Source organism: Marinobacter sp., assembly GCF_048269445.1.
Lineage (GTDB): Bacteria > Pseudomonadota > Gammaproteobacteria > Pseudomonadales > Oleiphilaceae > Marinobacter.
Window position 1 is genome coordinate 514016 of the sequence record NZ_JBLXIQ010000002.1, and the last position, 57671, is coordinate 571686.

Below are 57671 nucleotides of genomic sequence, written 5' to 3' on the forward strand. Positions count from 1 at the left end.
CAATGCCCTTGCCACCACGGGATTCGGCCAGCACCTGCGCCCGCTCCAGGGTCCGGTTGGCCACCAGGAAATTCTTGACCCCGGCATCCGCAAGGTGGCGGGCCACCAACTCAATGGTCTTGCCCGCGCCAATCAGCAACGCCTTGTTGTTGGACATGTCTGCAAAGATGTGGTGAGCCATGCTCACGGCTGCATAGGCAACGGAAACCGGATTCTCACCAATGGCGGTCTGGGTGCGTATACGCTTGGCCACAGAAAAGGTGTGTTCAAAGAGTCGGGAGAGGAAGGGGCCGCTGGCACCGCTCTCCCGAGCCAGAGCGTAAGCATCCTTGAGCTGCCCGAGAATCTGCGGCTCCCCCAGCACCATGGAATCAAGCCCCGCCGCCACGCGCATCATGTGCCTGACCGCTTCGCCGTCCCGATGCACATACAGCACTTCTTCAAGCTCGCTGGCATCCAGATCATGAAACCCTGCCAGCCAGCGAAGCACCATGGGGGCACAGTCGTCATCACCCGCCAGGTAAAGTTCGGTGCGATTGCAGGTCGAAAGGATGGCCGCCTCGCTGGCACCGGAGGTCGCCCGGAGCTCCGCAAACGCGTCCGCCATACGCTCAGGCGTAAACGCCACCCGCTCCCGTAATTCAACGGGGGCCGTGCGATGATTGATTCCCAGCGTTACCAGTGCCATGTCGTGGTTGTACAACCTTTTGCCGATGAGCGGTGCAATACGCGCAATTATCGGCCATTTTAACGGCCAGAGGCCTGACCTGCCACCCAAAACCGCTGCAGCTTCGGCAAGGGCGGACAGGTTGGGCAAGACCAGGCGCTTATGCCATTATAGGGATTCGGCCGAGGCCGGGACCCGATCTACCTCAAAAAAAGGGGGGAGCGTGGTTATTTCTGATGCGTTTTCGACTGATCATGGGAAGTTGCATGCACAAATCCGTACCGTTCCTGGTTACCTGCCTGCTTGGCCTGGCACTGGCAGGCTGTGCCAGCTTCACCGGCACCGAGGAAATGTCCGCCCCGAAAGAAACAGCCGCTGCCGACGAAAAAGTCGATGCACCGCCGCCGCCGGAATACGCCGACTTCGAGCCGGAAACGCTTTACCTGCTTCTGTCCGCCGAAATTGCCGCCCAGCGTGGCCGTTACGACATTACCCTGGTGAATTACCTCAAGGCCGCCAAACAGTCCCGGGACCCAGGCGTAATTCAACGCGCCATGCGAATTGCCCAGTCCCTGAACGGGGACAACGCCCAGAAACAGCTGGCCGATCTGTGGCTGGAGGTTGACCCGAACAACCTGCAGGCGCACCGGGTTTCCGCGATCCAGGCAGTAAAGGGCAATGACCTTCAGACAGCCATGTTCCACATGGAGCAGATCATGGAGCAAGGGGGGGATGCCGATTTCGACAGCCTCGCGGCCATGGCCTCCAATCTGCCACCGGAACAACAGCAGGAACTGCTTTCGTTATATGAAGAGATGTCCCTGCGCCATCCCAACACCCCAGAACTTGATTACAGTATTGCACTGCTGCTCAAGATCAGGGGGCAACCGGAACAGGCACTGGACCGGTTGAAGCCACTGCAGGAAGGGAACCCAAACTTCCAGCCGGCGATAATCCTCAGAGCTGACCTACTTTACCAAACCGGCGAGAGAGGCAGTGCCCTGGACTACCTCCTGGCAAATACCCGGCGCTTCCCCGGCAACCGACAGATGGGCACACTTTACGGACGGATGCTGATTAATGAAGGCGAACTGCAGGCCGCCCAGGACGAATTCAGTCGCCTGGTACAACAATACCCGGACATCCCGGGGCTCAGGCTTTCCCACGCCCTGGTCGCCCTGGAAAACGGGCAAACGGATCTGGCCAGGGAAGAACTGACACGACTGGTGGAACAGGGCAACCACGTCAGCGAAGCCAACTACTATCTGGGCCGCATTGAAGACCAGGCGGGCAATACCGAGCAGGCCATCGGCTTCTACCAGAGTGTTGAACAGGGCAACTACTACTTCCCTGCGCTCGCCCGTGCCAGCTCGCTGCTTGCCGAAAATGGTCAGCTGGAAGACGCCGTCGACAGAATCCGGAGACTAAGGGACGCCAACCCCAGGCAGGCAGAAAACTTTTGGTTGCTGGAGGTAAACTTGCTCATTGACGAAAGCCAGCAGCAAGAGGCGCTGAGCACAGCAACGGAAGCCCTGGAGGAACACCCAGACAGTCTCCAGATCCGCTACGCACGAGCGATGCTTTACGACACACTTGATCGGCCGGCTGATGCCGAGGCCGACCTGAAGAAGATCGTTGAGCAGGACCCTGAAAACGCCGTTGCCCTGAATGCCCTCGGCTACATTCTGACTACCCGGACCGACCGACTGAGGGAGGCCCGCGGTTACATCGAGAAGGCGCTGGCACTGGACCCGGAAAACCCGGCCATTCTCGACAGCATGGGCTGGGTCCTGTTCCTTGAGGGACAAATCGAGCCTGCGCTCAAGTACCTGTCCCGCGCCTGGGCCGCCTATCCCGATCCGGAAGTCGCCGCCCATTACGGTGAAGCCCTGTGGATGAGTGGGGCCGAGGATCAGGCCAGAATCATTTGGCAGAAAGGCCTTGATCAGAACCCCGGTCACGAAGTACTCAATGAAACCATTGACCGGCTGACAAATGGTGGTGAGCAGTAATGAAACTTGTCCGAACCCTGGCGGCACTCCTCATGCTCGCTATCCTCGGCGCCTGCACCACCATTCAGATCGAACCCCTGCCGGAGGGGATGACAGACCAGCCGCCGGCGAACTGGACCGCCCGCTCGGCCAGCCTCGGCCGGCTGGATCACTGGCAACTCTCCGGCAAACTGGCTGTCCGACAGCCATCAGACAGCGGCACAGCCATCATCAATCACTGGATTCAGGACGGCGACGCCTACGACCTGGCCTTGTCCTCATCCTTTTTGGGCATGGGCAGCACTCTACTCAAAGGCGTTCCCGGCTTCATTGAGCTAACCCTCCCCAATGGGGAGACCTACCGCTCTAGCGAACCGGAGTCGCTGGTGCAAGCTGCCACGGGCTGGCAATTGCCCCTGGAGAACCTGACCTGGTGGATCCGCGGCCTACCCTCACCCGGCAGTGATTACCGTCTGCTGTTTGATGCACAAGGCAGCCTGGCAATCATCCGGCAAGACGGCTGGGAGATCCGCTACGACCGCTGGCAGGACTTTCTTGCCAGCTACCCGGCCCTCCCTGCCCGCATCACCGCCCTGAAAGAAGACAAACGGGTGAGGCTGGTGGTCTCCGACTGGCAGGAAAAGACCCCGTGAGCTTCGGCATCACCCTGCCCTCGCCCGCCAAACTGAACCTGTTCCTGCACATTGTCGGGCGCCGGCCAGACGGCTACCACGAGTTGCAGACGCTCTTCCAGTTTCTTGATTACGGCGACGACCTCACCTTCACCCTCACCCCTGAGGGTCGCGGCGTAAGGCTTGTGGAGTCGATCCCGGGCGTGCCCGATGAGGACAACCTGATCACTCGCGCTGCCAAAGCGCTCATAGAACGCAGCCGCGAAGAACTACCCGGTGTAACCATAGGCATTACCAAACGGCTGCCTATGGGCGGAGGCCTCGGCGGTGGCAGCTCCAACGCTGCCACCGCGCTGCTCGGGCTAAACCACCTGTGGAGGCTGGGCCTCAGCAACGATCAGCTCGCCGACATTGGCTTGACCCTGGGCGCCGACGTACCAGTATTTGTTCGTGGCCACGCCGCGTTTGGGGAGGGCGTTGGTGAAACACTGACCAACGCGAATCCACCGGAAGACTGGTTCGTGATTATCAAGCCTGGGTGTAACGTAAACACTGGCAAGATTTTTTCCGAGCAAGGGTTGACAAGGAACACCCCGAGAATCAAAATAGCGCCCGCTTTTGAGGGAGACGCCTCGAGGTACCGAAACGACTGCGAGGATGTAGTTTGCGAACTGTATCCTGAGGTTAATCAGAGCCTGGAATGGCTTTCAAAATTCGGACCTGCAAGATTAACCGGAACCGGGGCTTGCATATTTGGACGTTTCCCGACAGAATCCGCAGCCCGGATTATCTGGGAAAGCAAACCCTCCGGCGTCACGGGGTTCGTAGCTCAAGGGGTGAACATTTCACCTCTTCACACAAAGCTAACAGAGCTGAAATGATGCCAAAAAAGCACGATACTGGGGTGTCGCCAAGTGGTAAGGCAACGGGTTTTGATCCCGTCATGCGCAGGTTCGAATCCTGCCACCCCAGCCACCTTTCTCCCGCTTCTTCTGAATCAAACGCCGATACTGAGAAGGATGCCGTCGTGTCCAAACTGATGATTTTTGCTGGCAACGCCAACCCTGAGCTTGCCAAGGCCATCGCCCAGAAACTCCATATTCCCATGGGACAGGCCACTGTAGGCCGTTTCAGCGACGGCGAAACTACCGTCGAGATCAATGAGAATGTCCGCGGCCATGATGTATTCATCATCCAGCCGACCTGCTACCCCACCAACGACAATCTGATGGAGTTGATCGTGATGGCCGACGCACTTCGACGTGCATCCGCAACACGTGTCACCGCCGTTATCCCCTATTACGGATACGCCCGTCAGGATCGCCGTGTACGCTCCACCCGGGTCGCCATCAGCGCCAAAGTCGTCGCCGACATGATCTCAAGCATCGGCGTGGACCGGGTGTTGACTCTGGACCTGCACGCTGACCAGATCCAGGGCTTCTTCGACATTCCTGTGGACAACATCTACGCCACGCCGGTCATGCTCGAAGATATTGAGAAGCAGCGCTTCGAAAACTTTATTGTGGTTTCTCCAGACGTTGGCGGCGTGGTTCGCGCCCGCGCCGTTGCCAAGAAACTGGACGATGCCGATCTGGCCATCATTGACAAGCGTCGCCCGAAAGCCAACGTCTCCCAGGTCATGCACATTATCGGTGACGTTAAGGATAAAACCTGCATTCTGGTGGACGACATCATTGATACAGCCGGCACCCTTTGCAAAGCCGCGAAGGCTCTCAAAGAGCACGGTGCAGCCAAAGTCGTCGCCTACATCACCCACCCGGTTCTTTCTGGCCCGGCCATTGATAACATCAATGCCTCACAGCTGGACGAACTTGTGGTGTGCGATACTATACCGCTGGGTGACAAAGCGAAGAACTGTGATAGAATCCGCGTCCTCAGCATGGCTGGCCTGCTCGCGGAGTCCATTCGCCGCGTCAGCAACGAAGAGTCCATCAGTGCCATGTTCGAGAACGCCTGAGCGTTAAGGCATTGTGCCGGTTCAGGCAAAACAGGCAGTTACCGAGTCGGGAGCCTCATCAGGCTCCCGACTCTTTTAGTCAGCCGGAAACGTCCGGCTTTTCAGAAACATCACCTGATCCAACGCCTGGTCGCGGGCAGTTCAGGTGACGATTGAGGTTAATACCATGTCTCAGGAATTTGTTATCGAAGCATTTCCTCGCGACGATCAGGGGAGAGGTGCGAGCCGCCGCCTGCGTCGTGAGGAACGGAAAATCCCGGCCATCGTCTATGGCGGTGATAAAGACGCCGTCTCTGTCTCTATCTGGCACAACGAGCTGAAAAAAGCTCTGGAGAATGAGGCTTTCTTCTCTCACGTTCTGACCATCGAACTAAACGGCAAGAAAGAAAGCGTGATCCTGAAGGATCTGCAGCGTCATCCGTACAAGCCGTTGCTGACCCACGCCGACTTCCTGCGCGTCGACAAGGATCACGAGATCCACGTTAACGTGCCGCTGCACTTCCTCAACGAAGAAAGCGCACCGGCCATCAAACTTCAGGGCGGTGTTGCGAACCACCAGATCACCGAAGTGGAAGTGATCTGTCTGCCGCAGAATCTGCCCGAGTTCATCGAAGTGGATATGGCTACCGTTGAAATGGATCAGGTGATTCACCTGAGCGACCTGAAACTGCCGAAAGACGTCAAGATTGCCGCCCTGCTTCAGGGTGAAGATCACGACCTGCCTGTTGTGGCCATCCACAAGCCGCGCGGTGCCAAGGTTGATGACACCGAAGAAGGTGAAGAAGGCGAAGAAGGCGAAGACAAGGAGTAATTACTCCTGTACTGACGAGGGCAACGGTGAATGGCACAGGATATCCTCATGGTGGTTGGTCTGGGAAATCCCGGCGCCGACTACGAGAATACCCGCCATAACGCCGGCGCCCTGTTTGTCGAAGCTCTGGCCCGCTCCGCGGGCCAGACGCTCCGCCCCGAAAAGAAGTACCACGGGCTCTACGCCCGCATTCAGTGGCAGGGCCTCGACCTGCACCTCCTGAACCCCACCACGTTTATGAATCGCAGCGGCCTGGCCATCAAGGCGCTGGCAGACCTCTTCAAAATTCAGCCCCAACAGATTCTGATCGCTCACGACGAGCTTGATTTGCCGCCAGGCACCGCCAAACTCAAGAAAGGCGGCGGCCACGGCGGGCATAACGGCCTTCGGGACACTATCGCCCACTTGGGTACCAACGAGTTCCAGAGACTGCGCATCGGCATCGGTCATCCCGGCGACAGCCGCAAGGTAACCGGTTATGTTCTCGGCCGCCTTGGCAAACGGGAAACCGAAGAACTGAACGCCGTAATGGATGAAATCATGCGGGTACTGCCCGACGCAGCCAGCGGTAAACTCTCAGCCGCCATGAACAGACTGCACAGCTTCAAGCCGGCGCCCTGACACATCCCCTTATTCGCTTACACCCCCAGACACCGGTATAATCCGGCCAAATTTTCCAGTACCAGCAGAGGCATTCCATGGGATTTAACTGCGGCATCGTCGGCCTTCCCAACGTCGGCAAATCCACCCTGTTCAACGCGCTCACCAAGTCCGGCATCGGTGCGGAAAACTTCCCCTTCTGTACCATCGAGCCAAACGCGGGTGTTGTAGCCATGCCAGATCCGCGCCTGAACAAGCTGGCCGAGATCGTAAAGCCCGAGCGCGTCGTGCCCACCACCATGGAATTCGTCGATATCGCCGGCCTGGTAGCCGGCGCTTCAAAAGGTGAAGGCCTGGGCAACCAGTTTCTGGCCAACATCCGCCAGACCGACGCCATCGCTCACGTGGTTCGCTGCTTTGAAGACGGCAACGTCATTCACGTGGCCAACAAGGTCGATCCAGCCTCTGACATTGAGGTCATCAACACCGAACTGGCTCTGGCCGACCTGGAAACCGTGGAAAAAGCCATTAAACGCGTACAGCGTGTGGCCAAGAGCGGTGACAAGGAAGCGAAAGCCCAGCTCGAGATGTTCGAGAAGCTCATGCCGGTGCTGAACGAAGGCCAGCCGGTACGCAGCATGAACCTCGACAAGGACCAAATGGGCCTTATCCGTGAGCTGTGCCTGCTCACCGTCAAGCCCACCATGTACATCGCGAACGTGAACGAAGACGGCTTCGAGAATAACCCGCACCTGGATACCGTCCGCAAGATTGCCGAATCCGAGAACGCCGTTGTGGTTCCCATCTGCAACAAGCTGGAAGCCGAAATCTCCGAACTGGAAGACGACGAAAAAGCCATGTTCCTGGACGAAATGGGCATGGAAGAGCCGGGCCTCGACCGGGTCATCCGCGCCGGCTACAGCCTCCTGGGCCTGCAGACCTACTTTACCGCCGGAGTAAAGGAAGTCCGCGCCTGGACTGTTAAAATCGGCGCCACAGCGCCCCAGGCAGCTGCCGTGATCCACACCGACTTCGAGCGCGGCTTTATCCGTGCAGAAGTGGTGAGCTACGACGATTTCGTGAAGTACAACGGCGAAGCCGGCGCCAAAGATGCCGGCAAATGGCGCCTGGAAGGCAAGGAGTACATCGTGAAAGACGGCGACGTAATCCACTTCCGCTTCAACGTGTAACCTTTCAGAAAAAATGGGCCCCAAGCCTTGACACACGGGGGCCAAATACTGAAAATACGCGCCTCGTTTGGGGCGTTGCCCAAAACGAAATGGCAAGGTAGCTCAGTTGGTTAGAGCACAGCACTCATAATGCTGGGGTCGGCGGTTCGACTCCGCCCCTTGCTACCAGTATTCGAAAGGGTCGCGATTCACGTCGCGGCCCTTTTTTGTGCTCACTCCCCTTCCTCCCGATCAGACAGACACCCTTTGCAGATTCAACGCTTACACAACCTTTGACAATTCCAGAACATTTATTCAGATACGATGGGAATTCCAGCAGAACGCGCTTCAAGGCTGTATCGCATCGTGAATTCCCGTCACACATTCAGTATTTTCCTGGCAGTGGTCTTCGTGCCCGTTGCGCTTGCATTCGCCGCAGCAAGCGTGAATGCTGCCGCTCTCTCGATTGGGGTTTTTTGGGTGTGCCTCGGGATCTTTTTCTATCCATCGATAAACGATTACCTTAAGGACCGGAACAGGCCAGGGCGAGACTGACGCCGGGGATCAAGACAGCGCCTTTCCAGGCCATCAATCCCAATCTTCAGCACAATCCACCAAAACCAAACTCTGTGGCATACTCAGTGGCCGAAACCCACAAAGAACAACACACCAGCAAGGACCGTTGACATGAAACCGGAAACCCTCGCGCTGCACGCAGGCTTCAAAAGCGACCCCACTACCCGGGCTGCGACCACACCAATCTACCAGACCACCTCATACACCTTTGATGACACCCAGCACGGTGCCGACCTGTTTGATCTGAAGGTTCAGGGCAACATCTACACCCGCATCATGAACCCGACCAACGCGGTTCTTGAAGAGCGGATGGCCCAGCTCGAAGGGGGTGTTGGCGCCCTGGCCGTGGCCTCTGGCATGGCTGCCATTACCTACGCCCTGCAAACCATCTGCAAGGTGGGCAACAACATCGTCAGCACCAGCCAACTGTATGGCGGCACCTATAACCTGTTTGCCCACTCCTTGCCAAATCAGGGCATTGAGTGCCGGATGGTCCGTCATGATGATTTCGATGCCGTAGAGAAGGCCATTGACGACAACACCCGCGCCCTGTTCTGCGAGTCCATCGGCAACCCGGCGGGCAATGTGGTGGATATCCAGCGCTGGGCTGAGATTGCCCACAAGCATGGCATTCCGCTGATGGTGGACAACACCGTCGCCACGCCGTTCCTGTGCCGCCCGTTTGAGTACGGTGCCGACATTGTCATTCACTCCCTCACCAAGTACATCGGTGGACATGGCACTACCGTGGCGGGCGTTGTGGTGGATTCCGGCAAGTTTGACTGGAAAGCCAGCGCCGCCAAGTTCCCCATGCTGAACGAACCAGACCCGTCCTACCATGGTGTGGTCTACACTGACGCCCTCGGTCCTGCTGCCTTTATTGGCCGTTGCCGTGTGGTGCCGCTGCGCAACACCGGTGCCGCCCTGGCGCCGTTCAACGCTTTCCTGATCATGCAGGGCCTGGAAACCCTGGCCCTGCGCATGGAGCGCCATTGCGAGAACGCGGAGAAAGTGGCCAATTTCCTGCAGGACCATCCATCAGTAGAATGGGTGAACTACGCGACCCTGACTAACAGCCCGTACAAGGCAACCTGCGACAAGATCTGTGGCGGCAAGGCCTCCGGCATTCTGAGCTTCGGCATCAAGGGTGGCCGGGAAGCTGGTGCCAGATTCATCGATGCGCTGGACCTGATCCTGCGCCTGGTCAACATTGGTGATGCCAAATCCCTGGCCTGTCATCCAGCCACCACAACCCACCGCCAGCTGAACCCGGAAGAACTGAAAAGTGCCGGAGTGAGTGAGGATCTGGTGCGGTTGTCGATCGGCATTGAACACGTCGACGACATCATTGCCGACATCACCCAGGCCCTGGACAAAGCCAAGGCTTGATGACGATCAACCGGGTACGACCAATGTCGTGCCCGGTATCCCCGTGATTGCCCCTACCTGTCTTGTAACTCTCCCGCCGGCCCATTATTCTTTAGTGTTCCCCACGCCCTTATGAGAGTCCGGTTGCAATGAGCGACAGCGCAAAGCCCCGCATTACCAGTGGTTCCAAATTCCGCAATGAGCATGGCTTTTCAGCCATCAAGGATGGCGTCAAGCGGTCATCAAAGCAGGAAGCCACACCGGTAGAGCGCAAGCCGAAATGGCTGCGGGCACGCATGCCTGGAGGCGAACGCTATGAGGCTGTTCGCAAGAACGTGAGTGAGCACCGGCTGAGCACCGTTTGCCAGGAATCCCATTGCCCCAACATTGGCGAGTGCTGGACCGCCGGAACCGCCACCATCATGGTAATGGGTTCGGTGTGCACCCGGGCCTGCAAATTCTGCGCAGTGGATACCGGCAACCCGAAAGGGTGGCTGGATGCGGAGGAGCCGGAAAATACCGCCAAGTCGGTGGAGCTCATGGGCCTTCGTTACATTGTGCTCACCTCGGTGGATCGGGATGACCTGGACGACGGCGGTGCCGCGCATTACGCCGCCTGCGTCTCCGCCATCAAACAGCGCACCCCGGAGGTGGCAGTGGAAGCGCTTACTCCGGATTTTGATGCGGTGATGTCGGATGTTGAAAAAGTGGTGGATTCCGGGCTGGATGTTTTTGCCCAGAATGTCGAAACCGTAAAACGCCTGACCAGCCACGTGCGGGACCCCCGCGCCGGGTATGAGAAAACTCTGAGCGTGCTGGAACACGCCAAGAAGCACCGTCCGGATGTGCTCACCAAGACCAGCCTGATGCTCGGCCTCGGTGAAACCGAGGATGAAATTCTGGCAACCATGGACGACCTGCGCGCGATTGGCGTGGACATCCTAACTCTGGGCCAGTACCTCCGCCCCACCCCGAATCACTTGCCGGTGGAACGCTACGTGACGCCGGAAGAGTTCAACCGCTATCGTGAGATCGGCCTGGAGAAAGGCTTCATGGAAGTGCCGTCCGGCCCCATGGTCCGCTCCAGTTACCGTGCCGATAAAGTCTTTGATAAAAACAACCTTGGTCTTGCCGTGCAGGAAGTCCCCCCGGCCTCCAACGCCATGCAGATTCCGGTGAAGGCCGTCGACTGAGAACGCCCATGCTGAAACTGCTGCGAAATGCCCGGCTGAAGTACAAATTCTGGTTGTTGAATATTGTCGTTTTTGCAGTGCTCTGCCTGCTGGTGCTCTACGCCATCGATACGATTGCTGGGAAAACCGGCGACGCGTTCAGTGATGTGTTTGCGGAAACGGCGCCGGGATTTGCACTGGTTGTCGCGGTCCTCATGGCGCTCGAAATGGCCGGCTCCCAGTTGCTGATATCCTTTATAGAGCGCCATGTAAATCGCCTCAAGGATACCATGGTGAACGTCCAGTCCTCCGGCAATCTGAGCCAGCGGGCTAATGTGGATTCCACCGACGAAATCGGCGAGATGGCCAGTGCCTTCAACGCCATGCAGGACCGCACCGTAGGCGTTGTAAAGAGCATGAAGGAAGCCATAGACCGCCTGCACAGTGAAGTTCGGGAACTGACCACAGCAGCCGAGTCTCGCAGGGGTGACTTGGGTCGACAGCAGGCCGACGCCGACCGCTCTGCGGAAGTCATCGAAACCATGCTGCAAAGCTTCACCGGTATTGCCGAACAGGCCGGAATTGCCAAAACCCTGTCCCACGAGGCCCGGGACACAGCCCGCGACGGCAGCAAGCGTGTAGGCCAAAGTGCGGACAGCATCCGCAAGCTGGCTGAAGTTGTGCGCAATTCCGCGAGCAGTGTCGAGGCTCTGGCCGAGAACAGCCACGAAATCAGCCACGCCATTACCGAGATCCGGGGTATTGCCGAGCAGACCAACCTGCTGGCTCTGAATGCCGCCATTGAGGCCGCAAGGGCTGGCGAACAGGGTCGCGGATTTGCCGTGGTAGCCGATGAAGTGCGTAATCTGGCACAACGGGTTCAAGACTCCACCGATCAGATTCAGGGCACCATTGATCGGCTGCTGAACGCAATGAGTACCGCCGTAAACCAGATGACCGGCAGCTCCGAGGACGCCACCCGCTGCGTTGAGGAATCCGAAGAGGGCCGGCGCGCGCTTGAGGCGATCAACGAAGTGGTCAGCCGGATCGACCATACCAACCAGGAAATCGCCAATGTCTCTGCGGAACAGACCGCAGGCACGGATGATGTGCTGGCCAATGTTCAGGGCATCCGTGAAACCACCCAGAACATGGTGACACAGCTCGCCGAGAGCGCAGAAATGAGCCGCCGCCTGAAGCGGCTGATCGACTCCCTGGAGGAAGCAGCCTCAAAGGTCACGGTTCACTGAGGTTTATGGCACACTCTGTACTCGTTTGAACCGGCAGAGTAGTAGTCCATGAATCGTCTCCGCGCCCTGTATGATCGCCTGATTTTTCCGCACCCGTTTATTATCCTCGCGGCTTTTAGCCTGCTACTGGCCCTCGCTGCCTTCAAATTCGGCGAGTTCCGTCTGGATGCTTCCGCCGAATCCCTGGTACTGGAAAACGACCGCTCCCTCGAACAGTACCGCCAGGTAAACCGCCGGTTCACCACCTCCGACGACTTCCTGATCGTAACCTACACGCCAGAGGGGGAGCTCTTCTCCAAAGATGGCCTGGCCCGGCTCGCTTCATTGCGAGATGAGCTGCAACGCTTGGAGGCGGTAGGCTCCACCAACAGCATCCTGAACGTGCCCCTGCTCCACAGCCCGGAGCTGACCCTGGATACCGTGGACAGCGAGATCAAAACCCTCGACCAACACGACGTGCCGCCAGAAACTGCCCGCAAGGCATTACTGAGCAATCCGCTCTACCCCAACCTGCTGATCAGTGAGGATGGCCGCACCACCGCCATCCAGGTGAACCTGCCTACGCCGGATCGTTACTTTGAACTACTGAGAAAACGTAACGACCTGCGAGATAAGACCGACGCCGGCAAAGTCACCGAAGCCGAACTGGCGGAACTGGAGCGGGTAAAACAGGAGTTCATCGCCTTCACAGGGACTCTAGGGGTCGAACGCGATGCAACCATACGGACCGTCCGCTCGATTCTCGATGACTACCGGGACCGCGCCGAAATCCACCTCGGCGGCGTGCCGATGATTGTGGCGGACATGATCCGCTTCATCGAGAACGACCTCTCCACCTTCGGGCTGGGAGTGCTTGCCTTCCTGCTCCTGACCCTGGCCATCATCTTCCGCCAGTGGCGCTGGGTGATCGTGCCGCTCCTGTGCTGCGGGTTTACTGTCTGGCTGATGGTCGGTTTCCTGGGCTGGACCCAGTGGCCGGTCACCGTGATCTCGTCCAACTTTATTTCACTGTTACTGATCATGACCCTGTCGCTGACCATCCACCTGATTGTGCGCTACCGGGAGTTCCAGCATGACGATCCGGAAGCCAAGCCTAGAGACACCCTTCGCAACACAGTAATGGCGATGATCAAGCCCTGCTTCTACATGGCCATCACCACCATCGTCGCCTTCGGCTCTCTCACCTTCAGTGGCATTCGCCCCGTGATCGACTTTGGCTGGATGATGACCCTGGGTCTGACGGTGGCTTTCCTGATCACTTTTATCGTGTTCCCGGCCCTGCTGACACTGCTGCCACCGCCCCTGGACAGCAGGGTTACTTCCGACCGAATTCCCTTTACCGATGCCTTTGCCCGGCTCACAGAACACTTCGGCAAGACGGTGCTGGTGGGCTCCGGGGTGATTGCAGTGCTTTGCGTGGTGGGCCTCAGCAAGTTAACCGTAGAGAACAGCTTCATCGACTACTTCAAAGCCTCCACCGAAATTCACCAGGGCATGGTAGCCATCGACAACCGCCTGGGCGGTACCACGCCATTGGACGTGGTAATCACCGACGACCCGCCTCCGGAGGACGCGAGCATGGGTGACCCGTTTGCCAGTGACTGCGATCCGTTCGCGGAAGATTGCGATGCATCGGAAGAGTACCGGGACACCTGGTACACCTACCAGAAAATGGCAGAACTGGAAGCCGTCCACGATTATCTGGACGGGCTACCGGAGACCGGCAAAGTGCTGTCGATCAACACCACGCTCGACATTCTGGCGCAAATCAACCAGGGCGAGCCTCTGGACGCCCTCGAACTCGCCTTTGTGCCGGCAGCCGTGCCGGATGACCTGAAGGATGTTCTGCTCACCCCCTACATCTCCGAGGAACACGACCAGGCCCGCTTCAGCATCCGCCTCCTGGAAACCATGCCCGACCTGCGCCGGCAGGAACTGCTGGACCGCATCCGCGGCCACCTGACGACTAAGCTGGGCTATGAAGAAGACCAGATTCTCTTCGCTGGCATGACAGTGATGTACAACAACATGCTGCAAAGCCTGTTCGATTCCCAGATCAAGACCATCGGTGTGGTCTTCGCCGCCATCATGGTGATGTTCCTGCTGCTGTTCCGTTCCCTGAAACTGGCACTGATTGGCATCGCCCCGAACTTGATCGCGGCCGGCTCGGTCCTCGGCCTGATGGGCTGGCTGGGCATTCCCCTGGACATGATGACCATCACGGTAGCCGCCATCACCGTGGGCATTGCGGTGGACGACACCATCCACTACATCCACCGCTTCCAGACCGAGTTCCGCAAAGACGGCGACTACATCGCCACCATGCACCGCTGCCACCGGAGCATCGGACAGGCTATGTTCTTCACCTCGCTGACCATCATCTCCGGGTTCTCGATACTGGTGCTTTCCAACTTCATCCCGACCATCTACTTCGGGTTGTTCACCGGGTTTGCCATGTTCATGGCTCTGGTGGGGGCGCTGACTCTGCTTCCGCGCCTGATTGTTCTGGTCAAGCCCTTTGGTTCGGAAGGTAGGGTGCCCTCCTAAAAACCGCTACAAACAAAAAAGGGCCACACCAAACGATGCGGCCCTTCTCCAAAACAGCTAACGAGAGGCTAGATCAGGATCACTGCATGCCCTGACCCTGGCCCTGCTGCTGCATCATCTGACGCTGCTGCATTTGTTGCTGCATCTGCTTCATGCGCTTATCCAGCTCGTCCCGCTGCTCCTGGGTAAACACCTTGTCTACCTTGGCCTGCATCAGCGTGGACAGGGCGGCGATCTCGCCCGTTACATCACCGAGTTTTTCGGCATGCTCGCGAATCGCGTCTTCGTCAAAGTCTGACTTAATCTCGCCCTGCATCTTCTGCTGCAACGCACGGGCTTCCTGACGGAGTTCGCCGATCTCGCCCTGCATCTCATCGATGATGGCGCGAATTTCGGTTTGCTGATCCTCAGACAAACCCACCATTTGCGCCAACTGATCCACCTGATCAGGTTGTCCACCAGCGGCTTGTTGGGCCATCGCCGGTACCGACAGACTCAAGGCTACCAGGGCAGTACCAAACAGTTTTACAAGCTTCATAAAGTTCTCCGTTAACAGGGTGGCCACAACCTTAACACCACCGATATACATTGGTTTCGTCGTTCCGGCCCTACACCCTAAAACATCCACACTCGGTTTTTCACCCCAACCAGCCCTCTTTTTATACACACTTCTCACTACCTTCCGCCACAAACCGCCACACACGGGCATTCAAACAAATGTGAAAGTTTAGTCATTCCCCTTCATAATGGCGCCGATTACAGTCAGCCGGAGCAGAAACGATGGCAATTAACTGGTTTCCAGGGCACATGCACAAGGCCCGCAAGGAGATCAAACAGGTCATGCCGAAGATGGATCTCATCATCGAAGTGGTGGATGCGCGGATTCCTTTCAGCAGCGAAAACCCGCTGGTGCCGGCCCTGCGTGGCGAGAAGCCGCTGATCAAGGTTCTTAACAAACGCGATCTGGCCGATCCGGAAATCACCGAGCGATGGCGGGCATGGCTGGAAAAAGAGCGTGGGGTGCGTGCCATTACCCTCACCCATAATCAGCGCAACGAAGCATTGTCTATCCTGAAGCTGGCGGAGGAGATGACGCCGGATCACGACCGCCAGAAAAGCGCATTGCGGGTAATGATTCTCGGTATTCCCAACGTCGGCAAGTCCACCCTGATCAATACCCTCGCGGGGCGGCCTGCCGCCAAAACCGGAAACGAGCCGGCGGTGACCCGGGCCCAGCAGGCCATCAAGTTGCCCAATAACATCCTGCTGTACGATACTCCCGGCTTTCTCTGGCCCAAGCTGTCTCCGGAAGCCTGCGGATACCGACTGGCGGTCACCGGTGCCATTCGCAGCTCGGTATTGGATTTCGAGGATATCGCCATGTTCGAGGCCGAGTACCTGCTGGAAGCCTACCCAGAGCTGGTCAAAGCCCGTTATGGCTTTGAGGAGTTGCCCAAAGACGGTTTGGCGCTAATGGACGGTATTGCGGCGAAGCGCCGGTTTTTCGGTCGGGGTGGCGTGCCGGACCTGCACAAGGTGTCAGAAGTGTTACTCAATGAATTCCGGGCCGGCACGCTGGGGCGCATTTCTCTGGAAACTCCGGAGATGGTCGAGCGTGAAGCCCGGGAGGCAGCGAACTAACCTCCCCTTACCAAGGTCAAATATCACATCCGGCCCAAAGCGCCTAGACTGTTAGATAACGTAATTGATCGCAAGGTCGGCCATTTCGGCCGGCCGGTAAGGAGGAATTTATGAGACGCGTCGTCGTCACCGGTATGGGCATCGTTTCCTGCCTCGGTAACTCGCTGGATGAGGTCAGAGACAGCCTGAAAAACGGAAAGTCTGGCATCCGCTTCAACGAAACCTATAAGGAAATGGGCTTCCGCAGCCAGATTGCCGGCTCTGTGGACGTAGATACATCCGTTATCGACCGCAAGATCCGCCGCTTCATGGGCCCTTCCGCCATGTACAGCTATCTCGCCATGGAACAGGCAATTGCCCAGGCAGGCCTGACCGAAGATCTGATCTCCAACGACCGCACCGGCCTGATTGCCGGCTCCGGCGGCGCCTCCTGCTCCAGCCAGGTGGAAGCCACGGATATCATGCGTGCAAAAGGTGTCAAGCGTATCGGGCCCTACATGGTGCCGCGCATCATGACCAGCACGGTATCCGCCTGCCTGGCCACCGCCTATAAGATCCGGGGCGTGAACTATTCCATGTCATCAGCCTGTGCCACCAGCGCCCACTGCATTGGCCACGCCATGGAGCAGATCCAGGCCGGCAAACAGGACATCGTGTTCGCCGGTGGCGGCGAGGAAGAAGATTGGAGTCTGACCATGATGTTCGACGCCATGGGAGCCCTCTCCACCAAGTACAACGACACACCGGAAACGGCTTCCCGTCCGTTCGATAGCGGCCGCGATGGCTTTGTGATCGCCGGCGGTGGCGGCATGGTGGTTCTCGAAGAACTGGAACACGCCAAGAAACGGGGGGCCAATATTATTGCCGAGCTGACGGGCTATGGTGCCACCTCTGATGGCTATGACATGGTGGCCCCTTCCGGCGAAGGCGCACAGCGCTGTATGAAGCAGGCCATGGCCACGATCCGTGGCAAGGTCGACTACATCAACGCCCACGGCACCAGCACCCCGGTAGGCGATGTGGCCGAGATGGGCGCGGTGCGTGCCACCTTCGGATCCGACATTCCTGCCATTTCCTCGACCAAGTCACTGTCCGGCCACTCCCTCGGGGCGGCCGGGGCACAGGAGGCGATTTACTCGCTGCTGATGCTGCAGAACGGCTTCATGGCCGGCACTGCAAACCTGGCCAATGTGGACGAGAAAATCGGCGATATTCCATTGGTGGGCCCGGAAGGTCGGGAGGTAGATCTTAACACCGTGATGTCCAACAGCTTTGGTTTTGGTGGCACCAACGCCTCGCTGGTTTTTGAAAAGCTCTAGACCTATTCTTGTTAGGGCCCTCGGGCCCTTATTTTTAAATAATATATTCTAAGATCATCCCGCTTGATCATTGGCAAACACAGTCATCCGTATTAAGGTACGTAGTTGATATGGATCAAATCGGACGGATCATCACGTATGGCTCAAGCAATTCCGTTTCGTCAGGCTTCTCCCCTCAAGGCGTCCTGCCACCAGTGCAGCCTGAGCAACCTGTGCCTACCCCTCGCAATTGAAGAGAATGACCTCGACCGGCTGGAAGATATTGTCCAGCAGGGGCGGATCTTCAACCGCGGCGAACACATCTTTGACCAGAGCACGCCTTATCGTTCCTGCTTTGCGGTGAAAAGCGGATCCATCAAGACGTCGATCATTACCGAAGGTGGTGAGGAACAGGTCACCGGCTTTTTCATGCCCGGTGAGCTGGTCGGCCTTGACAGCATTGGCAGTGAGCACTATGCCTGCACTGCCAAGGCTCTGGAACGAACCAGCATTTGTGAATTTCCGGTGGATAAGCTGGAGGAGCTGACCGGCAAGCTGCCGGAATTGCAGCACCACATGTACCATCTGATGAGCCAGGAAATCCAGAACAGCCACCAGCTCGCCATGCTGCTGAGCAAGAATACAGCTGAAGAGCGCATCGCCGCCCTGCTGTTGTCACTGTCCAGCCGATTCCAGCGCCGGCGCATGTCCGGCACCAATTTCAGCCTGCCGATGGCACGAAACGATATTGCCAACTTCCTCGGGCTTGCCGTGGAAACCGTCAGCCGGGTGTTCACGCGATTCCAGAACCAGGGAATTATCAAGGCCCGTGGCCGGGAAGTTGAGCTGCTCGATGTCGAAGCGCTGCAGTTGGTTACCCGCGAGTTCTCTCGACAGTCTCACCCCTGAGTCCTCCCAATGAAGGGCCCGCCCAGGAGTTACCCGGCGGGTTCGCGGGACACTTCCCTGCCGTTAGTTTGTTTCAGCATCGACAGCTCATCCACCAGCCCGGAACGCCAGGGCAGCTGTTTGATACCGAACGTATTGCGGATTTTGGTACAGATGAGTGTGGTATTCACCGGCTCAAGGTGGCCCCAACCAGGCACTTCATCGACCACTCGGATGCCCTCTGGAATACCCGGAAGCCCAGCAATGGCCAGCCCAAGTTCATACAGGTTGATTTCCTCGGCTCCGGCATATTGATAGGTGCCCCACACTTCGGCACCGCAATCAATCTGAAGCACCATCGCCGCCATCACCCTCGCCAGATCCCGAACTGCGACGGGTTGCCCCCGACAGCGCCCGGGCAGTGACAGAGTCTCGCCTGCAGCGGTACTGGTCTGCATCTTCCGGATAAACCGTGCCAGGCTCCAGCCGGTGCGCAGGATAATGTGCCTCGGCAGCAGGGTACGTAACGCCTGCTCACATTCCCATTGCCAGTTGCCCAGCTCATTCACCGGCTGACCGGGGTTGGATGTAATATAGCCACTTTGCTTGCGGCCATCAAAAACATAACATGAGGACAGCTGAAACAGCGCCATACCGCGATCACGGGCGAACTCGGCCATGGCCACCGGTAAGGAAAATGCCGCTATATGAGCGCCCTCAGGGTCCTTCTCAGCGACTTCAGGATCCGCCATCCAGAGCGCATTCACGATCAGATCGGTGTCCTCGGGGATCCAGTTTTCCAGCCCGTCCAGATCCGCGTTGGAGGGGTCACTGACGAGCAGCGGGCTGACGTGCAGGTGGGTTTCCCGCAGTCGCTCCAGCAAAATCTTCCCCAAGGGGCCGTAATCGTGAACGACAAGTACATGCACGCGGGTTCAATGCCTCCGGATATCACTGATATGACGGTAGTCCCGAACCGGTCTGGCCAATGGCTTACCATCTCCGGTCCTTACACTGGGACTCAGCCTGAGATTACTTCTTTGCTATCCCTTTCAAAAGCATACAACAACAGGAACTGTCATGCTGAAACAACAAAGCCACATCGTGGCGCCGATTCCCGATGAATTACGAACCCGCGCCCTGTATACCGTCAACGAACTGCGTGAGCGGGGCAAAGCCGACAAGGAAGCCATCGACAAACTCTTCAACCTGATCGTGGACATGACCGAAGAAGGTCTGGACTTCTTTTTTCTTGAGCCGCTGCGGAGACTGCATGCCAGCAACATGATGATGGGCATGGCCAGAATGGGCATCAGCAGCATGCTCAAGGGCAGCAAGATGGTCGTTCACAAGGTACTGAAAAAACTGGACGACCGCAGCCTGGCTGCCATTCTCGACTTTATCGAGGAAATCATTCACGAGCCGGAACAGGCCTGACGGTCAGACAGTCAAGATCAACGGTATTGCCGCGTTACCCGCGAGGTAATACCGGTCAGAAGCTCATAAGAGATCGTGCCGGCACAAGCCGCCACTTCGTCAACACTCACCGTTCTGCCCCACAGCTCTACATTGTCCCCTTCTCTGGCCTCCGGAGCTCCAGTCAGATCGACCGCCAGCATATCCATGGACACCCGGCCGATGAGCCGGATTCTCTGGCCGTTAATAGCAGCGGGGGTATTTGTTCCAGCGTGCCTTGGGTAGCCGTCGCCGTAACCTATGGCAACCATACCCATCCGGGTATCCCGATCCGCCACCCAACCAGCACCATAGCCAACGGATGCTCCGGCCCGCACAACACGAGTACTGATTAACGGCGCTTCCAGCGACATGACTGGCTCAAGGCCAAGCTCCAAGCCGGTCTTGCCAATCAGCGGAGAGCCGCCATAAAGCATGATGCCGGGGCGGCTCCAGTCAAACAATGGCTGGCCAGCAAGAAAATGGGCGGCCGAGTTACCAACGCTTTTCATTAATCCGGGCCAGGGCGCAGTTGCTTGTTCAAAGACCGACGTTTGCTCGGCGGTCATGGCACTTTCGGCATCGTCGGCGCAGGCAAAATGGGTCACAAAACCCAGAAGCCTTTCACTGGCCTTCTTAGCTTCCAGTCGAGCCATCACCCCAGCCAGCTCATCCGGATGAAATCCCAGCCGGTTCATGCCGCTGTTCACTTTCAGCCAGTGCCCCGGCACCTGATCATAATGCTCCAGCCATTCCAGTTGCTGAACACTGTGAAGCACCGGCTCAAAATCATTCTGCACACATTCGACCACATCGGGGCCGGCATGAACCCCCTGGAGCAGCACAATCGGCTGTTCCAGCCCACTCTCACGAATGGCCATAGCCTCTTCCAGACAGGCCACCGCGAATTTTGGTACCAGGCTATTCAGGGCTGACGCCACCGGACCAATACCATGGCCATAGCCGTCAGCCTTTACCACCGCCATCACCTGAGCGCCGCCGGCACGCCCACAGGCGGCCTGGTAATTCCGGCGAAGTGCTTCAAGATTGATCCGGGCGACCGTGCTACGTGGCATCAATACTCTCCGCCATAGTCGCTGTAATCGCCGTGGGCCAGATCCTCGAATTTGGTGTACTTGCCGATAAACGCCAGGCGAATGGTTCCGATGGGGCCATTCCGCTGCTTGCCGATGATGATCTCGGCTATGCCCTTGTCCGACGTATCTTCGTTGTACACCTCATCCCGATATACGAACATGATGACGTCGGCATCCTGCTCAATCGCGCCAGATTCCCGCAGATCCGAGTTAACCGGGCGTTTGTTGGGCCGCTGCTCAAGACTCCGGTTAAGCTGGGACAGGGCAACTACCGGGCAACTCAACTCCTTGGCGATCCCCTTCAGGGACCGGGAGATTTCTGAAATCTCCGCCGTCCGGCCCTCGGTGTTGCCAGGCACCCGCATCAGCTGCAGATAGTCGACCATAATCAGGCCGATCTTGCCGCCGTTCTCGCGGGCGATACGTCGTGCCCGGGAGCGCAGTTCGGTGGGGCTCAGGCCCGGCGTATCATCGATGTAAAGCGGTTTGTCCTTGAGCAGGCTGACCGCAGACGTCAGGCGGGGCCAGTCGTCTTCTTCCAGTTTGCCACCCCGGACCTTGGTCTGGTCGATACGCCCGAGTGAAGAGAGCATACGCATGGCCAGCGCATCGGCCGGCATCTCCATACTGAATACTAAAACCGGCGTGCCGGTGCTGATCAGCGCATTTTCAACAATATTCATGGCAAAGGTGGTCTTACCCATGGATGGGCGACCGGCCACAATAATCAGGTCCGACGGCTGCATACCCGAGGTCTGCTCATCTAAATCCCTGAAGCCGGTGGTCAGTCCGGTGGTTTGCTCACCGGATTCAAACAATTCCTCTATCCGGCTCAGGGTCTTTGCCAGAATCGGGTTGATTGCCTGGGGGCCGGAGCCTTCCTTCACCCGCGCCTCGGCAATCTGGAACACGTTCCGTTCGGCCTCATCCAGAATTTCGTTACTGTTCCGGCCCTGAGGATTGAAGGCGGAATCGGAAATTTTACCGGAAACCTCCACCAGCTGACGCAAGACAGAGCGCTCCCGAACAATATTGGCGTACGCCTGGATGTTGGCCGCCCCCGGCGTTTTTTCCGCCAGCTCGGCCAGATAGGACAGTCCCCCGGCATCTTCAATATCCCCGGCCCGCTCGAGAAATTCTGCGAGCGTCACGACATCCAGCGGTTCGCTTTCACTGGCGAGGCGCTCCACGGCGCCAAAAATTAACCGGTGATCCTGCCGGTAGAAATCAGCAGCCGAGATGACTTCGGAAATTTCGTCGAACCGACGGTTGTCCAGCATCAGGCCACCCAATACCGCCTGCTCTGCCTCAACAGAGTGGGGAGGGACCTTGATGCGGCTGGTTTCGAGATCGCTACTCGCGGGCTTCAGATTGGGCTTGGCCATTAAAAAATCTTCAGTTGGACATCAAAACCACGACAGTTTAAGCGACCTGCCGCTGCAATGGGAGAGGGTTATCAGACCCTAACAGCATACCAGAAAGCAACAGGCCCGAAAGCCGCAAGATGCGGATCGGGCCTGTTGGGTTAGCCGGTCAATGCCTTCGAAAAGGCAGCACCGACCACCAGCGTATTACCAAGGCCGGGGAATACCCGGCTCCGTTTTCAGGGAAAACGGATTACTCGGCAACAACCGCCAGCTTGATGGTTGCTTCGACGTCTGAGTGCAGCTGAAGTTCAATCTCGTATTCGCCGGTCACACGGAGTGGGCCTTCCGGCAAACGAACTTCGCTTTTCTCAACTTCGGTGCCACCGGCAGTGATCGCTTCAGCAATGTCACGCACACCGATAGAGCCGAACAGCTTGCCTTCTTCACCAGCTTTGGAGCTGATGGTGAAGGAAGCACCTTCCAGAGCCTCGGCACGGGCCTGGGCAGCAGACAGCTTCTCAGCAGCTGCTTTCTCAAGCTCGGCACGGCGCTCTTCGAACGCCTTCAGGTTTGCTTCGCTGGCAGGTACAGCCTTGCCATACGGAAGCAGGAAATTACGACCGTAACCGGCCTTAACCTTTACCTTGTCACCCAGGGAGCCAAGGTTTGCAACTTTCTCGAGCAGAATAACTTCCATCTCGTTAACCTCTTCGTGCTTTATTCAGCCGGCCCGGCAGGCTTTATACGCCTCCGGATATCCAGCCAGCTATCCACAAAAGCCAGAACCACTAACAGAATCATCAGGCTTGGGCCCAACAGAACCAGCGCTATATAAAACAGCGCCAGCCACTGCCCACTCAGCTTTTTCAAACCAACAATACCGTGAACCAGCGCCAGACTCGCCAAAAACAGCGGTGTTCCCGCGGCCCAGGCCAGCAGCATGGCGTTCAGCCCCAGAAACGGACCCACCACCATGGTTACCGCACACAACACCGCAATCGGCGGAGAGAGCCTCAGACCATGGAACTCCTTGCGAAATCCGCCGGGGTTATAAAGCCCCGCCTGCCAGGACCGCGCCAGCATTGTCATGCCCACACCTGTTGCCAGGTAAGTGCCTGCCATACTCGCATTCATGGTGTCCCGAATTACCCTCTCAAGGTCATCTCCGAGACTCTTCGCTATTTCGGCGTTGTACTGTTGGTAAAAGCTCACCCCAGCCTGGACCAGATCATCCAGCAGACCGGGATAGATCACAGGCAACATCAGGCCTGTGACGATTCCGAGAAAACTCCCTCCGAGAAGGGCCTTCTCCCAGGACTGCGTGGTTCGGATAAGCGCCGCCATCAGCATCACCTGAAGCACAACCGCCAGAGCTGTCGGGTCTTGCCCGAAAATGCTCCACCCGAGTGCCGGTAGCAATGCCCAGAGCCCGATAATGAGCCCCTGACTGATGCCGAGCCTGAGAATAACCAGGCCGACAACGGCTGCGCCAATCCAGAACAGCAGGGGTACGGCAGTGGTTACTGCTGCTACCCCGCCCGCCTGCAGGGGACCGCGCATTACATACTGTGCAAGTGCACGCATGGTCCCAAATCCTGTGTTTCTGTTACTTAGTTATCGTGGCTGTCCGAGTACGGCAGCAGTGCCAGGTAGCGGGCACGCTTGATAGCGGTAGCCAGCTGACGCTGATAACGTGCTTTAGTGCCGGTGATGCGGCTGGGCACGATTTTGCCGGTTTCAGTGATGTAGCCTTTCAGAGTGTCCAGATCCTTGTAATCGATCTCTTTAACACCCTCTGCCGTGAAGCGGCAGAACTTACGACGTCTGAAAAAACGAGCCATAACTTAACTCCTCAACTCCGGTTAATTACTCTTCTTCGTCCTGGGTTTCAGCCTGCTGACGTGGCTCGTCAGATTCAGCTGAACGACGCGGGCGATCATCGCCGCCACGACGATCTTCACGGGACTCAGAAGCTTTCATCGGGGACAGGTCCGTATCAGCACCATCGCGGCGCAGGATCATGTCGCGGATGATGGCATCGTTGAAACGGAAGTTGTGAGTCAGCTCGTCCATCGCTGCCTGTGAACATTCAACGTTCATCAGTACGTAGTGAGCCTTGTGAATCTTGTTGATCGGGTAAGCCAGGTGACGACGGCCCCAATCTTCCAGGCGATGTACCTGGCCACCATCTTCAGTGATGACGCCGGTATAACGCTCGATCATCGCGGGCACTTGCTCGCTCTGATCCGGGTGTACCATAAACACGATTTCGTAGTGACGCATGAGTTCTCCCTACGGTTTAAACAGCTTCCTTTTTACCGGTCATATTGAGCAATTCGCGACCGACAAACATGAAAGCAAGGAGTTGACAGCCGGAGCTGCCGGTTTTTTTGCTTTATCAATAAAGCCTTGCAAGAAAGGCTTGATCAAAAGCGAAACTTCGCACTGCCAACATTCAGGCAATACAAAACCACCCCTTGGAAAAGGGGTCACGTATTCTAGGCGGGTGGGCCCCTGTGTGCAAGGGTTAACCAAGCCGCTGGCGCAGGGCTTCGTATAGGCAAACACCCGTAGCCACGGACACGTTGAGGCTGTCCACATGTCCCAGCATGGGAATATTGATCAGCTGATCGCAGTGTTCACGGGTCAAACGGCGCATGCCCTTGCCTTCGGCACCCATCACCAGCGCCACCGGCCCCTTGAAATCGGCCTGGTAAAGCGTTGCATCCGCCTCACCGGCGGTGCCAATCAGCCAGACACCCTGGTCCTGGAGACCCCGAAGGAAACGGGCGAGATTGGTCACCCGAACGAACGGCACGGTCTCTGCTGCGCCACACGCAACCTTACGGGCTACCGGTGTCAGTGATGCGGATTTGTCTTTTGGCACAATCACCGCCTGAATACCCACGGCATCGGCCGTGCGCATGCAGGCGCCAAGATTGTGGGGGTCGGTTACCCCGTCGAGCACCAACAGGAATGGCGGCTTGTCACTGCCGGCCAGTTGCGCCAGAAGGTCATCTTCAGTCCACTCCCGGCTTTCGCTGACCTCTGCCACAATGCCCTGATGCACACCGGCAACCCGCTCGTCGAGCTCCCTGCGATGCACCACTTTCCAGCGCACCCCCAGCGTATCCAGCACATCGGTGATGCTCTTGACCCGCTTGTCCTGCCTGCCGGTCTGAATCCAGACCTGCTGCAATCGTTCAGGCTCACGCTTGAGAACCGCCTCAACCGCGTGCCAGCCAAACACAAACTCTCCGGACACTGGTTCTGCTTCCTGTTACTTGGCTGAATTGCGGGGTTTGCGCTGTTTGCTGGCGCCGGACGACTTATCCGGCGCTTTGCCGGACTTTTTCTTTGTCGCTTCTCTGGCCGCTTCCGCGACCAGCTGATCCCTGGCACTTGAGGACTTACCACCCTTATTCAGCTTCGCACTCTCCGGCTTGGCCTGGCCACGGGAGCCCGAGGGCGCGCCGCCCTTCTTGCGACGGCCCTTTTCTCCCCGGCTTTTCTCGCCACGTTTACCGTCCTTGCTGCCCTTACCGCCACGGGCCTCGCGCTTGGACATGTCCAGGGAATCCCGGTCTGCCTGGCGCCGCTTAGGCGTACTGATCAGCTCCAGATCAATCTTGCGATCCTCCATCCCCACGCGGACAACCCGCACACGAACTTCATCGCCCAAACGGAAACTCACTGCCGTGCGCTCGCCAATCAAGCGGTGCTTGGCGGCGTCATGGTGAAAATAGTCGCCACTGAGGGTGGAAACATGAACCAGCCCCTCAATGTAGATACCCGACAGGTTCACAAAGAAGCCAAACGGCACCACAGCAGCAATAATGCCATCGTACTCTTCGCCTTCATGGTCCTTGAGGAACTCACACTTGAGCCAGGCCATGACATCCCGGGTGGCATCGTCCGCCCGGCGCTCGGTCATGGAGACATGCTCGCCGAGCCGCTCCATGCTGGCATAGTCGTAGGGATATTCAGCGAGTTCGGGATCCGTAACCGGTGGCGTTACGACATCTTTCTTCACCCCGGGGTTATGAATACGGGACTTGATGGCCCGATGCACGATCAGATCCGGATAGCGGCGAATTGGCGAGGTAAAGTGGGTATAACTTGCAAACCCCAGGCCGAAGTGGCCGCTCTCTTCCGGGCTATAAACCGCCTGGCTGAGCGACCGCAACATAACCATCTGGATCACGTTGGCATCAGACCGGTCGGCCACTTCCGCCAGCAGAGCCTGGTAATCTGACGAGGCCGGCTTGTCTCCGCCCCCCAACTGCAAACCCAGCTCGCCCAGGAACAGGCGAAGGGCGTTCAGTCGTTCTTCCGAGGGCCCATCGTGAACCCGGTAAAGGGCCGGCATCTCGTGCTTCTTCAGAAAACGAGCCGTGGCGACGTTGGCGCAAAGCATGCACTCTTCCACGATCTTGTGCGCATCGTTCCTTTGCACCGGAACGATTTCCTCAATCTTGCGCTCTGCATCGAACACGATCTTGGTTTCAGTGGTTTCGAAATCGATAGCACCACGCTCAGTGCGCGCTCGGCGCAGAAGCTTGTAAAGGTCGTACAGATTGTGAAGATGCGGGAGAAGATCCGCATACTGGGACGCCAGACGGTAGCCCTGCTCGGTATCCGGCCGCTCCAGCATGTCGCTGACCTTGTTGTAGGTCAGCCGGGCATGGCTGCGCATCACCGCCTGATAAAAGGTATAGCCGCTGATGTTACCGGCCGCACTGATCGTCATGTCGGCCACCATACACAGGCGGTCGACATCCGGATTCAGGGAGCACAGGCCGTTGGAGAGTTTCTCCGGCAGCATCGGCACCACATGGTCCGGGAAGTACACTGAGTTGCCCCGGCGAATGGCTTCTTCATCCAACGGAGACTCGGGCCGAACGTAATGGGACACATCGGCAATCGCCACGACCAGGCGATAACCGCCACGGGGACGGGGCTCGCAATAGATTGCGTCATCAAAATCCCGGGCGCTTTCGTCATCGATGGTGACCAGCCGCATATTGCGGATGTCGACCCGGTTTGCCTTGTCTTTTTCGGCAACCTCGGCGGCAATTGAAGCCGCCTGCTCACCCACGGCTGGCGGCCAGCTATGGGGAATGTCGTAGGATCGAATGGCAACATCAATCTCCATTCCCGGGGCCATGTGCTCACCGAGAATCTCGATCACCTTTCCCGTTGGCTGGGTGCGAATCGTGGGCTGGCGCAGAATTTCCACCACCACGTACTGACCATGGTAGGCCTCGCCGGCATGCTCCTCCGGTATCAATACCTCGTGATTGATCCGAGCATTCTCCGGAACAACGAAGGCGATACCACTCTCCTTGAAAAAGCGACCTACTGTCTGCTCTGTGCGGTGCTCCAGCACCTCAACAATCACACCCTCCCGGCGACCGCGATCATCGACCCGGTCAACCCGGGCAGCAACCCGGTCACCATGAAATACCTGGCGCATCTGGCGCGCCGTCAGGAACAGGTCGGAGCCGCCGTCGTCCGGCACCAGGAATCCGAAACCATCCTTGTGACCAGTGACCCGGCCCGTTACCAGATCCGCTTCTTCAATAGGTAGGTAAGCGCCACGGCGGTTACAGATCAGTTGGCCGTCTCGGCACATGGCAATAAGACGGCGACGGAGGGCTTCGATACCTTCCGGCGAGTTCTGTCCAAGCTCGGAACACAATGTTTCATGTGTTGCGGGAGCCCCGCGATCCTTAAGATGCGAGAGGATAAATTCCCGGCTTTGAATAGGGTTATCGTAATTTTGGGCCTCACGACTGGCGTGAGGATCCCGGTCTTTCTTATTTCTGGAAACCATTCGGATCCTTGCTTTACTTCTGTACCAAAACGGCACAGTCTGGATTCATTTGCGATGGAGTATAACGTTGGGATGTAGCTCCTGCCTATCAACCTGCCCCGAATAGGCACAAATACCTGCCATTCTTTTTGCAAGAAAACGTTTGACAGCCTTGGCGGGAATTATTAAAGTACGCGCCATCGGTTGAGGGATACACCTCACCACTGGCAGAAACGTCTAGTTTTCAACAAGCTAACGCTCTGCAAATCACCTGCCGAGGTGGTGAAATTGGTAGACACGCTAGCTTCAGGTGCTAGTGGGGGCAACCCCGTGGAGGTTCAAGTCCTCTCCTCGGCACCATTCTTTCAGAATGGCCTTCCAGACCAGATTGACCCCTTAACGAAAAATTTAATATCCTCTGTAATATCGAGAGCCTGTATACGGCGGTTTCTTCTGTGTGCGGAAATAAAGTTGTTCTCAATAAACTGCGGAAACAACAGCTCACCCATGGCGACTCCACCCTTCTTTGTGCGCCCTTCAGTCTGATCATGATTTAAATGGTTACGGGAAGGTCAACTGCACGAACGCCAAGCCACCGAGTGCACTTGAGGCCTCGCGCCGCGAGATTGAGGGAACCTGCATCGGTCTGCCCATTACCCGGCAAATCATCGAGATGATGGACGGCACAGTCGGTGTACAGAGCAAGGCCGGTGTCGGCAGTATTTTCTGAATCGAGTTTCCACTATAAAGGCGAGGCTGAGTTACAGGCCCCCTGGTTTAAGCCGTCGATCCGAGTGAAAACCCTATCCGGATTCTGCAAAATTCACTCTGTCACTATCCGCTTCCTGCAAAAAAAACAAGAATGCAACGATTCGAAAGCATCAACCCAGTTCATTTTTTCAATAAAATACAATAGCTTATAAAATAACCCCTGCCGTTCTTTTGGTGCATTTTAAATTCACCTTAAAAACAATACGTCGCAATCTGAACCATACTCACCTCCGTTGAAGCGTCGGTTTTTATATTCACCATATTGCCGCAAGAGAGGTTCATCCGTGCGCTCGAACCAGCCCGTCACCAACCGAAATGTGCCCGTCAGTAAGGGCGCCAACATTCTTTCAACAACCAACCCCAAGGGACAGATTACTCATATCAACGATGAGTTCGTTGATATCAGCGGCTTCTCCCGGGAAGAACTGATTGGCCAGCCGCACAACATTATTCGCCATCCCGACATGCCAAGGGCGGCATACGAAGAAATGTGGCGCCGGCTGAGATCCGGCGAAACCTGGCTTGGCGCGGTAAAAAACCGTTGCAAGAATGGCGATCATTATTGGGTCAGGGCTTATGCCATCCCGGTTATCGGGAAGAACGGAGAAGTTGTCGAGCTTCAGTCAATCCGATCCCAGCTGAATCCTGAGGCGGAGGCCCGTGCAGAGAAACTGTACGCCAAGCTGCGAGCAACCCAGCCGACCAAAGGACCGGTAGAGGCAGCAAGCCTTCGTCGGGGACTGCCACTGAACGTGAAGCTGATAATCACAATGGCGCTTATACTGGTCGCAGCCAGCGCAGCTCAATTCTTTGCCACGTCAGCCTTCGCCAACCTCGCAATCTTGCTCGGTGCCTTTTTAATCACAGCAATCGCAATCACCACTCTAACCAGCCCGCTGCGACAATGCGTCCAGAGAGCCCGGGGAGTCATCAATGACACTGTCGCTGAAAAGATCTTTACAGGACGCGTCGATGATGTTGGCAGCCTGGAGCTGGCTATAACCCAACAGGCCGCAGAGCTCGACGCTATCGTCAAACGAATGCACGATGTGATCGGCAAACTGGAAAGCGGCGCCGAGCAGACGATTTCCCGGAGTAATGACGCTCACTCTGCTGTTCAGGAACAGTCCACCGCTACCGATACCATTGCGTCTGCCAGCGAAGAAATGTCCGCCACGTCCCGGGAAGTGGCGAGTAACGCTTCCGGTATGCTTGACCAGGTTCGGATGGCAAACGACCGGGTTTCCAGCGGTCAATCCCTCACTCAGGAAACCCGCCACAGTATGGACTCGCTCTCGACAGAGCTTTCTGAAGCATCCCGGGCTGTAGGCCAGCTAACTGAAGCGAGCAAGGGTGTCGCCCAGGCACTCAGCGTCATTGGTGAAATCACCGAACAAACCAACCTGCTCGCCCTGAATGCTTCGATTGAGGCCGCAAGAGCGGGCGATGCCGGTCGCGGCTTTGCAGTGGTCGCCGATGAGGTACGCAGTCTTGCGTTGCGAACAAAAACGACAACGGAGCAGATCAACGAAACCCTTGGCCGCTTCCATGAAACGGTTTCGAATGCCACCGACTCAATGCAGCGCTGTGGCAGCTATGCGCAGAAAACCGTGGAAAACGCCATCAGCTCGGAAAACACCCTTGCAGAGTTGGTGACATTCATAGAACGAATTTCAGAAGCATGCGATGGCACTTCCGCTGCGGCAGAACAGCAACACAATGCTTCCGCTGAAATATCAGGGAAGATCGTCAGCATAAACGACCTTGGTGATACAGCCATGGGAGTGGTCAAGGAAGCCCAGGAATCCATGCACGAACTGAAACGCCAGATCGGTGAAGTGGCCGGGCTGGTTTATCGGCTACGCGAGCGGAACAGTACCTGACTCAGTAACATTCAATGAATCGGCTGATGGTTGTACCGAGTGATTGAAATCCGGGTTTTAGGCAACGAAGAAACTGTTGGCTGGCTGAGGCGGAAGGGGAAAAGCCTCGCCACCGCCGGGTTACGTTGTCAGTTTTCTGGCATGGATGGCGCTGCCAGAGCAACCAATGCCCCTGATATCTGGCTTATTGACCTCGATGCCTGCGGTGAATGGTCTCTTGCTCAAGTACTCGAAGAGATCAATCCCATGAGCGCCAGCAATGCGATACCGGTGCTAATTACCGGGAAATCGATCAGCATCGGGCTTGCCAGGGAGGCAACCCGTGGTGGAGCGCGACGCTTTCTGGATAAACCTCTCACACCACGCACTCTTGCCAACGCCTGCAGAGAGCTCGGCGTATCCAGCACTCTGACCTCAAAAACGGCCGTAGTTCTTGAGGACCGGCCGAAAATCCTTGAAAAAATCTGTCAGTCACTGGCCGAAAAATCAATCAATACACTGACTGCCAGAGCTGTTGAAGATGCGCTCAATCTGGCCCGAAATAACGATTCTGACGTTATTGTTATAAGCCACAACAAAGACTCGCTGAGCTATCACGAGGTCTCGGCACTCTTTGGTTTTTTCCCGGAATGCTCGGGGATTCCGGTTATTTTCATAACCGAAGACATTGCCAAAAACGAAGCAAAAGACTGCCTGAACCTGATCGGTAGCGGGAGCTTTTGCTCATCATACCGAAAACTGGGGCAGTGCATTCTGGAGCAGACAGGTCAACAAACTGGTCGCAAACTCTCTGGTGGGCGGGTCTATGACATCCTGCACGAACGGGAACAGGAACACTTTGCACTGAATCATCACGCCATTGTCAGCACAACGGACAACAGAGGGCGCATCACTGAAGTAAACCGGAGCTTCTGTGATGTCAGCCAGTACTCCGAAAGCGAGCTGCTCGGACAGAATCATCGAATTCTGAAGTCTGACTACCACTCACCCGATTTTTACCGGGACCTTTGGAAAACCATATCCGGAGGTGATGTCTGGCAGGGAGAGATATGTAACCAGGCCAAAGACGGGACCCACTACTGGGTGTCATCGACGATCGTCCCGTTTCTCGACAACAGAAAGCGGCCCTACAAGTACATAGCCATCCGAAAAGATATCACTCATGTGAAAGCATCCGAGCGTCAGATCAAGCTTCAGGGCCAGCTTGCAAAACTGGTCAGCGAGGTCAGCGCGGGTATTCTTTCCGGCCACTGGAACGACGCCCCTTTAACGCTCCTGACGGCCCTTCACCCGCTTAGCGAGTTTCTGGAGGTCAGTCATGTCTCCATTAAAATTCACCAGACTGATCACATTCTGGCAACGTGGCGAACATTCACAACGGATGTCGGCAAAGCCCCGACCATTTCCATTTCAGCCACCAGTGAAACTCCGCCACTGAACGGCAATAGTCACAAGCTTGAAACAGCCTTACGAGCAAATGGAACAGAAATAGGTTACCTCGCGCTTTACGCCAAAGGCAGCAGCCGGACCGAAGTCTTTTGCGATCAAGGGCTGGTTAATATACTCGGCAACGTCATTTCGCAAGCCCTCACACGCTGGATATCAGAGATCCAACAGGAGCGCAGCCGAGAGCGTCTGCGCAGGGCACAATCATTTGCAAATATTGGAACCTGGGAGTGGAATCTCGAAACCGATGACCTGTTCTGGACCGAGAGAGTCCCCATGTTGTTCGGGTACCCAGAGGGCGAACTCGAAACGTCTTTCGAGAACTTTGTTGCAGCGATACACCCGGGTGACAGGGACAGGGTAAAGAGCGCGATACAGGCATCCATCGAGCATGACACGCCTTATCAGATAGAGCACAGGATTATCTGGCCCAACGGCGCCGTGCGATGGTTGCTGGAAACCGGAGCGGTTGTCCGCGGACAGGATGGCACCGCGCAGCAGATGCTGGGCGTGGTGGAAGATATCACGGCGATGCACGATACCAAGCAACAACTGGCACGCCAGACCACCCTCTTGAACATGCTCCACGACTCTCTCACCGCATTTGTTCTGGAAGGTAAATTCAGGGCAACCCTTGACTCCATGCTCGGCAGTTTGCTCGACCTTACCGACAGCAAGTTCGGCTTCCTGGCCGAGGTTTTTTTCACCGCCGAGGATGCCCCCTTCCTCAGGGTTCAGTCTATTACAGATATTTCCTGGAACCCCGAATCCGCCGAAATGCATAGCCGTGCCGGCACGCGCAATTTTGAACTCCATGACCTGGATAACATGCTGGGGGCATCCATCCGCCAGCGAGAAATCGTTACCGTCAATGAGTCTCAGGCTGAAGGACTTTTTATTGGCCTCCCCGACGGACACCCAAAAATCCGAACACTTCTCAGTGTTCCCATTTTTATCGGCTCGGACCTGGTTGGAACCTTTGTTCTTGCGAATCGAAATTCAGGTTACGACACTACGATCATCGAGTTTTTACGGCCTTTCATGGCGACCTATGGGGTCATTATCAATTCCCAGAGAATGCTCGACATGGAGGAAGTAAACCGGAAGAGCCTTGTGCGCGCGAAATTGCGGGCAGACCAGGCAAACCGCGCAAAATCAGAGTTTCTCTCCAACATGAGCCATGAACTGCGCACGCCACTGAACGCCATTCAAGGCTTCGGGCAATTACTGCAAAGCGACTCAAGACTCAGTGAAGATCAACAAGACAGCATTAGTGAGATCCTTTCAGCCGGCAGGCACCTGCTCGCTCTGATCAACGAAGTACTTGACCTTGCCAGAATAGAATCCGGCAAGCTGGAGCTGTCGCTTGAAAGCCTGCCTGTCAACTCGGTTATTCATGAAGCACTGACACTGATCAAGCATTCTGCTGAAAAGCAAGGCCTCACTATCACAACCCGTGACATTGAACATTACCACGTGACCGCTGACTGGACTCGCCTCAAACAGGCTGTCCTGAACCTCCTATCCAACGCCGTAAAATATAACCGGCTCAATGGGAGTGTCGAGATTGAAGCCGGACTTTATCAGGAGTCTTGGGTAGAAATCCGAATCTCGGACACCGGGCACGGCATTCCAGAGTCTCATATCCCGGATCTATTCCAGCCTTTTAACCGATTGGGGGCAGAACTTGGCCATATTGAAGGCACCGGGATCGGGCTTTCACTGACGCGGCAACTGGTCGAGCTGATGGGTGGCAGCATTGGTGTCACCAGCACCGTCGGCAAGGGCTCAACCTTCTGGATACGCTTACCGGCGGAAGATCGCGACACATGCACCAACGGCTCGCCTACGCTTCATTCAAATCCTGCCCCGGATAACGGCGAAAAGAATCTTCACGCAGGCAAATGCACGATACTCTACATTGAAGACAACCCTGCCAACCTGAAACTTGTCGAGCGAATCATTAAGCGCGAGCCCCGATTTATTCTGGTCTCCGCAACCAACGCTGCAGATGGTCTGAGGCTGGCAAGCAACTATCCGCCGGATCTCATTCTCTTAGACATTAATCTACCGGACATGGACGGTTATTCGCTCCTTGGCAAACTGAAGTCATTTAAACACCTGAGTGAGAAGCCCATGCTGGCGCTAACGGCAAACGCCATGAGCGACGACATGCAACGAGGCAGGAATTCCGGTTTCGATGACTATCTGACCAAGCCCATCAATATCGACGAACTGATGAACACACTAAAGAAATTTCTCGGGTAACGAAATCATGTACGCTTTTTCAGAACAAAACCTTCATAAGCAGACCATATTTGTCGTGGACGACGAACTGGTGAACCTGAAGCTGCTGGATAAAGTTCTTACATCTGCAGGGTACACAAACCTGATCTTGATCAACGACCCAAACGAAGTCCTTCCAGCCTATCTGGAGCACCGGCCTTCGCTAATTCTCCTCGATCTGAACATGCCAGGCATGGATGGCTATCAGGTAATGAAAGCGCTGGCCGGGCTGGATGACCCCCTTATGCCACCGATCATTATTCTGACTGCCCAGCACCAGCAGGAGTATCTGCTTAAGGCTCTGGAAGCCGGAGCCCGGGACTTCGTCAGCAAACCGTTTGACCGTCGCGAATTGCTGATGCGGGTCCGGAATTTCCTGGACGCCCACGTTGCTCACAGGCTGGTCCGAAACCAGAAAGATCATCTGGAAGTTCTGGTGGAACAGCGGACCCGGGAATTGCAGGAAACCCGACTCGAAATTATTCGCCGGCTCGGCCATGCGGCGGAGTACCGTGATGAGGAAACCGGAAACCATATCATCAGGATGAGCAAGATGTGCGCTCTGCTTGCCGAAAAAGCGGGGTGGCCCGACCAACAATGCGACCTTATTCTCCTGGCCAGCCCGATGCATGACATCGGCAAAATCGGAATTCCCGATGCCATACTCCTGAAGCCGGGAAAGCTGGATCCCGACGAGTGGCAAACGATGAAAAAACACGCCGAAATTGGCGCCCGTCTTCTGGACGGCAATGACAGCGACCTCCTCGTCATGGCCCGCGAAATTGCCATAAGTCATCACGAAAAGTGGGATGGCTCCGGTTACCCATTCGGGCTCAAGGGAGAGGACATTCCGGCTTCCGGAAGAATTGCTGCCCTGGCAGATGTATTCGATGCGTTAACTTCCGAACGACCCTACAAAAAAGCCTGGGCATTGACCGATGCCGTCCAGCTAATACGGGACAATCGTGGGAACCACTTCGATCCTGAGCTCGCTGACCTCTTTCTCGACGATGTTAAGGGATTTGTTGACATCAAAAATGCCTATCTGGATTACCCGGAACAAGAAGCCCAATGAAGCTGGACAACGCCCGGTGGATGATCAGCGTCATTCCCGATGCCCCCATTCTGATTGATCAAGCACGAACCATTATTGCCGCCAACCATAATGCAGCAGAATTGTTTTACAACAACGTAGCCGTTCTGGAAGGTATCACTCTGGACACGTTGATACCCCAAGCCTCTGTGACAGCCCACAGGAGATATGTTGCTTTTTAAAAGAATAAACGATCTGTGTGAACATGCTTTGGGGGACAGAGTGCTCAGCCAGGCAACGACACTGGTACACGCACGGCTGCGACAATCCGATCATGCCTACCGACTCGGTGGTGAGGAGTTTGCAATCCTGCTCAGGGAAGACCGTATTGAAAATGCCTGGATCCTCGCAGACAGAATCCGCCAAACTATTGAGGCTGCCCGCTTCAAGCTTGATGATGCAAAAGCAGGTGTGACGGTCAGTTTCGGGATCGCCAAATTCCGGAACTCGGACACTAACCACGAAGACAGCTTAAAGCGCGCCGATGAGGCCCTTTATAATAGCAAGTCAAACGCAAGAAACACGGTCAGCATTCTTGAGTGACCAACTCTTCTCCATATCTCGTTAAGGATTCCAGATTTCTGATGGTCTCACTCGGATACTCCCCAAAATGCTCACGGTAGTATGACGAAAAACGCCCCAGGTGGTTAAACCCGCACCTGAGTGCATGCTCGGCGATCAACGGCCCCTCCGGATAACTACAGATCAGGGATTCCCTTGCCTTTATCAGGCGCCGGGACCTGCAATAATTATACGGAGTCATACCCGTGTATTTCTTCATGAGGTAATACAGATTCCGGAGACTTAACCCTGAATCCCGGGCAATCGACTCAAACTCGACGCCCAGCTCGAGCCGTTCGTTTATCAGGTGCACTGCCTGACAAATCCGACGCTCATCGCCCACCCGTGGTCTGCCCCTTCTTTTGGAGTCGAACCACACTCCATTATCACGGTACAGCGCCAATGCCCGCTCAAAACGTCGGACCCTCTCCATCGCATGTTCGTGATTCCTGAAAAACGGCGTCTCAACCAGAAAGCTATCCAGTACGCTTGCAAGTTTTGGGTCGCCACTTTCGGGCAATGCATTCGATTCTTGTGACAAAGGCTGTGCCAGCTGAACGATAAAAAGATGCGCTCCATCCGACACACTGGCGCAAAATTCGGCATTAGGCTCAAGCACAAAAGGAATCCCTGGCGCACAGAGAAAGTGCTGACCTTCAACCTTAAACTCTACGGATCCCTGCAAGGGCATAACAATTGTCGAAGCTTCCGCATTTGCCCCAAATATTTTTACCGCCGAGTGGAGGTAGATACCACAAAGATTGATATGTTCAGCTTGCAGAAAGGCAAGGCGGGCGAAGAAATCCTCTTGCCCATCAGAGCGCCTTACCTCTTGGGATAGGCTCGTGCTTCCGGTTAACACCTGCAGCGAGGATAGCCAACGGTCCGGCTTTCGTGTGGCAAGCCGGAGATAGTGCTCAAGTACAAAGAATTGGCTACTGCAGGCCCGCATCACAACAAGTTCCCCGTGGACACGATCTCGTCGCGTGGTCGCAGAGTTTACAGAGAGCGGCCCCGTCAGGGGTATCCGGATATTGCAATTATTTGCATCAGGAATAGAACTTTGAAAACTTTATAAGCGGCGCTCACATTAGTCAACCGAGATTTTTTTATAGCAAATTGAATATATCCGGCGTTATCTTTTGTAGCATCGGGACCTTAAGCAATATATACCAATCGTATACTTGTTCTGGATGTCGAGGATTCCGATGACGTGAAAGTGAATCCGCGTTCTGCCGGGTCCCCATTTAAAAGTTCAGCACAAACCACATCATCACAAAGCGTTACCAAAAACAACAACAAGTATGCCATTCTGAAACATCTTGTTTTATAACGGCCCGCAGAAAAACCACTTTATGCATAAATATGCGACATAGAGTCTGCTGTGCAGACTAAATGCCGCTCCTGAACTCTTCCCTGATCCGTATCAATTTCTATAAAGACCTACAAATTAGGGATAAGCCGGAATCGATCCATTCGTGGTCAAACACATTCCAGCATTGCGCGCAAAAAAAACAGCACCTCTTCCTGGGAAGAAATTCACCGGGCAAAGTCTACTTTGGAGGCCGGCCACGAAATGCCCACCACTGGATAGTTATATCCAGTGGTCTGTTCGATTTCAGGGAGTCGTTGAGGGTGGAATGCCTGAAACGCTATAACTTACCTGAACACCTGATAGCTCGATGACGCGGCCTGGAAAACAGCTTTCGACCGGAAATCGTCAAAGATGAGCCCTGGAACCGGAAAATAGGTGACATTCCGGTGTCAGGCTATGGCGAAATCACACTGGACATCGGCTCACTCTGCGATAGCTGCAGTGAAGAGATAGAGGCTGCCCTGCCCGTACGCTCGGTCATTCCAGCAAACTCAACAAATATTCCGACAGCGTCTGATAGACATACTCCACCCGCGCATAGGCCGACGTTGGCAATCCCTCAAACTCGCGGCCGCATCTTGCGGTGGAGTCATAGCGGGTCAGATAGGCATCACGGATAAGATTCGGCTGCTCCTGGGCGAAGCCGGGCGCATCCGCTGGCGAATAATTCATCGCCCATTCGAAACTCCCGTCACCCGTCACCCGGCCGAGATCGGACAACGCCGGATCCAGAAAGCCGTAGCGCAAAAGTCGCAAATTCGAGTGCTCAGAATCAGAAAACGCCCGGGTATCGAATTCGAAAATCAGATCTGTGAAAGCGACCGGCTGAGGCTCATAGCCAGAAAATTTATACCCCTGATAGCCCGTGACAACCTGACTGGCGTCCAATACCTCATCAGGAACGTCGCACGTCGAGATGCCGCCGGGCAGAGTAACCGCCTCCAGCTCACTACCATCCCGAGATATTCGGTAGCCCGGAAACACCTGTGACGAATTGTTGGTTTCCGGAATAAGCCTATGGGTTGTTCCACCAGCATATTCGGCCACTAACTCCACCAGCGCCCCGCTCTGAATGGTCCAGCTGTAGACAACCTCCGGGGCGCCCCCCAGCTCGGTCGAATCCGCAGAAATGTCCGCATGGTCATGGCAGGTGGTGACAGTCTCAAAATAGATCTTCTGATTATCCCAGTCGAAGATCAGCCTCTCATCGACGTCATCAGCGGCATAACTGATCCGGCTTTGCTGCGAGAGCGCAGCCGAGGGCAGCCACTGGGTCTCCAGCTCTGCCATCCGGCCGCCGACATTGATCAGCCTTGCCAGCTCCGGCATGGACGGTGCAAGACATCCGTTCGCTGACACCGACAACAGCTGTCCGCCCTCACTGTAGTCAAAGTTCAGCTCAGCGGAGATCAGAAGACCAGAGCGGTTCGCCGGCAGGGTATCCTGGTTGGCGGGCTCGGAATAAACCTTCTGATTGGTTAGCAGGACAGGATCACTGAGTTCAACCGTCACCTCGGGGAGCTCAAGCGCATCAACATCAATATTGGCGTACCCGCCCTGCTCAGCGGCATCAACCACGGCAATAACGTTGTCGGCGTTATGTACCAGCGACAGGCCCAGTAGAAATGCGGCTTCTTTGCTTAGGAATCGTTCCGTACCGTCACTTCCTTCGGTCGCTAACAAGTCGTTATAGGCTTCCGGAATCTGGCTGGCCATGAATTTTGCCAGCGTACGGGCGTATGCGTGGGAACGATCATCCTGGGCGAGGATGTAATCCCGCACCAGGTTCAGATCCCCCAGACTGGCAGCAGCTCCGGCGGGAGTTGCCAGGAAAGATCCCAACCCCACCAGCCCCCGGTACCGGGCCAGAGTGGTCAGCGGCGTGACATTCCGGACACCGGGAGGTGCCGACATGAGATAGGCGCTTGCGACAGGGGCATCGCCGTTCCGTGTCTCTTCCAGAGTTTTGCCGGGCAAGGCCACGGCATAAAGCGGATAGTCCCGAGGATCAATGTTCGGACCGATTGCCGGCTCCAGAGTCAGCTCTGAAACATCCAGTGAGAATCGGCCTCCCGGCCCGCTCATGGCCGTCGGTTCGCCGGAGTCGAGCGTAACCGTTTCGCCATTGTCCAGTTCGATAACCAGCGGGCCGGCGGTGAACTGACTGTCACCATCCATATCCAGCCAGACGCGGGCGTTCTTCAGGTAGCCGTCGATGACCTTGCCGGTATAGGGGGCCGGATCACTGTACGCCACGCCATCGAAATCCCGCCCGTCCACGGGCAGCTCGTCGGATTCCTCACCGCAACCGGCCAGGACAAGTGAGAAAGCTGTAACAGAGAGACCAATGAGGCGTTTCATCGCGGCAACCGTTTATCCTTGTTAGAGGTTGTGCCGCTACTTTAGGGGATGTGATGGCCGGAGACCTTGATAGGTTTGGCAATTTGTAAAGTTTGGTAAAGTGAGACCGGATAACCCCATCAAAACCTTTACCGCGATATACCGCCAGGTTACGACGAGCAGCTGTAATGGGAAAAACCGCCAAGATTGAACAACTCTGACGGCTTCAGCCGGTAGTAGTGCGCCTCGACGGCATTTGATTGCTCTGCATAGGGTTGAGTCAATACATCCTGCAGCGCTCTCAGTAGCTGGTAATCACCATCGGCTGCTCGCTGATAGGCAGGAACCACGAACCACTCGCGCATGGTGTATTTTGGATTCACGAGTTTCATGCTTCGGGAGAGTTCCTCGCGGGACTGGGAACCGGTGCCATCCCCGTCGATTCCAATTCGCGATTTCCACTCCGCAAGCCATTCTGACCAGCGCTCGAGCAGCGCTTCCGAGTCGGCCCCTCTTGCTTGATTCATTGACCTGTAAAAGCTCTTTTCGATTGGCCCGAGGTCATCGGGTATTGAGGAGAGCTCGCGAAAAAAGATGGTGTAATCCACAGGCGTTTGCGTCATCAGCATCATCAATTCCCTGAAGAGTTCGACGTCAAAAGCCTCAAGGCCCAGCTTTGCTGACCACATCCTTTGCATTTCCGCCTGCATCACTTCCGGGAAACCTCGTTGAATTTCATCAAATTGAGCCAGTTCGGCTTGGTGAGCCTTCAGCAGAGGCCTCAGGGCCGAACAGAAACTCTTGAAGTTCATTTCCGCTGCCACGGGTTGATTCAGGAATGAGAAGTGCTGTCCCCCACCGGTCCATGGTTGGTAAAAGGGTTCAAATACTTCACAGAAGCCGAAGGGGCCGTAATCCAGAGTGAAGCCGCCGACGGCGCAGTTGTCACTGTTGAAATTACCCTGGCAGTAACCAACCCGAATCCAGTTCGCGACCAGGGAGACAAGACGGCTGCGGAACTCACGCCCGAGCATCACGATTTTTGTGGGAGTCGCAAGTGTTTGATCAATAACCCCGCTGTACTCCCGATCAATCAGGTGCAGCACCAGCTGCTCGAGCTCTTCAATTGCTCGGGGATGTTCCCGCTTTCGGGCCCTGCGACCAAAGAGTTCGAGTTGCCCCACCCGAATGAATGACGGGGCCACACGGGTAGAGATTGCGACCGGCTCTGAAATGAGCTGGTCTGGATCCCTCGCATGGGAGCCTTCAGAGTACCAGGGCCGCGACACCTTCTCCGTTTTCGACACATACAGACTCAGAGACCGGGAGGTTGGCACCCCAAGTGCGTGCATGTGCTCCTGTGCCAGGAATTCACGAACGCTGGAACGCAGAACCGCCCGGCCATCGGCGCCGCGACAGTAGGGAGTCCGTCCGCCACCTTTTAACTGCATTTCCCAACGCCGACCATTTAGAACAGCTTCAAGTACCGAAATTGCACGGCCGTCACCATACCCGTTGCCGGTCTGAAACGGGCACTGCTGGATGAACTCGGTGCCGTAGATGGAGAGCGCATAGCCGCACGCCCAACCAACTTTGCTCATCGGCTCCGGCGCAAGTGACAGGTCTCCGGAGAACATACGGATAAAGTCAGCGGACTGGACCAGACTGTCTGCAAAGCCTAATTCGCGGAACAAACCTTCACTGTGGGCGACGTATTCAGGGGTCTCGATGGGCGTTGGCCTGACTGGAACGTAGTGCCCTGAAAAGACCTGTCGTGGACGGAAATCAACGCCATCGGGAGTCGCATCAGGATCACAGGCCAGACTATTCATCAGGGAATAGTCTGCCATTGGTGCAAGCTCTTCGAGGCTGGTCACTTCGAAGCCGGTTTCTTGTGACAACGGATGATTCATCTATGCCCCTCCTGATTCAAAGAAACAGGCAGTGCTGGCACTGCCTTCAGTTGCCCCTGCGATCAGGACCCAAGGGTGACCAGTCCCCCTGGCCATGCTCAGAATGAACGGGCAACGATTTCCTTCATGATTTCATTGGTGCCTGCATAGATCCGCTGCACCCGTGAGTCTGCCCAGGCCCGTGCAATCGGGTACTCCCACATGTAACCGTAGCCGCCATGAAGCTGAACGCACTCATCCATCACCTTGCACTGCAAGTCCGTGGTGAGCTGCTTCAGCATCGCCGCCGTGGGAATGTCGAGCTTCTTGTCCAGGTGCAGTTCCAGGCACCGATCGGTAAACACCCGGGCAGAGGTAATTTCCGCTTTCATTTCCGCCATTTTAAAACGGGTATTCTGGAACGCAATCACCGGCTTGCCAAAGGCATTTCGCTCCTTAACGTAATCCAGTGTCCATTGCCAGGCAGCCTCGGCTGCGGCAACAGCGCCCAGAGCAACCTGCAGACGCTCGGCCGCCAGCTCCTGCATCAGCTGGAAGAAGCCCTGACCTTCCCCCGGGCCGATCAGATTTCCTACAGGCACTTTCACGTCCTGGAAGAAGAGTTCCGAGGTGTCCTGGGCTTTCATGCCCACCTTGTTAAGGTTCTGGCCCTTCTCGAAACCTTCCCACGCGGATTCCACCATGAACAGGCTGATGCCCTTGGCACCTTCCTTGGGATCGGTTTTGGCGACAACAATGACCACATCAGCAAGCTGGCCGTTGGTAATGAAGGTTTTCGACCCGTTCAGAACATAGTGATCGCCGTTCTTGACCGCCGTGGTTTTCACGCCCTGAAGATCTGAGCCCGCGCCGGGCTCGGTCATGGCAATTGCACCGATCATCTCACCACTGGCCAGTTTCGGCAGGTAATGGCTTTTCAACTCGTCGGAACCATAGTTAAGCACGTAGGGCGCAACAATGTCAGAGTGTAAGCCCCAGCCAATACCGGTCAGGCCGGCTCTCGCCACTTCTTCAATCAGCACCGCACTATAACGGAAATCCGCACCGGCGCCGCCGAACTCTTCTGGCAGGCACGGGCAGAGGAATCCCAACTCGCCGGCTTTCTGCCAGAGTTCGCGGCTGACCTGGCCGTCCTTCTCCCACTGGTCATGGTAAGGCACGGCTTCCTGCTCCAGAAACTTGCGAACGGAATCGCGAAAGCCTTCAAGATCGGCGTCGAAGAGAGTGCGTGGAATCATGATGAACCTCGGTGAAAAACCTGTGTTGTGATTGTCGTTCACCAAGTCTCTGCCCGGAGGCCGGTTTGCTCAATGATGAAAAGCATCAATCGGGCTGGCCAAAACCATCGCCCCGAGGCCGCCTCAACCGTTGCGCTTACCGTCTGCGCGGGCTTCGCCCCAGCGCGGCATCAGATCCTGGGGCAGGTTCAGATGATCAAGGATACGGGCGACAATGAAGTCCACCAGGTCGTCGACCGATTGCGGCTTATGGTAGAAACCCGGGCTGGCCGGCATGATCACGGCCCCCATGCGGGTCAGCTTCAGCATGTTCTCCAGGTGCACCTCCGAGAAAGGCGCTTCCCGGGGCACCAGGATCAGGGGTCGACGCTCTTTCAGGGCGACGTCGCCGGCCCGCTCAATCAGGTTGTTGCTGGCTCCGGTTGCCAAGGCGGAGAGCGTGCCGGTGCTGCAGGGACAAACCACCAGCGGGGCTTTTTCCCCGGAGCCGGAGGCCGGAGGAGCAAACCAGTCTTCCCGGCCGAACACCAGCACCTGGCCTGGCGCAGCCCCGGCATAGGCAGACAAGGTCTCCTGCATGGCGGGTGGCGCTCCCGGCAGTTTCAGATCGGTTTCCGTGGCAATCACTACCTGGGCTGCCCGGCTGACCATCACGTTCACCCGGCACCCGGCCGACACCAGGCACTGCAACAGCCGCAAGCCGTACTGGGCGCCGGAGGCGCCGGTAAAGGCCAGATTAACGGTCGATACCCGGGTTTGGTCGTTGGTCATAAATTCCGCCACTCGTCAGTCAAATGAAGCCACCGGCCGTGCCGGATCAGCCACGGATACGCTCAAGCTCGGCAATGAGTTTACCGTGAATGCCGCCAAACCCTCCGTTGCTCATGATCACAATGTGGCAGGGGCTGGGCAGATCTTCCAATACCCGAGTCAGCAATCCCTCCACCGTAGCTTCGACCCGGTGCCGATCGGAGCCGGCATTGAGCTCCTGCCAACCGGAAATCAGTGCAGGCAGCCAGTCCATCTCGTTCAGGTTGGCCCACAGAACCCGGTCTGCCATTTCGGCGCTGGGCAGCAGTGTTTGCTGATGGACGCCCTGCTTCATGGTGTTTGAGCGCGGTTCGATCAACGCCAGTATTGGCTCATCACCCACCTGATTGCGCAAGCCCTCAAGAGTGGTCGCAATGGCCGTCGGGTGGTGGGCAAAATCGTCGTATACCCGCACACCACCGATATCCGCCAGCAATTCCATCCGCCGCTTAACCCCGGAGAACCGGCACAAGGCCGCCACCGCATGATCCGGAGTGACACCCACATGGCGGGCGGCGGCAATGGCAGACAAGGCGTTGCGGACATTATGGAGGCCCGTCTGATCCCATTTCAGGGTCGCCACCGGTTGCTCGTGGTGAATCACCAGGAACCGGCTGCCATCCTCGGAGAGCAACTCCGCCCGCCAGTCCGCGATACGCGGGGTCTCGCTGCCAATGGCGGTATCCTGCACCGGGCTCCAGCAGCCCATAGCAAGGGCATTATCCAGGTGACCATCCACCGCAGGCCGCACGATCAACCCCTGGGAGGGTACGGTCCGGACCAGGTGATGGAACTGACGTTCAATGGCTTCAACGTTCTCGAAAATATCCGCGTGGTCAAACTCCAGGTTGTTCAGGATCAGGGTGTGGGGCCGGTAATGGATGAATTTGGAGCGCTTATCGAAAAAGGCGCTGTCATACTCATCCGCCTCGATAACAAAGAAATCGCTGTTGCCAAGGCTAGCCGACACCGGAAAATCCCGGGGAACCCCACCTACCAGATATCCTGGCTCGAATCCGGCCTGATCCAGTATCCAGAGCAGCATGGCGGTGGTCGTGGTTTTGCCATGAGTGCCCGCCACTGCCAGCACCCAACGGTGCCGTAGCACCTCCCGCGCCAGCCATTCCGGTCCGGACATATAGTCTATGTTGCGGTTGAGCACGGCTTCCACTTCGGCGTTGCCACGGGACATGGCGTTACCAATAAGCACGAGATCCGGCTGTGGCTCCAGATGGTCCGGGCTGTAACCCTCCATCAGGCCGATGCCCTGGGCCTCCAGCTGGGTGCTCATGGGGGGGTATACACCCTGATCAGAACCGGTCACTGTATGCCCAAGTTCCCGGGCCAGAACGGCCAGACTGCCCATGAACGTGCCACAGATTCCAAGAATATGAATGTGCATTCGGCGACTGCCCTCTCCGTTGAAACCCGACAAGCCTCCCGTATCCGCCCATGCCCGTCAAGAGCCAAGCTATCCGCAATCCTGCTCATGAAAATTGGCCGCGTTTGGCGTATCATCAGCGCCATTGTCGAACCAGCAGGAGGCACCAGCCCGAGATGGCTATCAAAAACGCATTTTACGCTCAGTCCGGCGGTGTCACCGCCGTCATCAATGCCAGTGCCTGCGGGGTGATTCAGACCGCCCGCAAGCATCCGGACAAAATCGGCAAGGTATTTGCGGGACGCAACGGCATTCTCGGAGCCCTGAAAGAAGAGCTGATTGATACCAGTGTCGAGAGCGACGATGCCATTCAGGCACTGATTCACACGCCGGGCGGCGCCTTCGGCTCCTGTCGGCACAAACTGAAGAACATTACCGAAAATCCTCGTGAGTATGAGCGTCTGATTGAAGTGTTCCGGGCCCATGACATTGGCTATTTCTTTTACAATGGCGGCGGGGACTCCCAAGACACTGCATTCAAGGTGTCCCAGATCTCTGAAAAAATGGGCTATCCCATCACTTGCATTGGGGTTCCCAAAACCGTCGATAACGACCTGCCGTTCACCGACTGTTGTCCGGGCTTTGGTTCGGTGGCCAAATACATTGCCACCTCCACAATGGAAGCAAGCCTGGACATCAAGTCCATGTGCGAGACCTCAACCAAGGTATTCATCCTCGAAGTCATGGGGCGCCATGCCGGCTGGATTGCGGCCTCCGGCGGGCTGGCGGGCCAGGGAGAAGGAGAGCCACCCCACGTCATCCTGTTCCCGGAAATTCCGTTCAATCGCGATAGTTTTCTGGCCCGCGTGGACCACTGCGTTAAGGAGTATGGCTACTGTGTTGTCGTCGCCTCCGAAGGTGCCCAATACGAAGACGGCCGATTCCTGGCCGATGCCGGTGCCAAGGATGCCTTCGGCCATACCCAGCTCGGCGGCGTAGCTCCCGCCCTCGCCAACATGGTCAAGCAGGCCCTGGGTCACAAGTACCATTGGGCCGTGGCCGATTATCTTCAGCGCAGTGCTCGCCACATTGCCTCGGCCACCGATGTCGAACAGGCCTACGCAGTTGGCAAGGCCGCAGTGGAAATGGCTCTGGATGGCAAACAGGCGCTGATGCCCACCATCGTTCGCGAACAGGCCAAACCTTACCGCTGGAAGATTGGTGAGGCGCCTCTGAGCGAAGTGGCGAACCAGGAAAAGAAGATGCCGATTCACTACATTACCGACGATGGTTTCGGCATCACCCAGGATTGCCGGGACTACCTGGAACCCCTGATTTTCGGGGAAAGTTTCCCGCCGTTCGACAATGGGCTGCCGCGGGTTGCCAAGCTGCAGAATTCTCTGGTCGAAAAAAAGCTAAAAACCGAGTTTCGGTTTTAGGTCAGGGCTTCAGCCCTTCCAGGGCAAAAAAAAGGGCCTGACAGATCAACTGTCAGGCCCTTTTTTCGTTAACGGAGTCACGGCGAACCGTTAGCGCGCCAGTGCCGCATCATGTTCACGCACGTACGCATAAAACTGGTCGAAGCCACCAACGTAATGGTTACCAACAAGAATCTGCGGCACGGTGTGTACCGGCCGGCCGATCTTTTCGGCAATATCCTGTTTGCTCATGCCTTTCTCGATCATATCGACCCAGACATAGGGGATGTTTCTGGTTTCACACAGGTCCCTTGCCCGAGCACAGAATCCGCAACTTGAACGGCCGTAAATCGTGACCTGCTCCATAAAGACCTCCAAAACGTCTGTAGCGAAAAATTTTGAGACTGGCAAAATAGTCAGAGAATGATGACACGGCATGGCCGAATTGAAAATTGATGCTTTGAATCGCCGCCATAGTGGCCAACGATACCTGGCTCAGACCCTCGCGTCCCTGCGATACATCAAGCGGGCTGTCAGGTTCGCAGGCGGCTGAGCTCCCGCTCCAACACCTGCACCTCATTGTCCAGCGCCTGGCCACTTCCCTTGACCCGGCCGGCCAGCACTCTCAGATCGTTGGCAGCATCGCCGATGTGGGTCAGGTTGCGATTGATTTCCTCACTCACAGAGCTTTGCTCTTCCGCCGCCGTGGCCACCTGGGTCACGTGCTCGACAATGGTTCCGATCCGGTCAACGACGGTGGCCAACGAATGGGCAGCTTCCTGGGTGCCATCAACCGCCGAGGTGGCCCGGTCAACGCCGCTCTGAATAACGGAGACAGCGCCGCTCACATCCTGCTTCAGGCCGTCGATCATGCCGCTGATTTCATCGGTGGATTCCCGGGTCCGGGAGGCCAGTGTGCGCACCTCGTCGGCAACCACGGCAAAGCCTCGGCCCTGCTCACCGGCCCGGGCCGCCTCGATGGCCGCGTTCAGTGCCAGCAAATTGGTTTGCTCAGCAATGCCTCGAATCACATCAATGATCCGGTTGATATCCTCACTGCGATTGGCCACGCGACCGATTGCCGTGCTGGCTTCGCCCATATCGCTGGCAACCGCACTCACACCATTCACCGCAGAGGAGAGTGTATCCTGAGTGAACCGGATACCGTCCTGTGCCATCCTGGCGTTGTCGGCCGCCTCGCCGGCAAATCCTGCCACCTCGCCTGCAGCCGCGGACATCTCGTTCATGGCCGCCACCACACTGTCGATATCCTGATGCTGCCGGGTGGTTTGTTCGTCGGTCTCATCCGCAATGGCGCCGACATCCCGGGCCTGCTCATGAACCTTGGCATTCACTCCCTTCAGATCATTGATCATTTCCCGCAGCCGGGCGAGAAAGGCGTTGAATCCGCCAGCGAGGTCAATCAATTCCGCATGGGTGTCAATTTCCAGCTCACGAGTCAGATCCCCTTCGGCACTGGCAAGATTCTTCATCCGGTCGCGGATCTCATCCAGCGGGCGAGTCACCGAGCGGACCAGAAGCACCAACGCAATAATGGCAACAACAACCACGCCGATACCCACCAGGGTCTGGCGGGTAGCCGTGGCGGCGACTTCACTGGATAGCAGACCGGTAATTTCGGACACGCTGGCAAGGGCTGCGTCCCGGGGCAACTCGATCAGCAGCGACCACTGGGTATTCGGCAGGCGAATGGCCACGGGGTAGGCAACCGCCAGGGTTTGCCCATCGTCGTAGGTACCCTCGCCCTGATGCAGCCCGGCAAAGGTGTCCGCAAGGTCGGGAATCGCTTCTTTCAGAGGGCGGCCAAGATGCTCCGTGTAGTGGCTGGACGCGGCAATCAAACCCTGCCCGCTGAGCAGGGTTACCCGGGACTGACCATCGAAAAGCTCCTGGCTGACTCCGGCGATGGTCATTTGCAGTGTCGACAGGTTGATGTCCACGCCAACCACACCGGCAAAGGTGCCATCATTCTGAATCGGTACCACGAGACTGGTCATCAGCTCAGAATACCCTTCGCTGATTTCGTAATCGTAGGGTTCCATGATGCAGGGCGATTTGGTATCTCGCGAACACAGGTACCACTCGGCCTCCCGGATTCCGAATTCGTTCTTACCCTCCAGGTATTTGGTGGCGGGATCTTCGGTACGGCTGAACACCACATTGCCGCTCGGATCCCGGTAGTAATAGATTTCCAGGGTACCTTCGTCGCTGCTGTGCTCTTCAACACCACCGGTAAAATAGCGGTCCTGACCATCGTAGGCATCGGGTTCAAACTGCGCGTAAACAGAGCTGAGGCTCTTCTGCTCCTCCAGCACCGCGCCCACGGTCTCTTGCAGGGCTGTGCGGCTGATACGACCGGAGCTGTCTGCCTGGATATTGCGGATAATCACATTGCGAACAACTTCCGGAGTCCGAAATGCCGTTGCAAACTGACCGCTGACCAGCTCGCCGTATTTTCCGGCGGTTGCGGCAAGCTGATCCATCACAATACCCTGCACGGTACTCCGGGTTTCAGCGGTGAGCCGTTTCTCCATGTCCGCGAGTGACAACTGGGCAGTAACAACGATACTGACGCCCATGATCAGGAGCAGTGACACCACCAGGGCATAGAGCTTGAAGCGGAGCGATAACTGTTTCATCGTATAGCCAGACCTGCGGGGTATTGGAGATTCATTTCATCGTAACGCAAGGAGAGCCCGGTGGCTTACCTGACGCTATTTCTGACCGCGTTCGCCGCCGCCACGCTGCTGCCTGCCTACTCGGAAATCCTGCTTGGCACCATGGTCACCCAGGGTTATTCCTGGTGGTGGCTCTGGTTCTGGGCAACGCTGGGCAATACGCTCGGCTCGGTCGTTAATGGGGTTATCGGCCGGCAAGTGGATCGCTTTAAGCACAAACGCTGGTTTCCGGTCAGCGAGTTGCAGTTGCACAAGGCCCGGAACCGCTTCAATCGTTATGGCCAGTGGTCACTGCTGATGGGCTGGCTGCCCCTGGGGGGCGATGCGCTGACCCTGGTGGGTGGCATCATGCGTGTGCCCTGGCTGAACTTCATTATCCTGGTGGGTATCGGCAAAGGTGTCCGCTACGCCTTCGTGCTCTGGCTGGTGGCCGAAGCATCCGGGGCATCGTCGCCCTCGCCATAGAGGTATTTACGCAACAATGGCTCGCCATCAAACTCGGCGTTCAGAACGGCAATAAAGGTGTAAACCCCGATCAGCTTGCGATTCAGGAACACGAACTCCTTGGGAGGCACCCGGAAATATCGGTTAATGGCGGAGCGGGCGGCCTGGCGGGCCACCCGGGAAGGCAGGTCGCTCTGCTTCCAGCGGTACTGGCCATGACTGTTGACGGCATAATCCGGCCAGGAGTCCTTGTCACTGGACAGGGGTTCGAGTACCGACATGCACACCGAACCGAACTTGTGAAGCACTTCCTCCGGCCATTCCGCGCTCATGAACCGCAACTTCACCCCACCCTCGATTACCGCCTGCAGATCGTTCTCATACGAGGCCCTGATCATCTGGATTACCGGCTTGAGAAATTCATCCGAGTAAACCTGCACAGCCCCGAAATCGAGTAGGACGATGCGGTCATACCCGGGATCTTCGCCCTCTTCACCGGCGATCCGGATACGGTAATTGCCAAAGTTGGGGTCGGTCTGGATTTCACCCCAGACAAACAGCTCCCGGAAAAACAGCTCCAGTGCCGCCTCCCCCAACGCACTTCGGCGTGCCAGAGGCAGGTCTTTGACGGCCTGGGAACTGACTGAGTGGCCGTGTTCAAAGGTCGAGGCGATGATATGCGCAGTTGAGAATTCCGGCAGAACCATCGGCACGATAAACCGAGGATCCTGGGCGAGCATCTGGCGGAACTTTTCTGTCGTCTTCGCTTCCAGACGGTAGTCCACCTCCCGGTGCATCATTTCCCGGACTTCTTCCAGCCAGTCGTTAAACTCCGGGCCGAAACTGACCAGCCTGGCAACCCGGAGCAGCTGGGCAACGGCATTCAGGTCACTGTCCACCGCATCAGCCACGCCCGGGTATTGTACCTTCAGAACCAGCTCAAGCCCGTCGCTTCGGCGCAGGGCGCGGTGCACCTGGCCCAGGGAGGCGGCACCAATGGGCTCTGGATCCACGTCCAGTTGCGCCAGCCGGTCCTCGCCCAATTCCGCCACCAGCACCCGTTCAATCGCCGGCCATTCCAATGAGGTCGTCTGGTCTTCCAGTGTGTGCAAAGCTTCGGTCACTTCATCGGGCAGGAAGTGCTCGCCATACAGGGCCATCACCTGTCCGATTTTGACCACACTGCCCTTGAGCTGGCCAAGCTCGTCCACCAGGAAGCGCGCCTGACTTGAAAGCATGGCCCGGTGGCGTTTTTCCCGGTTCTCCTTGCCGCTGAACCAGTTGGTCGCCATGTGCGAGGCCATCCGTGTGCCAGCATACAAACCGGCACGAGTCAGGCTTAAGCGGCGTTCAAAGCTACCTGTCTTGATGCGGGAAACAGAGTTTCCTGAACGTCTGGATGACATGAATGACCTGTACGGATCAGAGAATTTCACCACGTTTGGCGGCTTGCACCATTATACGGATACTCCGGTGGGCTGACCTAACCCCGTCGACCCGGCCTGACCGTCCATGGGGCCAATGTACCGAGCAGACTGAGGTTCGGGCCACACTCAGTGTGGGCGTTGCAACCATCCGGCGGTCCGAATCCATTGACCGGTTCCTCCAGCGAACCGATGAGGCGCTTTACCGGGCAAAATCTGAGGGCGTAACCGGGTCTGTGGACACGACAGCGAGACGGAAGCCTGAACTACCAGCCCTGACGAAATTCCACCAGTGAGTGACCCAGCCCGCGGACCAACTGATCCGACAACCGCTGCTGAACATCGGCCACAGTTACGCCCGGTACAAAATCACGGACCTGACACATGGCCATACCGGCATAGCCGCACGGGTTGATGCGTCGGAAGGGCTCCATATCCATGTCTACATTCAGGGCCAGCCCGTGGAAAGAACAGCCGCGGCGAACCCTGAGACCGAGTGACGCAATTTTGGACGCGCCCACGTAGACACCCGGCGCATCCGGTCGTGGCGCGGAATCCACTCCCAATCCAGCGAGGGTGCGGACGATGGCCTGCTCAATCTCGTCCACCAGGCTGCGGATACCCAGTTTTTTCCGGGACAGATTGATCATTAGGTAGATCACCAGTTGACCCGGGCCGTGATAGGTCACCTGGCCGCCGCGATCCACCTGAATCACCGGGATATCTCCGGGTGCCAGAATATGCTCGGCCTTGCCCGCCTGGCCCTGGGTATAGACCCGGGGATGTTCAAGACACCAGAGTTCATCCGCCACGGAATCATCCCGACTGGCGGTGAAGGTTTTCATCGCCTCCCAGGTTTCCAGGTAGGGCTGTTCTCCGAGGTACCGGACCATCAGCTCAGTCATCAGGGTCAGAGCACCATGTGCACACGGCCACTGGCCTTCAGCTCTTCAAACAGGGCTTTCAGCTGGGGCTCGCCGGTGGCCACGATTTTCAGCTGCACCGATGAAAAGCGCCCCTTGCTGCTCTCATTAACCGAAACATCCGTCTCGCAGATTCCCGGCGCGTGCTGTTCCACAACCGCTACCACGAACTCTGTGAAATCCGGCGCAGAATTACCAATCACCTTGATCACGTAGTCGCATGGAAACTCAATTTTTGGTGCTTTCGGCTGGCTCATGCCGCTCTACTCCCGGGGACCAAAGTCACCCTACTGAAACAACTGAACGAAAAAGAGCTTTATGGCGTCCCAGATGCGCTTGAAGAAACCGCCCTCGGGGACATCGGTCAGGGCCAGTACCGGCTGGTCAACCAGAACTTCACCGTTGTAAGAAACCTTCACCCGTCCCAGCTCATCTCCCACTTTGATGGGTGCTTTGATCACAGAATCAAGGTCTACCGTTGATTCAAGACTCTCCCTTGAGCCCCGGGGAATGGTGACGTAAACATCGTCCGCCATGCCGATCGAGACCTGGTCAGACTGGCCGCCCCAGATACGGGCCTCAATCAGCTCCTGTCCGGCCCGGAACAGGCGTTCACTCTGATAATAACGGAAGCCGTAGTTCAGCATCTTCTGAACCTCCTGTGACCGGGATTCCGTGCTACTTGTGCCCATAACTACGGCAATAAAGCGGGTGTCATTACGCTTGGCCGAAGCCACCAGGCAGTATCCGGCCTCTTCGGTATGGCCAGTCTTCAGGCCATCGACACTGCTGTCTCGCCACAGGAGGCTGTTCCGGTTCGGCTGGCGGATGTTGTTGTAGGTGAAATGCTTTTCAGCGTAGATCGGATAGTTTTCCGGGTAGTCATTAATAATCGCCCGGGCCAGTATGGCCAGGTCGTAAGCGGTTGAAAAATGATCGGGAGACGGCAGACCGGTCGCGTTCTCGAAATGGGTGTCTTTCATGCCCAACAACTGCGCCTGCTGGTTCATGATATCGACAAAGGCACCTTCACTGCCGGCGACGAACTCGGCCAGCGCCACCGAGGCATCATTACCAGACTGGATAACCACCCCTCTGAGGAGATCCTCAACTGCAACCTGGGTCCCTTCCTTTATAAAGGTGCGGGAGCCTTCTGTTTTCCAGGCCTTGACGCTGATCGGGACCATGTCGGACATGGAGACCCGCCCCTCGTCCAGCTCCCGCTCAACAATATAGGCGGTCATCATCTTGGTCAGGCTCGCAGGCGGAAGACGCTCATGGCTGTTCTCTTCCATGATGATCCGGCCGCTTTTCGGGTCCATCAGGACATAGGAGCTGCCGGCAATCTGGGGAGGCGACGGGATCAGCACCGATTGCGACATCACCTTGCCGGTCAGGGCAAGCATCAGTACAAAGACAACAGATAGTGTTCGGAAAGCAGATTTTAAGGCCATGGGTCCATTCATTCGTCGTTGGGTGTGTTTCTTTTTCAGCGTCTTTTCTGGCTTGTTCAGTGTGAATCCGTCAGCAGGATCGACTGATCAAATCCACGGGCCTCCAGAAGACTCTGGGTCTTCCTGGCGGAATCTTCATCCCGGAACGGTCCCACCTGCACACGGTGAAACCGTCCGGAGGCGGTATCGACAGCTCTTACCCGCATCGGGTTCTCAAGGACTGCCCTTACCTGGCTGAGCAATTTCTCGGCCGGATCACGGCTACTGAAGGAGCCCAGCTGCACGAACAGCGAACGATTCTCCATTGCCATCTCGCCGCTTGCCGTCACCGCGCTTTCAGCGGTTCCGGCCGCATCCACCGGCGAAAAGGGCTTGCCGGCAAGAAACATGGAGCCATCTGGCTTCACCGTGATGGCGGCGACCTCAACTCTCGCAGTGCCCCGGGACTGGTAACCCAGTTTTTTGGCAGCAGCGTAGGAAAGATCGATAATCCGGTCACCATGGAAGGGCCCCCGATCATTAACCCGGACAATCACCGAGCGACCGTTATCAAGATTCGTTACCCGGGCGTACCCGGGGATCCGCAAGGATTTGTGAGCCGCAGACATGGAATACATGTCAAAGGTCTCACCATTGGACGTTTTATGGCCATGAAATTTCTCGCCATACCAGCTCGCCGTGCCCCGGGCTGTATAACCGTTGTTGCTGTCAAGAACATGATACTGCTTGCCCCAGACCGTGTAGGGGGACTTATTCCCGGCACTACGGGGTGCCTCATAAGCGGGAACCGCATCGTTGAGCCCAGAGGTATCAAAATTGCCCGAAGGTGCCCGGTCGGTCTTCAGGGTATAACGGGATGAATGATCCGTCTCCGGCGCAGAGGCGCAACCACTGAGGATTACTGCCCCGGCCGCCGCCAGCACGAACAATAAGGAAGGTTTACAGTTCACAGTCCGAATTTCCTCTTGACCACCTGGGCCGCCATCATCAACGTTCCGGCAGCATTGTTCCATTGTAACGGGTTATCCGCGGTCTTCACCATTACCCGGCGGCCATGGTTGACGGCATTCCGGTCAGGCGCCGATCATCCGCCGGTGAGTATGGATTGACATCAATACGCCAAAGGCGGCCATCAGGGTAACACTGGACGTTCCACCATAACTGATCAATGGCAATGGCACACCCACGACGGGCAAAAGTCCGCTGACCATCCCGACATTCACAAAGATGTAAATAAAGAAGGTCATGGTCAGTGCGCCGGCCAACAGGCGGCTGAAGGAATCCTGGGCCGTGGCTGCGATATACAGGCATCTGAGTATGATCAGGAAATACATGGTCATCAGAGCCAGCATCCCGATAAAACCAAACTCCTCCGCCAATACAGCAACGATAAAGTCGGTGTGACTCTCCGGCAAAAATTCCAGATGCGACTGGGTACCCTGCAGCCAGCCCTTGCCTTCAAAACCTCCGGAGCCGATTGCGGTTTTGGACTGTATAATATTCCAGCCGGCACCAAGCGGGTCACTTTGGGGATCCAGCATGGTCAAGACCCGCTGCTTCTGGTAGTCCCGCATGACAAAAAACCACATCAGTGGCGCAGAAACAGACACCATGGCCGCGAAAGCGGCGATCAGTTTCCAACTGATACCCGCAAAAAACACCACGAAAATGCCCGCCATTCCCACCAAAAGTGAAGTGCCCAGATCCGGTTGCTTCATGATCATGACCATGGGCATCAGAACTATCGCAAGCCCCACTGCCACGTGCCGGACCCGAGGAGGCAGAAAGTGCCTGGAGAGATACCAGGCAGCCATCATGGGCACCACGAGTTTCATCAGTTCGGAAGGCTGAAAGCGGGGCAGTCCCGGCAAAGCCAGCCAGCGCTGCGCACCCTTTGCCCCCACACCCACCAGAATGACCGCAATCAATGATATGACCCCGGCCCCGTAGAGCCAAGGCGCCCAGCGACGAAACACCGACGGATCCAGTTGCGCGAACACGAGCATCACCACGAATGCCACACCCATTCGGATACCCTGCGCCTTGACCACTTCCAGGTTCCTGTCAGCACCGCTATACAGCACAAACAAGCCGCCGGCGACCAGCAGTAGCAACAGCAACAGAAGGATCGGATCAAGATGCAACGTCGTCCAGATGCTCCGTTCCCGGCCTAGAGGATTAGTTGCGGTTGGATCCAGTAATGTCTTGAAAGCCATCAGTTCGACACCTGCCCTTCAACTCCACTGACCAGCGTGCCTTCCGGCTGCTCAGCATAGTCGAGCAACCAGGCATCGAACAGAGCCCGGGCAACCGGGGCTGCGGTACCACTGCCACTGCCGCCATTCTCAACAATCACCGCCACAGCAATCTTCGGTTTATCCACCGGCGCAAATCCGACGAAAAGTGCATGGTCCCTGAGCCGCTCACGGATCTCTTCCGCATCGTATTCCTCATCCTCAGCCAAGCTGAACACCTGAGCTGTCCCGGTTTTGCCCGCCATCTTGTAGGGAGCGCCTTGGGCTGCACGCCTGGCGGTTCCTTTCCGCCCGTGCATTACCTCGACCATCGCCTCCACCACGTACTCCCAGTCATCGGGGCTTTTCAGCTTGAGTGGCTCATGGGTTTCCTCGGGCAAATATTCATCGACCGGATGATCGCCCTTTATGTCCTTGAGCAACCTTGGTTCCACCCACCTGCCCCGGTTGGCTATCAGGGCGGTTGCGGTGGCCAGTTGCAGCGGTGTGGCAAGCATGAATCCCTGGCCTATACCAAAGTTCACGGAATCGCCCGGGTACCAGGGCTCATTCCTGACGGCCCGCTTCCAGTCCCGCGAGGGAAGCAAGCCACTCAGGGCACCGGACACATCGAGGGCGGCGTCTTCTCCAAAGCCAAATCGGGACAGATAGCTATACATGTTATCCACGCCCATCTCGACAGCCGCCTCGTAAAAATAGACATCACAGGATTCGGCCACGGCGTCTTTGAGATCCACCCAGCCATGTCCGCCTCGCTTCCAGTCCCGCCAGAGTCTGCCACCTGCATTCAGGCGGAAGTATCCCGGATCCCATATGGTGTAATCTCGGGTGACGGCACCACTGTCAAGCGCGGCAACTGCAAGCATCGGTTTGAGCGTCGAGCCTGGCGGGTACTGCCCACGCAGAGCTCGGTTGAAGAGGGGCTTGTCCCGGCTTTCACTGAGTTCACGGTAATCCTTGACACTGATACCAGTGACAAATTTGTTGGCATCGAATCCCGGCACACTGGCCAGCGCCAGAATGCCTCCGGTGTCAGGTTCGATCGCCACAATGGCGCCCCGGCGTCCGTCCAGCAGCTCATGGGCACGTTGTTGTAACCTGAGATCAAGATGCAACTGAAGGTCTTCACCAGGCACCGGATTTTCACGTTCCAAAACCCTCAGGGTCCGCCCGCGGGCGTTGGTCTCAACATGCTGATAACCAACCTGGCCGTGAAGGATTTCCTCGTAAAACCTTTCGATACCCGACTTTCCGATATAGTTGGTGCCCGCGTAGTTCACCGGATCAATACGCTGCAGCTCATCCCGGTTGATCCGGCCGACAAAGCCAAGCGCATGGGCTGTCAGCTCGCTGTGCGGATAAAACCGGACGAGCTCGGCACTCACCTCCACACCGGGGAGTTCGTGGCGATGCACCGCGAGGCGAGCCATCTCCTGCTCATTGAGGTCATAACGAAGGGGAATTTCCTGAAACGGCCGTCGGGGCTCCTGCAGCCGGCGCCGGAAGCGCTCAAGGTCTTCCTCGGAAATAGCCAGAATGGCACCCAACTGTTCGAGAGTGTCATCCATGCCGTCAACACGTTCCGGCACAAGTGTCACGCTGAAAACCGGGCGGTTCTCAGCCAGCAGAATGTCG

General features: G+C 56.7%; 48 protein-coding genes and 3 tRNA genes (2 of these 51 running past the window's edge). 25 read left to right on the forward strand and 26 right to left on the reverse strand.

Translation table 11 applies throughout. The annotated features are described in order from the left end of the window. On the reverse strand, positions 1–688 hold the 5' portion of the coding sequence (gene hemA / locus ACN0XM_RS05725) for a glutamyl-tRNA reductase (protein WP_417565954.1). Its footprint begins 602 nt before the window's first position; 688 of the gene's 1290 nt are visible here — the first part of the coding sequence; it begins with the start codon at positions 686–688; its stop codon lies beyond the left edge, outside the window. Between the two features lie 245 nt (positions 689–933). On the opposite strand from hemA, the gene ACN0XM_RS05730 reads away from it, so the two are divergent. From ACN0XM_RS05730 to ACN0XM_RS05790, 13 genes are all read left to right on the forward strand, one after another. Then, entirely contained in the window at positions 934–2679 is a 1746-nt protein-coding gene (locus ACN0XM_RS05730) for a tetratricopeptide repeat protein (protein WP_417565955.1), read from the forward strand. Then, entirely contained in the window at positions 2679–3311 is a 633-nt protein-coding gene (gene lolB, locus ACN0XM_RS05735; protein WP_417565956.1) for a lipoprotein insertase outer membrane protein LolB, read from the forward strand. The genes ACN0XM_RS05730 and lolB overlap by 1 nt, the downstream gene beginning before the upstream one ends. After that, complete coding sequence (gene ispE, locus ACN0XM_RS05740; protein ID WP_417565957.1) at positions 3308–4171, forward strand: 4-(cytidine 5'-diphospho)-2-C-methyl-D-erythritol kinase; 864 nt, start codon at positions 3308–3310, stop codon at positions 4169–4171. Before lolB ends, ispE begins: the two co-directional genes overlap by 4 nt. A gap of 19 nt (positions 4172–4190) precedes the next feature. Further along, positions 4191–4265: transfer RNA gene (locus ACN0XM_RS05745), tRNA-Gln, on the forward strand. 52 nt (positions 4266–4317) lie between these two features. Continuing rightward, positions 4318–5268: a ribose-phosphate diphosphokinase gene (locus ACN0XM_RS05750; protein ID WP_417565958.1), complete on the forward strand. Its 951-nt coding sequence runs from the start codon at positions 4318–4320 to the stop codon at positions 5266–5268. A gap of 166 nt (positions 5269–5434) precedes the next feature. Further along, positions 5435–6079: a 50S ribosomal protein L25/general stress protein Ctc gene (locus ACN0XM_RS05755; protein ID WP_417565959.1), complete on the forward strand. Its 645-nt coding sequence runs from the start codon at positions 5435–5437 to the stop codon at positions 6077–6079. Between the two features lie 30 nt (positions 6080–6109). After that, positions 6110–6700, forward strand: a complete 591-nt coding sequence (gene pth / locus ACN0XM_RS05760) for an aminoacyl-tRNA hydrolase (RefSeq protein ID WP_417565960.1) — start codon at positions 6110–6112, stop codon at positions 6698–6700. Between the two features lie 77 nt (positions 6701–6777). Then, the gene (ychF, locus tag ACN0XM_RS05765; RefSeq protein ID WP_417565961.1) at positions 6778–7869 is read left to right on the forward strand and encodes a redox-regulated ATPase YchF; all 1092 of its coding nucleotides are present in this window, start codon (positions 6778–6780) and stop codon (positions 7867–7869) included. A gap of 91 nt (positions 7870–7960) precedes the next feature. After that, a tRNA-Met gene (locus ACN0XM_RS05770) sits at positions 7961–8037 on the forward strand. Positions 8038–8535: 498 nt separating this feature from the next. Beyond that, on the forward strand, positions 8536–9813 hold the full coding sequence (locus tag ACN0XM_RS05775) for an O-acetylhomoserine aminocarboxypropyltransferase/cysteine synthase family protein (protein WP_417565962.1): 1278 nt from the start codon (positions 8536–8538) through the stop codon (positions 9811–9813). Positions 9814–9941: 128 nt separating this feature from the next. Then, positions 9942–10985 (forward strand): lipoyl synthase, encoded by a 1044-nt coding sequence (gene lipA / locus ACN0XM_RS05780; protein ID WP_417565963.1) that lies wholly within the window; start codon positions 9942–9944, stop codon positions 10983–10985. 8 nt (positions 10986–10993) lie between these two features. Further along, on the forward strand, positions 10994–12214 hold the full coding sequence (locus ACN0XM_RS05785; protein WP_417565964.1) for a methyl-accepting chemotaxis protein: 1221 nt from the start codon (positions 10994–10996) through the stop codon (positions 12212–12214). Between the two features lie 48 nt (positions 12215–12262). Next, on the forward strand, positions 12263–14761 hold the full coding sequence (locus ACN0XM_RS05790; protein ID WP_417565965.1) for an efflux RND transporter permease subunit: 2499 nt from the start codon (positions 12263–12265) through the stop codon (positions 14759–14761). Between the two features lie 79 nt (positions 14762–14840). Here ACN0XM_RS05790 and ACN0XM_RS05795 read toward each other — a convergent pair whose 3' ends face one another. Then, the gene (locus ACN0XM_RS05795) at positions 14841–15299 is read right to left on the reverse strand and encodes a Spy/CpxP family protein refolding chaperone (protein ID WP_417565966.1); all 459 of its coding nucleotides are present in this window, start codon (positions 15297–15299) and stop codon (positions 14841–14843) included. 242 nt (positions 15300–15541) lie between these two features. Here ACN0XM_RS05795 and ylqF point away from each other — a divergent pair, with 242 nt between their 5' ends. From ylqF to fnr, 3 genes are all read left to right on the forward strand, one after another. Further along, positions 15542–16402, forward strand: coding sequence for a ribosome biogenesis GTPase YlqF (gene ylqF, locus ACN0XM_RS05800; RefSeq protein WP_417565967.1), 861 nt, complete (start codon positions 15542–15544; stop codon positions 16400–16402). A 110-nt stretch (positions 16403–16512) separates the two neighbouring features. Next, positions 16513–17721, forward strand: a complete 1209-nt coding sequence (fabB, locus tag ACN0XM_RS05805) for a beta-ketoacyl-ACP synthase I (protein WP_417565968.1) — start codon at positions 16513–16515, stop codon at positions 17719–17721. A 138-nt stretch (positions 17722–17859) separates the two neighbouring features. After that, positions 17860–18609: a fumarate/nitrate reduction transcriptional regulator Fnr gene (gene fnr, locus ACN0XM_RS05810; protein WP_417565969.1), complete on the forward strand. Its 750-nt coding sequence runs from the start codon at positions 17860–17862 to the stop codon at positions 18607–18609. Between the two features lie 29 nt (positions 18610–18638). Here fnr and ACN0XM_RS05815 read toward each other — a convergent pair whose 3' ends face one another. Further along, complete coding sequence (locus ACN0XM_RS05815; RefSeq protein ID WP_417565970.1) at positions 18639–19517, reverse strand: sugar nucleotide-binding protein; 879 nt, start codon at positions 19515–19517, stop codon at positions 18639–18641. A gap of 151 nt (positions 19518–19668) precedes the next feature. On the opposite strand from ACN0XM_RS05815, the gene ACN0XM_RS05820 reads away from it, so the two are divergent. Further along, positions 19669–20025, forward strand: a complete 357-nt coding sequence (locus ACN0XM_RS05820; protein WP_417565971.1) for a hypothetical protein — start codon at positions 19669–19671, stop codon at positions 20023–20025. Positions 20026–20042: 17 nt separating this feature from the next. On the opposite strand, the gene alr is transcribed toward ACN0XM_RS05820, so the two are convergent. The 8 genes from alr to rnr form a co-directional block, all read right to left on the reverse strand. Further along, positions 20043–21119, reverse strand: coding sequence for an alanine racemase (gene alr / locus ACN0XM_RS05825; protein WP_417565972.1), 1077 nt, complete (start codon positions 21117–21119; stop codon positions 20043–20045). Next, positions 21119–22525 carry a replicative DNA helicase gene (gene dnaB / locus ACN0XM_RS05830; RefSeq protein ID WP_417565973.1) on the reverse strand — a complete coding sequence of 469 codons (1407 nt, stop codon included), beginning with the start codon at positions 22523–22525 and terminating at the stop codon, positions 21119–21121. Before dnaB ends, alr begins: the two co-directional genes overlap by 1 nt. A 232-nt stretch (positions 22526–22757) precedes the next feature. After that, complete coding sequence (rplI, locus tag ACN0XM_RS05835) at positions 22758–23204, reverse strand: 50S ribosomal protein L9 (RefSeq protein WP_417565974.1); 447 nt, start codon at positions 23202–23204, stop codon at positions 22758–22760. Between the two features lie 20 nt (positions 23205–23224). Beyond that, positions 23225–24091 (reverse strand): hypothetical protein, encoded by an 867-nt coding sequence (locus ACN0XM_RS05840; protein ID WP_417565975.1) that lies wholly within the window; start codon positions 24089–24091, stop codon positions 23225–23227. 26 nt (positions 24092–24117) lie between these two features. Beyond that, positions 24118–24348: a 30S ribosomal protein S18 gene (rpsR, locus tag ACN0XM_RS05845; RefSeq protein ID WP_007154918.1), complete on the reverse strand. Its 231-nt coding sequence runs from the start codon at positions 24346–24348 to the stop codon at positions 24118–24120. Between the two features lie 25 nt (positions 24349–24373). After that, a complete protein-coding gene (gene rpsF, locus ACN0XM_RS05850) occupies positions 24374–24790 on the reverse strand; it encodes a 30S ribosomal protein S6 (protein WP_099619387.1) in 417 nt (138 codons plus the stop codon). A gap of 244 nt (positions 24791–25034) precedes the next feature. Further along, positions 25035–25772 carry a 23S rRNA (guanosine(2251)-2'-O)-methyltransferase RlmB gene (rlmB, locus tag ACN0XM_RS05855; protein ID WP_417565976.1) on the reverse strand — a complete coding sequence of 246 codons (738 nt, stop codon included), beginning with the start codon at positions 25770–25772 and terminating at the stop codon, positions 25035–25037. 15 nt (positions 25773–25787) lie between these two features. Then, complete coding sequence (rnr, locus tag ACN0XM_RS05860) at positions 25788–28343, reverse strand: ribonuclease R (protein ID WP_417565977.1); 2556 nt, start codon at positions 28341–28343, stop codon at positions 25788–25790. A 252-nt stretch (positions 28344–28595) separates the two neighbouring features. Between rnr and ACN0XM_RS05865 the strand changes: the two genes are divergently transcribed. From ACN0XM_RS05865 to ACN0XM_RS05890, 6 genes are all read left to right on the forward strand, one after another. Next, positions 28596–28682 (forward strand) — tRNA-Leu (locus ACN0XM_RS05865). 695 nt (positions 28683–29377) lie between these two features. Continuing rightward, a complete protein-coding gene (locus ACN0XM_RS05870; protein ID WP_417565978.1) occupies positions 29378–30976 on the forward strand; it encodes a PAS domain-containing methyl-accepting chemotaxis protein in 1599 nt (532 codons plus the stop codon). Between the two features lie 246 nt (positions 30977–31222). Then, a complete protein-coding gene (locus ACN0XM_RS05875) occupies positions 31223–34690 on the forward strand; it encodes a PAS domain-containing protein (protein ID WP_417565979.1) in 3468 nt (1155 codons plus the stop codon). A gap of 7 nt (positions 34691–34697) precedes the next feature. Further along, positions 34698–35783, forward strand: coding sequence for an HD-GYP domain-containing protein (locus tag ACN0XM_RS05880; protein ID WP_417565980.1), 1086 nt, complete (start codon positions 34698–34700; stop codon positions 35781–35783). Beyond that, positions 35780–35983: a hypothetical protein gene (locus ACN0XM_RS05885; RefSeq protein WP_417565981.1), complete on the forward strand. Its 204-nt coding sequence runs from the start codon at positions 35780–35782 to the stop codon at positions 35981–35983. The genes ACN0XM_RS05880 and ACN0XM_RS05885 overlap by 4 nt, the downstream gene beginning before the upstream one ends. After that, positions 35970–36344 (forward strand): GGDEF domain-containing protein, encoded by a 375-nt coding sequence (locus tag ACN0XM_RS05890; protein ID WP_417565982.1) that lies wholly within the window; start codon positions 35970–35972, stop codon positions 36342–36344. The genes ACN0XM_RS05885 and ACN0XM_RS05890 overlap by 14 nt, the downstream gene beginning before the upstream one ends. On the opposite strand, the gene ACN0XM_RS05895 is transcribed toward ACN0XM_RS05890, so the two are convergent. From ACN0XM_RS05895 to mpl, 6 genes are all read right to left on the reverse strand, one after another. Then, entirely contained in the window at positions 36328–37314 is a 987-nt protein-coding gene (locus ACN0XM_RS05895; RefSeq protein ID WP_417566073.1) for an AraC family transcriptional regulator, read from the reverse strand. The two genes, ACN0XM_RS05890 and ACN0XM_RS05895, sit on opposite strands and share 17 nt — an antisense overlap. A 900-nt stretch (positions 37315–38214) precedes the next feature. After that, complete coding sequence (locus tag ACN0XM_RS05900; protein WP_417565983.1) at positions 38215–40098, reverse strand: hypothetical protein; 1884 nt, start codon at positions 40096–40098, stop codon at positions 38215–38217. A gap of 149 nt (positions 40099–40247) precedes the next feature. Next, positions 40248–41990: a protein adenylyltransferase SelO gene (locus tag ACN0XM_RS05905; RefSeq protein WP_417565984.1), complete on the reverse strand. Its 1743-nt coding sequence runs from the start codon at positions 41988–41990 to the stop codon at positions 40248–40250. Positions 41991–42088: 98 nt separating this feature from the next. Further along, positions 42089–43228: an acyl-CoA dehydrogenase family protein gene (locus tag ACN0XM_RS05910; protein ID WP_417565985.1), complete on the reverse strand. Its 1140-nt coding sequence runs from the start codon at positions 43226–43228 to the stop codon at positions 42089–42091. Between the two features lie 123 nt (positions 43229–43351). After that, the gene (locus ACN0XM_RS05915) at positions 43352–43999 is read right to left on the reverse strand and encodes a flavin prenyltransferase UbiX (RefSeq protein WP_417565986.1); all 648 of its coding nucleotides are present in this window, start codon (positions 43997–43999) and stop codon (positions 43352–43354) included. A gap of 46 nt (positions 44000–44045) precedes the next feature. Beyond that, positions 44046–45440 carry a UDP-N-acetylmuramate:L-alanyl-gamma-D-glutamyl-meso-diaminopimelate ligase gene (mpl, locus tag ACN0XM_RS05920; RefSeq protein ID WP_417565987.1) on the reverse strand — a complete coding sequence of 465 codons (1395 nt, stop codon included), beginning with the start codon at positions 45438–45440 and terminating at the stop codon, positions 44046–44048. Between the two features lie 155 nt (positions 45441–45595). Between mpl and ACN0XM_RS05925 the strand changes: the two genes are divergently transcribed. Beyond that, positions 45596–46858 (forward strand): 6-phosphofructokinase, encoded by a 1263-nt coding sequence (locus tag ACN0XM_RS05925; protein WP_417565988.1) that lies wholly within the window; start codon positions 45596–45598, stop codon positions 46856–46858. Between the two features lie 90 nt (positions 46859–46948). On the opposite strand, the gene ACN0XM_RS05930 is transcribed toward ACN0XM_RS05925, so the two are convergent. Beyond that, the gene (locus tag ACN0XM_RS05930; protein ID WP_417565989.1) at positions 46949–47203 is read right to left on the reverse strand and encodes a GrxA family glutaredoxin; all 255 of its coding nucleotides are present in this window, start codon (positions 47201–47203) and stop codon (positions 46949–46951) included. A 167-nt stretch (positions 47204–47370) separates the two neighbouring features. Beyond that, on the reverse strand, positions 47371–49497 hold the full coding sequence (locus ACN0XM_RS05935; RefSeq protein WP_417565990.1) for a methyl-accepting chemotaxis protein: 2127 nt from the start codon (positions 49495–49497) through the stop codon (positions 47371–47373). A gap of 60 nt (positions 49498–49557) precedes the next feature. Between ACN0XM_RS05935 and ACN0XM_RS05940 the strand changes: the two genes are divergently transcribed. Continuing rightward, a complete protein-coding gene (locus ACN0XM_RS05940) occupies positions 49558–50001 on the forward strand; it encodes a YqaA family protein (protein WP_417565991.1) in 444 nt (147 codons plus the stop codon). Here ACN0XM_RS05940 and ACN0XM_RS05945 read toward each other — a convergent pair. The 7 genes from ACN0XM_RS05945 to mrdA all read right to left on the reverse strand — a co-directional run. Next, positions 49941–51386, reverse strand: a complete 1446-nt coding sequence (locus ACN0XM_RS05945; RefSeq protein ID WP_417565992.1) for an ABC1 kinase family protein — start codon at positions 51384–51386, stop codon at positions 49941–49943. The two genes, ACN0XM_RS05940 and ACN0XM_RS05945, sit on opposite strands and share 61 nt — an antisense overlap. Positions 51387–51670: 284 nt before the next feature. After that, positions 51671–52309 carry a lipoyl(octanoyl) transferase LipB gene (gene lipB, locus ACN0XM_RS05950; RefSeq protein ID WP_417565993.1) on the reverse strand — a complete coding sequence of 213 codons (639 nt, stop codon included), beginning with the start codon at positions 52307–52309 and terminating at the stop codon, positions 51671–51673. A gap of 5 nt (positions 52310–52314) precedes the next feature. Further along, a complete protein-coding gene (locus ACN0XM_RS05955; RefSeq protein WP_417565994.1) occupies positions 52315–52584 on the reverse strand; it encodes a YbeD family protein in 270 nt (89 codons plus the stop codon). Positions 52585–52614: 30 nt separating this feature from the next. After that, the gene (locus ACN0XM_RS05960) at positions 52615–53781 is read right to left on the reverse strand and encodes a D-alanyl-D-alanine carboxypeptidase family protein (RefSeq protein ID WP_417565995.1); all 1167 of its coding nucleotides are present in this window, start codon (positions 53779–53781) and stop codon (positions 52615–52617) included. Between the two features lie 56 nt (positions 53782–53837). Continuing rightward, the gene (locus ACN0XM_RS05965; protein ID WP_417565996.1) at positions 53838–54731 is read right to left on the reverse strand and encodes a septal ring lytic transglycosylase RlpA family protein; all 894 of its coding nucleotides are present in this window, start codon (positions 54729–54731) and stop codon (positions 53838–53840) included. A 123-nt stretch (positions 54732–54854) separates the two neighbouring features. Then, positions 54855–55997 carry a rod shape-determining protein RodA gene (gene rodA / locus ACN0XM_RS05970; protein WP_417565997.1) on the reverse strand — a complete coding sequence of 381 codons (1143 nt, stop codon included), beginning with the start codon at positions 55995–55997 and terminating at the stop codon, positions 54855–54857. Further along, on the reverse strand, positions 55997–57671 hold the 3' portion of the coding sequence (gene mrdA / locus ACN0XM_RS05975; protein WP_417565998.1) for a penicillin-binding protein 2. Its footprint extends 221 nt past the window's final position; the window shows 1675 of its 1896 coding nt (coding positions 222–1896); its start codon lies beyond the right edge, outside the window — the gene reads right to left on this strand; it ends in the stop codon at positions 55997–55999. The genes rodA and mrdA overlap by 1 nt, the downstream gene beginning before the upstream one ends.

Coding starts and splice junctions, on each gene's coding strand:
- ychF (WP_417565961.1), top strand. CDS start 6,778: ATGGGATTTAACTGCGGCATCGTCGGCCTTCCCAACGTCGGCAAATCC.
- ACN0XM_RS05925 (WP_417565988.1), top strand. CDS start 45,596: ATGGCTATCAAAAACGCATTTTACGCTCAGTCCGGCGGTGTCACCGCC.
- ACN0XM_RS05840 (WP_417565975.1), bottom strand. CDS start 24,091: ATGCGTGCACTTGCACAGTATGTAATGCGCGGTCCCCTGCAGGCGGGC.
- ACN0XM_RS05875 (WP_417565979.1), top strand. CDS start 31,223: ATGAGCGCCAGCAATGCGATACCGGTGCTAATTACCGGGAAATCGATC.
- ACN0XM_RS05880 (WP_417565980.1), top strand. CDS start 34,698: ATGTACGCTTTTTCAGAACAAAACCTTCATAAGCAGACCATATTTGTC.
- ACN0XM_RS05775 (WP_417565962.1), top strand. CDS start 8,536: ATGAAACCGGAAACCCTCGCGCTGCACGCAGGCTTCAAAAGCGACCCC.
- ACN0XM_RS05910 (WP_417565985.1), bottom strand. CDS start 43,228: ATGATTCCACGCACTCTCTTCGACGCCGATCTTGAAGGCTTTCGCGAT.
- dnaB (WP_417565973.1), bottom strand. CDS start 22,525: ATGGCCAAGCCCAATCTGAAGCCCGCGAGTAGCGATCTCGAAACCAGC.
- rnr (WP_417565977.1), bottom strand. CDS start 28,343: ATGGTTTCCAGAAATAAGAAAGACCGGGATCCTCACGCCAGTCGTGAG.
- pth (WP_417565960.1), top strand. CDS start 6,110: ATGGCACAGGATATCCTCATGGTGGTTGGTCTGGGAAATCCCGGCGCC.
- fnr (WP_417565969.1), top strand. CDS start 17,860: ATGGCTCAAGCAATTCCGTTTCGTCAGGCTTCTCCCCTCAAGGCGTCC.
- mpl (WP_417565987.1), bottom strand. CDS start 45,440: ATGCACATTCATATTCTTGGAATCTGTGGCACGTTCATGGGCAGTCTG.
- ACN0XM_RS05820 (WP_417565971.1), top strand. CDS start 19,669: ATGCTGAAACAACAAAGCCACATCGTGGCGCCGATTCCCGATGAATTA.
- ACN0XM_RS05785 (WP_417565964.1), top strand. CDS start 10,994: ATGCTGAAACTGCTGCGAAATGCCCGGCTGAAGTACAAATTCTGGTTG.
- lipA (WP_417565963.1), top strand. CDS start 9,942: ATGAGCGACAGCGCAAAGCCCCGCATTACCAGTGGTTCCAAATTCCGC.
- ACN0XM_RS05885 (WP_417565981.1), top strand. CDS start 35,780: ATGAAGCTGGACAACGCCCGGTGGATGATCAGCGTCATTCCCGATGCC.
- ACN0XM_RS05930 (WP_417565989.1), bottom strand. CDS start 47,203: ATGGAGCAGGTCACGATTTACGGCCGTTCAAGTTGCGGATTCTGTGCT.
- ACN0XM_RS05915 (WP_417565986.1), bottom strand. CDS start 43,999: ATGACCAACGACCAAACCCGGGTATCGACCGTTAATCTGGCCTTTACC.
- ACN0XM_RS05795 (WP_417565966.1), bottom strand. CDS start 15,299: ATGAAGCTTGTAAAACTGTTTGGTACTGCCCTGGTAGCCTTGAGTCTG.
- ylqF (WP_417565967.1), top strand. CDS start 15,542: ATGGCAATTAACTGGTTTCCAGGGCACATGCACAAGGCCCGCAAGGAG.
- rpsR (WP_007154918.1), bottom strand. CDS start 24,348: ATGGCTCGTTTTTTCAGACGTCGTAAGTTCTGCCGCTTCACGGCAGAG.
- rodA (WP_417565997.1), bottom strand. CDS start 55,997: ATGGCTTTCAAGACATTACTGGATCCAACCGCAACTAATCCTCTAGGC.
- ACN0XM_RS05755 (WP_417565959.1), top strand. CDS start 5,435: ATGTCTCAGGAATTTGTTATCGAAGCATTTCCTCGCGACGATCAGGGG.
- ACN0XM_RS05960 (WP_417565995.1), bottom strand. CDS start 53,781: ATGGCCTTAAAATCTGCTTTCCGAACACTATCTGTTGTCTTTGTACTG.
- ACN0XM_RS05900 (WP_417565983.1), bottom strand. CDS start 40,098: ATGAAACGCCTCATTGGTCTCTCTGTTACAGCTTTCTCACTTGTCCTG.
- fabB (WP_417565968.1), top strand. CDS start 16,513: ATGAGACGCGTCGTCGTCACCGGTATGGGCATCGTTTCCTGCCTCGGT.
- alr (WP_417565972.1), bottom strand. CDS start 21,119: ATGCCACGTAGCACGGTCGCCCGGATCAATCTTGAAGCACTTCGCCGG.
- ACN0XM_RS05935 (WP_417565990.1), bottom strand. CDS start 49,497: ATGAAACAGTTATCGCTCCGCTTCAAGCTCTATGCCCTGGTGGTGTCA.
- ACN0XM_RS05730 (WP_417565955.1), top strand. CDS start 934: ATGCACAAATCCGTACCGTTCCTGGTTACCTGCCTGCTTGGCCTGGCA.
- ACN0XM_RS05895 (WP_417566073.1), bottom strand. CDS start 37,314: ATGCGGGCCTGCAGTAGCCAATTCTTTGTACTTGAGCACTATCTCCGG.
- ACN0XM_RS05790 (WP_417565965.1), top strand. CDS start 12,263: ATGAATCGTCTCCGCGCCCTGTATGATCGCCTGATTTTTCCGCACCCG.
- ACN0XM_RS05955 (WP_417565994.1), bottom strand. CDS start 52,584: ATGAGCCAGCCGAAAGCACCAAAAATTGAGTTTCCATGCGACTACGTG.
- ACN0XM_RS05890 (WP_417565982.1), top strand. CDS start 35,970: ATGTTGCTTTTTAAAAGAATAAACGATCTGTGTGAACATGCTTTGGGG.
- rplI (WP_417565974.1), bottom strand. CDS start 23,204: ATGGAAGTTATTCTGCTCGAGAAAGTTGCAAACCTTGGCTCCCTGGGT.
- lipB (WP_417565993.1), bottom strand. CDS start 52,309: ATGACTGAGCTGATGGTCCGGTACCTCGGAGAACAGCCCTACCTGGAA.
- lolB (WP_417565956.1), top strand. CDS start 2,679: ATGAAACTTGTCCGAACCCTGGCGGCACTCCTCATGCTCGCTATCCTC.
- rpsF (WP_099619387.1), bottom strand. CDS start 24,790: ATGCGTCACTACGAAATCGTGTTTATGGTACACCCGGATCAGAGCGAG.
- ACN0XM_RS05905 (WP_417565984.1), bottom strand. CDS start 41,990: ATGAATCATCCGTTGTCACAAGAAACCGGCTTCGAAGTGACCAGCCTC.
- ACN0XM_RS05945 (WP_417565992.1), bottom strand. CDS start 51,386: ATGTCATCCAGACGTTCAGGAAACTCTGTTTCCCGCATCAAGACAGGT.